This window comes from Myxococcus llanfairpwllgwyngyllgogerychwyrndrobwllllantysiliogogogochensis (genome assembly GCF_006636215.1).
In the GTDB taxonomy this organism is placed as follows: domain Bacteria; phylum Myxococcota; class Myxococcia; order Myxococcales; family Myxococcaceae; genus Myxococcus; species Myxococcus llanfairpwllgwyngyllgogerychwyrndrobwllllantysiliogogogochensis.
Window position 1 is genome coordinate 1 of record NZ_VIFM01000064.1, and the last position, 47,733, is coordinate 47,733.

At 69.0% G+C, this 47,733-nt stretch carries 36 protein-coding genes; 15 read left to right on the plus strand and 21 right to left on the minus strand.

Annotation, left to right across the window (positions count from 1 at the left end; translation table 11 throughout):
• The first annotated feature begins 24 nt into the window (after window positions 1-24).
• Window positions 25-8,304, plus strand: a complete 8,280-nt coding sequence (locus FJV41_RS17825; protein ID WP_141643702.1) for an Ig-like domain-containing protein — start codon at window positions 25-27, stop codon at window positions 8,302-8,304.
• 49 nt (window positions 8,305-8,353) lie between these two features.
• Here FJV41_RS17825 and FJV41_RS17830 read toward each other — a convergent pair whose 3' ends face one another.
• A complete protein-coding gene (locus FJV41_RS17830) occupies window positions 8,354-8,776 on the minus strand; it encodes a winged helix-turn-helix transcriptional regulator (protein ID WP_141643703.1) in 423 nt (140 codons plus the stop codon).
• A gap of 122 nt (window positions 8,777-8,898) precedes the next feature.
• Between FJV41_RS17830 and FJV41_RS17835 the strand changes: the two genes are divergently transcribed.
• The 4 genes from FJV41_RS17835 (at window position 8,899) to FJV41_RS17850 (ending at window position 12,999) form a co-directional block, all read left to right on the plus strand.
• Complete coding sequence (locus tag FJV41_RS17835; protein WP_141643704.1) at window positions 8,899-9,675, plus strand: SDR family NAD(P)-dependent oxidoreductase; 777 nt, start codon at window positions 8,899-8,901, stop codon at window positions 9,673-9,675.
• A gap of 179 nt (window positions 9,676-9,854) precedes the next feature.
• Window positions 9,855-11,147, plus strand: a complete 1,293-nt coding sequence (locus tag FJV41_RS17840; RefSeq protein ID WP_141643705.1) for a GspE/PulE/PilB domain-containing protein — start codon at window positions 9,855-9,857, stop codon at window positions 11,145-11,147.
• A 215-nt stretch (window positions 11,148-11,362) separates the two neighbouring features.
• Window positions 11,363-12,118, plus strand: a complete 756-nt coding sequence (locus FJV41_RS17845; protein WP_141643706.1) for a hypothetical protein — start codon at window positions 11,363-11,365, stop codon at window positions 12,116-12,118.
• Between the two features lie 257 nt (window positions 12,119-12,375).
• The gene (locus FJV41_RS17850) at window positions 12,376-12,999 is read left to right on the plus strand and encodes a LysM peptidoglycan-binding domain-containing protein (protein ID WP_174455797.1); all 624 of its coding nucleotides are present in this window, start codon (window positions 12,376-12,378) and stop codon (window positions 12,997-12,999) included.
• A 75-nt stretch (window positions 13,000-13,074) separates the two neighbouring features.
• Here FJV41_RS17850 and FJV41_RS17855 read toward each other — a convergent pair whose 3' ends face one another.
• The 4 genes from FJV41_RS17855 to FJV41_RS17865 all read right to left on the minus strand — a co-directional run bounded on the left by FJV41_RS17855 (window position 13,075) and on the right by FJV41_RS17865 (window position 16,008).
• Window positions 13,075-13,674: a class I SAM-dependent methyltransferase gene (locus FJV41_RS17855; protein ID WP_141643708.1), complete on the minus strand. Its 600-nt coding sequence runs from the start codon at window positions 13,672-13,674 to the stop codon at window positions 13,075-13,077.
• Window positions 13,658-15,010, minus strand: a complete 1,353-nt coding sequence (locus FJV41_RS17860; RefSeq protein ID WP_141643709.1) for a cytochrome P450 — start codon at window positions 15,008-15,010, stop codon at window positions 13,658-13,660. Before FJV41_RS17860 ends, FJV41_RS17855 begins: the two co-directional genes overlap by 17 nt.
• Window positions 15,011-15,129: 119 nt before the next feature.
• Window positions 15,130-15,345 (minus strand): cittilin family RiPP precursor, encoded by a 216-nt coding sequence (locus tag FJV41_RS54955; RefSeq protein WP_217441976.1) that lies wholly within the window; start codon window positions 15,343-15,345, stop codon window positions 15,130-15,132.
• 66 nt (window positions 15,346-15,411) lie between these two features.
• On the minus strand, window positions 15,412-16,008 hold the full coding sequence (locus FJV41_RS17865; RefSeq protein ID WP_141643710.1) for a TetR/AcrR family transcriptional regulator: 597 nt from the start codon (window positions 16,006-16,008) through the stop codon (window positions 15,412-15,414).
• A gap of 91 nt (window positions 16,009-16,099) precedes the next feature.
• On the opposite strand from FJV41_RS17865, the gene FJV41_RS17870 reads away from it, so the two are divergent.
• Window positions 16,100-16,489, plus strand: coding sequence for a DUF1304 domain-containing protein (locus tag FJV41_RS17870; protein WP_141643711.1), 390 nt, complete (start codon window positions 16,100-16,102; stop codon window positions 16,487-16,489).
• A gap of 123 nt (window positions 16,490-16,612) precedes the next feature.
• On the opposite strand, the gene FJV41_RS17875 is transcribed toward FJV41_RS17870, so the two are convergent.
• Complete coding sequence (locus FJV41_RS17875) at window positions 16,613-17,506, minus strand: hypothetical protein (protein WP_141643712.1); 894 nt, start codon at window positions 17,504-17,506, stop codon at window positions 16,613-16,615.
• A gap of 41 nt (window positions 17,507-17,547) precedes the next feature.
• Window positions 17,548-18,429, minus strand: coding sequence for a hypothetical protein (locus tag FJV41_RS17880; RefSeq protein ID WP_141643713.1), 882 nt, complete (start codon window positions 18,427-18,429; stop codon window positions 17,548-17,550).
• Between the two features lie 255 nt (window positions 18,430-18,684).
• On the opposite strand from FJV41_RS17880, the gene FJV41_RS17885 reads away from it, so the two are divergent.
• Together FJV41_RS17885 and FJV41_RS17890 are read left to right on the plus strand one after the other, a co-directional pair.
• Window positions 18,685-19,422, plus strand: a complete 738-nt coding sequence (locus FJV41_RS17885) for a class I SAM-dependent methyltransferase (RefSeq protein ID WP_141643714.1) — start codon at window positions 18,685-18,687, stop codon at window positions 19,420-19,422.
• 77 nt (window positions 19,423-19,499) lie between these two features.
• Entirely contained in the window at window positions 19,500-20,024 is a 525-nt protein-coding gene (locus FJV41_RS17890) for a hypothetical protein (protein ID WP_141643715.1), read from the plus strand.
• 177 nt (window positions 20,025-20,201) lie between these two features.
• Here the strand turns inward: FJV41_RS17890 and FJV41_RS17895 are convergent, their stop codons facing one another.
• Complete coding sequence (locus tag FJV41_RS17895; RefSeq protein WP_141643716.1) at window positions 20,202-20,744, minus strand: hypothetical protein; 543 nt, start codon at window positions 20,742-20,744, stop codon at window positions 20,202-20,204.
• Between the two features lie 244 nt (window positions 20,745-20,988).
• Window positions 20,989-21,249, minus strand: a complete 261-nt coding sequence (locus FJV41_RS17900; protein WP_141643717.1) for a hypothetical protein — start codon at window positions 21,247-21,249, stop codon at window positions 20,989-20,991.
• Window positions 21,250-21,475: 226 nt separating this feature from the next.
• On the opposite strand from FJV41_RS17900, the gene FJV41_RS17905 reads away from it, so the two are divergent.
• Both FJV41_RS17905 and FJV41_RS17910 read left to right on the plus strand, forming a co-directional pair.
• Window positions 21,476-22,219 carry a trypsin-like serine peptidase gene (locus FJV41_RS17905; RefSeq protein WP_246137264.1) on the plus strand — a complete coding sequence of 248 codons (744 nt, stop codon included), beginning with the start codon at window positions 21,476-21,478 and terminating at the stop codon, window positions 22,217-22,219.
• Window positions 22,220-22,339: 120 nt separating this feature from the next.
• On the plus strand, window positions 22,340-23,944 hold the full coding sequence (locus tag FJV41_RS17910) for an LVIVD repeat-containing protein (RefSeq protein ID WP_141643719.1): 1,605 nt from the start codon (window positions 22,340-22,342) through the stop codon (window positions 23,942-23,944).
• Window positions 23,945-24,002: 58 nt separating this feature from the next.
• On the opposite strand, the gene FJV41_RS17915 is transcribed toward FJV41_RS17910, so the two are convergent.
• Window positions 24,003-24,908, minus strand: a complete 906-nt coding sequence (locus FJV41_RS17915) for an NADP-dependent oxidoreductase (protein ID WP_141643720.1) — start codon at window positions 24,906-24,908, stop codon at window positions 24,003-24,005.
• A gap of 155 nt (window positions 24,909-25,063) precedes the next feature.
• Complete coding sequence (gene gspC, locus FJV41_RS17920; protein WP_141643721.1) at window positions 25,064-25,933, minus strand: type II secretion system protein GspC; 870 nt, start codon at window positions 25,931-25,933, stop codon at window positions 25,064-25,066.
• A gap of 214 nt (window positions 25,934-26,147) precedes the next feature.
• On the opposite strand from gspC, the gene FJV41_RS17925 reads away from it, so the two are divergent.
• Entirely contained in the window at window positions 26,148-26,999 is an 852-nt protein-coding gene (locus FJV41_RS17925; RefSeq protein ID WP_141643722.1) for a hypothetical protein, read from the plus strand.
• A 39-nt stretch (window positions 27,000-27,038) separates the two neighbouring features.
• Here FJV41_RS17925 and FJV41_RS17930 read toward each other — a convergent pair whose 3' ends face one another.
• From FJV41_RS17930 to tgt, 6 genes are all read right to left on the minus strand, one after another.
• Window positions 27,039-27,902 (minus strand): alpha/beta fold hydrolase, encoded by an 864-nt coding sequence (locus tag FJV41_RS17930; RefSeq protein WP_141643723.1) that lies wholly within the window; start codon window positions 27,900-27,902, stop codon window positions 27,039-27,041.
• A 131-nt stretch (window positions 27,903-28,033) separates the two neighbouring features.
• A complete protein-coding gene (locus FJV41_RS17935; protein ID WP_141643724.1) occupies window positions 28,034-28,561 on the minus strand; it encodes a hypothetical protein in 528 nt (175 codons plus the stop codon).
• A 218-nt stretch (window positions 28,562-28,779) separates the two neighbouring features.
• Complete coding sequence (locus FJV41_RS17940) at window positions 28,780-29,307, minus strand: hypothetical protein (protein ID WP_141643725.1); 528 nt, start codon at window positions 29,305-29,307, stop codon at window positions 28,780-28,782.
• 163 nt (window positions 29,308-29,470) lie between these two features.
• Window positions 29,471-29,998 carry a hypothetical protein gene (locus FJV41_RS17945; RefSeq protein ID WP_141643726.1) on the minus strand — a complete coding sequence of 176 codons (528 nt, stop codon included), beginning with the start codon at window positions 29,996-29,998 and terminating at the stop codon, window positions 29,471-29,473.
• A gap of 168 nt (window positions 29,999-30,166) precedes the next feature.
• Entirely contained in the window at window positions 30,167-31,012 is an 846-nt protein-coding gene (locus tag FJV41_RS17950) for an MnmC family methyltransferase (protein ID WP_141643727.1), read from the minus strand.
• A complete protein-coding gene (gene tgt / locus FJV41_RS17955) occupies window positions 31,009-32,178 on the minus strand; it encodes a tRNA guanosine(34) transglycosylase Tgt (protein WP_141643728.1) in 1,170 nt (389 codons plus the stop codon). The genes FJV41_RS17950 and tgt overlap by 4 nt, the downstream gene beginning before the upstream one ends.
• A gap of 212 nt (window positions 32,179-32,390) precedes the next feature.
• On the opposite strand from tgt, the gene FJV41_RS17960 reads away from it, so the two are divergent.
• Window positions 32,391-33,989: an ABC-F family ATP-binding cassette domain-containing protein gene (locus FJV41_RS17960; RefSeq protein ID WP_141643735.1), complete on the plus strand. Its 1,599-nt coding sequence runs from the start codon at window positions 32,391-32,393 to the stop codon at window positions 33,987-33,989.
• A 21-nt stretch (window positions 33,990-34,010) separates the two neighbouring features.
• Here the strand turns inward: FJV41_RS17960 and FJV41_RS17965 are convergent, their stop codons facing one another.
• The 4 genes from FJV41_RS17965 to FJV41_RS17980 all read right to left on the minus strand — a co-directional run bounded on the left by FJV41_RS17965 (window position 34,011) and on the right by FJV41_RS17980 (window position 43,522).
• Window positions 34,011-34,469 (minus strand): Rrf2 family transcriptional regulator, encoded by a 459-nt coding sequence (locus FJV41_RS17965; protein WP_217440687.1) that lies wholly within the window; start codon window positions 34,467-34,469, stop codon window positions 34,011-34,013.
• 113 nt (window positions 34,470-34,582) lie between these two features.
• A complete protein-coding gene (locus FJV41_RS17970) occupies window positions 34,583-37,861 on the minus strand; it encodes a chitobiase/beta-hexosaminidase C-terminal domain-containing protein (protein ID WP_141643729.1) in 3,279 nt (1,092 codons plus the stop codon).
• A gap of 184 nt (window positions 37,862-38,045) precedes the next feature.
• Window positions 38,046-42,101 carry a chitobiase/beta-hexosaminidase C-terminal domain-containing protein gene (locus FJV41_RS17975; RefSeq protein ID WP_141643730.1) on the minus strand — a complete coding sequence of 1,352 codons (4,056 nt, stop codon included), beginning with the start codon at window positions 42,099-42,101 and terminating at the stop codon, window positions 38,046-38,048.
• A 347-nt stretch (window positions 42,102-42,448) separates the two neighbouring features.
• Complete coding sequence (locus FJV41_RS17980) at window positions 42,449-43,522, minus strand: YihY/virulence factor BrkB family protein (RefSeq protein ID WP_141643731.1); 1,074 nt, start codon at window positions 43,520-43,522, stop codon at window positions 42,449-42,451.
• A 211-nt stretch (window positions 43,523-43,733) separates the two neighbouring features.
• Here FJV41_RS17980 and FJV41_RS17985 point away from each other — a divergent pair, with 211 nt between their 5' ends.
• The 3 genes from FJV41_RS17985 to FJV41_RS17995 all read left to right on the plus strand — a co-directional run.
• Window positions 43,734-45,293, plus strand: coding sequence for a PEGA domain-containing protein (locus tag FJV41_RS17985; RefSeq protein WP_141643732.1), 1,560 nt, complete (start codon window positions 43,734-43,736; stop codon window positions 45,291-45,293).
• On the plus strand, window positions 45,283-46,281 hold the full coding sequence (locus FJV41_RS17990) for a tetratricopeptide repeat protein (protein WP_141643733.1): 999 nt from the start codon (window positions 45,283-45,285) through the stop codon (window positions 46,279-46,281). Before FJV41_RS17985 ends, FJV41_RS17990 begins: the two co-directional genes overlap by 11 nt.
• 34 nt (window positions 46,282-46,315) lie before the next feature.
• Window positions 46,316-47,733: serine/threonine-protein kinase (locus FJV41_RS17995; RefSeq protein WP_141643734.1), on the plus strand; the 1,418-nt coding region annotated here is incomplete at its 3' end.

The following is a 47,733-nucleotide window of genomic DNA, read 5'->3' on the forward strand; positions in this document are numbered from 1 at the left end:
TAAGAGACACGCCCTGGTGCTCCCATGTCCTCAACGTCTCCTCGCCGGGCCAGCAGTCGCGCCATCTTGCGTCTGCAGTGGCTGCTCCCCCTGTTGTGGATGGTGTCCTCGAGTCAGGGCGCGGCGGCCCCCATCCTGCGCCACACGGCGAACCAGCGCGGCGACCTCCTGATGGTGGGCAACACGCTCGCCCACGACTGCGCCTCCGGTGTGCCGGCGCCGCTGGTGGGGACGGTGGGGAGCTGCGGGTCGAACACCTCGGATGACGCGGTGGACGTCTACTGGACCCTCCAATCAGGCGTGGCGACCGCGAACACCTCCGTGAGCCCCACCAATGCCCGGAGCCGCGCCGCGCTCAGCATCCCCACCGGCGCCATCGTGACGTATGCGCGGCTGTACTGGGCCGCGCACCTGTCCACCACCACGTCGCAGCGGACCCCGGACACCACCGCGGAGTTCAGCCGCCCCGGGGTCTTCACGCAGCAGCTGACGGCGGACGTCGCGCACAGCTACGCCCCGAGCAATCGCTACATCTACGAGTCCTCCGCGGACGTCACCAGCCTGGTCGCCGCCCACGGCACGGGCGTCTACGAGGTGAGCGGCGTGGACGCCGTGCCGCTCGCCAACCTCAACAGCATGGACCCGTTCAGCGCGTGGGCGCTGGTGGTCTTCTACCGGCACCCCGACTCGCCCATTCGCAACCTGGCGCTCTTCGATGGCATCGATTACGTCAGCAGCGGCAACCCCCAGACGGTGACGCTGTCGGGCTTCACCGTCCCGCCGTCCGGCTTCGATGCCAAGCTGGGCGTGCTGGCCTTCGAGGGTGACGCCACGCGCACAGGCGACCAGTTCCTCGTCAATGGCGTGAGCATCTCCGACGCCGCCAACCCCGCGAACAACTTCTTCAACGGCACGCGCTCCGTGCTCGGCACGCCCTCCACGCACGCCAATGACCTGCCCCGCCCGACGGGCGCGCAGGCGAGCATGTCGGGGGTGGACATGGACGTGGTGGACATCACCCACCGCGTGACGGGGGGCGCCACGTCGATGTCGCTCACCGCCACGTCCACGGGTGACTCGTACATCCTCGGCGCGTTCGCGACGTCCATCGCCACGCTCCGACCGGACTTCACCAACACCTACAAGACCGCGACGGCGGTGAACCCGCGCGCGGATGGCTCGCTGCGCGGAGGCGACGTCATCGAATACAGCATCGTCACCACCAACACGGGCGACGACGTCAGCATCGAGACCGTCTTCACGGACCCGCTGCCCGCCCAGCTCACCTTCCAGCCGGGCTCGCTGCGGATTGTCTCCGGCCCCAACGCGGGCGTGCTGACGGACGCCCCGGGCGACGACGTGGGTGAGGTCAGCGCGGCGGGCGTCATCACGGTCCGGCTCGGCACCGGCGCGACGGCCACGCTGGGGGGCACCCTGCAGCTTCAACAGAGCACCACCGTCCGCTTCCGCGCCGTGGTGAAGGCCTCTGCCTCCGGAGTCATCGCCAACCAGGCCACCCTCACCGCCGCGGGCGAGCGAGGCGCTCCCGCCAGCTCCGCCACCAGCTCCCCCTCGTCGAACACCACCGGTCCGACGACCATCACCGTGTCCGTCCCGGATGCGCCCGTGGTGACGGCCCCGGCGAATGGAAGCACCGTGGCGACGAGCACGCCCGTCTTCTCCGGTACGGCCGAGCCGGGCAGCACCGTCAGCGTGGTGGTCGACGGCGTCGTCGTCTGCACCGCCCCCGCCCATGCGACCACGGGCGACTGGTCCTGCACCAGCATCGCGCTCTCCGAGGGCGCGCACACCGCCACGGTGACGGCCAGCGACCCGGCAGGCAACGTCAGTCCGCCCACCCAGGTGGACTTCACCATCGACACCCTCGTGCCTGACACGAGCATCGTCACCGGGCCCACGGGCGCGGTGGCCTCCAACAGCGCGTCCTTCACCTTCGCCTCCAACGAGAGCCCCGTCACCTACGCGTGCAGCCTGGATGGCGCGGCCTTCGCGCCTTGTGCCTCGCCGGCGACCTTCGGTTCCCTGGCCCAGGGCAATCACACCCTCGCGGTGCGCGCCGTGGACGCGGTGGGCAACATGGACCCGACGCCGGCCACCCGCGCGTGGAGCGTGGACACCGTCGCGCCGGACACCACCATCGTCAGCGGCCCGTCCGGACTGACGAACTCCGCCAGCGCCACGTTCACCTTCGGCTCCAACGAGGCGTCGGTGACGTACCAGTGCGCGCTCGACGGCGCGACCTTCGCGTCCTGCCCGAGCCCCGCGACGTTCTCCGGCCTGTCACAAGGCAGCCACACCTTGCTGGTGCGTGCGGTGGACGGCGCGAGCAACGCGGACTCCTCACCCGCCAGCCGGACGTGGACCGTGGACACGGTGGCGCCGGACACCACCATCGTCAGCGGACCGTCCGGTGCAACGAACTCCGCCAGCGCCACCTTTGCATTCAGCTCCACCGAAGGCTCCATTGCCTACGAGTGCAGCCTCGACGGGGCGACCTTCACCTCCTGCTCGACGCCCGCGACGTACAACACCCTCTCCCAGGGCAATCACACGCTGGCGGTTCGCGCTCGCGATACGGCGGGCAACGTGGACCCGACGCCGGCCACCCGCTCGTGGAGCGTGGACACGGTGGCGCCGGACACCACCATCGTCACCGGTCCGTCGGGGACGACGAACTCCACCAGCGCGACGTTCACCTTCACGTCCAGCGAGACGCCGGTGACGTTCGAGTGCGCCCTCGATGGCGCGAGCTTCACCGACTGCTCGACGCCCGCGACCTACGACACCCTCTCCCAGGGCAGCCACACCCTGGCGGTGCGCGCCCGTGACGCCACGGGCAACCTCGACGCCACTCCCGCGACCCGGACCTGGACGGTGGACACGGTGGCTCCGGAGACGTCCTTCACCAGCACTCCGCCGTCCTCTTCCAATTCGGCGATGGCTTCCTTCGACTTCACCTCCAACGAGAGCAGCGTGGCGTTCGAGTGTCGGCTGGATGGTGAGGTGCTGTTCACTCCCTGCACCAACCCGCAGGCCTTCCCGGCACTGGCGCAAGGCAGTCACACGCTGCAGGTCCGCGCGGTGGACTCCGCGGGCAACGTGGACCCGACGCCCGCGACGTACACGTGGACCATCGACACGTCCGCGCCGGACACCACCCTCTCTGGCGGCCCCACGGGGACGACGGCGGCGACCAGTGCGACGTTCTCCCTCGCCTCCACCGAAAGCCCGGCGAGGTTCGAGTGCTCGCTCGATGGTGCGACCTTCGTTTCCTGCACGAGCCCCGTGACACACACGGACCTCGTGGATGGCGCTCACACCTTCGCGGTGCGCGCGGTGGATGCCGCCGGCAACATGGACCCGACGCCGGCCACCCGCACGTGGACGGTGGACACCACGCCCCCCGAGACATCCTTCACCAGCACCCCGGCGCCCGTGGCCAGCTCCGCGACGGCCACCTTCGGCTTCAGCTCCAATGAGACGCAGGTGACCTATGAGTGCTCGCTCGACGGCGCGACCTTCGCCACCTGCGCCACCCCACAGCCCTTCCCCGGGCTCCAGGACGGCCCTCACACCCTGGCGGTCCGCGCCCGCGACGCCGTGGGCAACGTGGATGCGTCGCCCGCGACGTATGCGTGGAGCATCGACACGTCCGCTCCGGACACCACCATCGTCACCGGCCCGTCCGCGCTGACGAACAGCGCCGACACGACGTTCTCGTTCGATGCCTCGGAGTCAGGCGTGACGTACGAGTGCTCGCTCGACAGTGCGACCTTCGCCACCTGCGCGAACCCCGCGAGCTTCGGGTCCCTGACGGACGGAAGCCACACCCTGGCGGTCCGCGCTCGCGACGGCGCGGGCAACACGGACGCGACGCCCGCCACCCGGACCTGGACGGTAGACACCACGCCGCCCGACACCATCCTGACGAGCCAGCCAGCCTCCATCACCAACACCACCTCCGCCACGTTCGGCTTCGGAAGTGACACGGACCCGGTGACCTACGAATGCGCGCTGGACGGGCCGGCGTTCACCGCCTGCGCTCATCCCGAGACGTTCCAGGGACTGGCCCAGGGCAGCCACACGCTGGCCGTGCGCGCTCGTGATGCGGCCGGCAATGTGGACCCGACGCCCGCGACCTATGCGTGGACGGTGGACACCACCGCGCCGGATGCGCCCGAAATCGATGTGCCCGCCAATGGTGTCGTGGTGCCCACGCGGCAGCCCGCCATCTCCGGCACCGCGCAGCCGGGAACCCTGTTGACGGTGACGGTGGATGGCTCCGTGCTGGGCACGGCTCCCGTGAACGCGCAGGGCGAATGGACCTTCACCCCGGCCACCCCGCTGGGCCAGGGACCGCACACCGCGACGGCCACGGCCACGGACGCCGCGGGCAACGAGAGCGATGCCAGCGCGCCCACGAGCTTCACCGTGGACACCGAGGCGCCGGAAGCCCCCGTCATCAGCGCACCCGCCAGCGGCGCCACCATCGCCACCGCGACGCCTGTCTTCGAAGGCACCGCCGAGCCCTTCGCCCAGGTCACGGTGGTGGTGGACGGCGACGTGGTGGGCACCGTGACGGCGGACATCGACGGCCACTGGAGCCTCCCCAGCCCGGACACCCTGGCGGAAGGCCCTCACACCGTGGAGGCCACCGCGACAGACTCCGCGGGCAACACCAGCGAGGACACGTCACACGACTTCGCCATCGACCTGTCCGCGCCGGAGACCTTCATCGACTCCGGTCCGCAGTCCTTCACTCGCGAGACGTCCGCCGCCTTCGTGCTGCGCATGGAGAACGGCGGCATCCGCTTCGAGTGCCGCCTGGACGGCGCGGCCTTCACGGACTGCACCAGCCCGGTGGCGTTCAGCGGCCTGGCGGAAGGAAGCCACACCCTGGCGGTGCGCGCGGTCAACGGCCTGGGGACCGCCGACGCTACGCCCGCGACCTACGCATGGACGGTGGACCGGACGGCGCCCGTGTCGCCCACCGTCGTCTCGCCCGCGAGCGGCACCGTGGTGGGCACCGCGACGCCGACCCTCGTGGGCACGGCTGAGCCCAACAGCCACGTCTACCTTGAGGTGGGGACCGCCACGTATGGCCCCGTCCCCGTGAATGGAGCCGGCGACTGGACCTTCGCCCTTCCGGTGGAGCAGCCCGAAGGCCCCGTCACCGTCTCCGCCACCGGCGTGGACGCCGCGGGCAACAGCTCCGGTGCGACGTCCCATGGGTTCTTCATCGACCTGACGGGGCCCGAGACGTTCATCGACTCCGGTCCAGCGCGGCTCACGCGCGAGACGTCGGCCTCATTCGAGCTGCGCTCCGAGGGTGGCGCGGTGGGCTATCAGTGCAGCCTGGACGGTGCCGCCTTCGCGACGTGTGACTCTCCACTGGACCAGACCGGACTTGTGGATGGCGACCACCTGCTGCTCGTGCGCGCCGTGGACGCCGTGGGCAACGTGGACCCGACGCCGGCCGAGTACGCCTGGCGAGTGGACACGACGGAGCCGGACACCCTCGTCACCTCGGGCCCCGCGCTCCTCACCGACGAGTCCTCGGCGACGTTCGAGTTCGCCTCCAGCGAGCCCGACTCCACTTTCGAGTGCAGCGTGGACGGCGCGACCTATGCGGCGTGCACCAGCCCGGTCACCTTCGAGGGCTTCACGGAAGGCGAGCACACGCTGGCGGTCCGCGCAGTGGACGCGGCGGGAAATGTCGACGGCTCGCCCGCCTCGCACACGTGGACGGTGGACCTGACGCCTCCGAATGCCCCGGTCATCACCGCGCCTGCCCCGAGCGCCGTTCTCGCGGATGGCACCGTGACGCTCACCGGCTCGGCCGTCGGCGCGGAGACGGTGCTCGTGACGGTGGGAAGCACGACCCACGGCCCCATCCCCGTGGACTCCAGTGGCCACTGGACCTTCACGCTCCCCTTCACGCTGGCGGATGACACGTACACCGCCGTCGTCACGGCGACGGATGCCGCGGGCAACACCAGCGCCGCGACGAGCGTCACCTTCACGGTGGACACCACTGCGCCGGACACCGCCATCGACAGCGGCCCGGAGGCCCTGACGAACGAAGTGCTCGCGGCCTTCGTCTTCTCGTCGAACGAGGCCTCGGTGACCTATGAGTGCAGCCTGGACAGCGCGGCCTTCGCGCCGTGCACTGTCCAGGATGAGGCCGGCCCCCTCGCGGACGGCGCGCACACGCTGGCGGTCCGCGCGGTGGATGCGGCGGGCAATCGGGACGCTTCGCCGGCCACACACACGTGGACGGTGGACACCGAGGCTCCTGCGGTCGCCATCACCTTCCCTGCCCAGGGCGCGGTGCTGGACACCGCGGCGGTGACGTACTCCGGCACGGCGGAGGCAGGCAGCACGGTGACGGTGGTGGCGGACGGCTTCACCCTCGACTCCTTCGCCGTGGGCAGCTCGGGAGTGTGGACGCTCCCGGGTGGCTCGCCGCTCGCCGACGGCACGCACACGGTCTCCGTCACGGCGACGGACGCCGCGGGCAACACCAGCACCGTGGTGACGCACACGTTCAACGTGGACGCGCAGCCGCCAGAGACAAGCTTCACCCAGACGCCTCCCGCGCTGACACGCCAGGAAGCGGCCACGTTCGGATTCGGCTCGGATGAGCCCGCGGTGACGTATGAGTGCAGCCTGGACGGCGCGACCTTCGCGGCCTGCACGAACCCGGTGGAGCTGCTCGGCCTGACCGACGGCGAGCACACGCTGAAGGTCCGGGCCCGGGACGAGGATGACAACGTGGACCCGACGCCGGCGTCCTTCACGTGGACGGTGGACACCCTGGCGCCGGACACCTTCATCGCGAGCGGCCCTCCACTCACGGAGGCCCCTGCCCTGGCGGTGTTCGACCTCGACTCCAACGAGGCGGCCGTCACCTACGAGTGTGGCCTGGACGGAGCGGCCTACTTGCCATGCACGGACCCGGTCCGCTTCACCGACCTGGCGCTAGGGGCGCACACGCTGAACGTGCACGCCGTGGACGCGGCGGGCAACGTGGACGACACGCCGGCCACCTACGCTTGGGTGGTCACCGCCGACGCGGATGGCGACGGACTGACGGACGCGGAGGAGCTCGTGCTGGGCACCGACCCGAACGACGCGGACACGGACAGCGACGGCCTGCCAGACGGCATCGAGGTGAAGGTCGCTGGGACGGACCCGCTCGACGACGACACGGATGATGACGGCCTGCTGGATGGCAACGAGGACGCCAACCACGACGGCGTCGTCGACGCGGGCGAGACGGACCCGAAGAAGACGGACACCGACGGCGACCTGCTCGCGGACGGCCTGGAGCTGGGCCTCACCGAGCCCCAGGGCACGGGCACGGACCTGACGCGCTTCACGCCGGACACGGACCCGACGACTGTGACGAACCCGCTCAACCCCGACACGGATGGCGGCAGCGTGCGCGATGGCATCGAGGACGCCAACCACAACGGCCGGGTCGACTCGCGCGAGACGAATCCCCTGCGGCCCGAGGACGACCTCGACTCCGACCTTGACGGCATCGACGACGCGACGGAAATCGAACGGGGCCTGGACCCACGCAACGCGGACACCGACTCCGACGGCGTTCCAGATGGCCTGGATGGACTCGCCGACACGGATGGTGATGGCGTCATCGACGCGCTGGACCCGGACAGCGACAACGACGGGCTCATGGACGGCACGGAGATGGGCGTGACGCGGGAGAGCGCGCCGGCGGACACGGACCGTGACTCACCCCACTTCCGTCCCGACACGGACCCGAGCACCATCACCGACCCGAAGACCCCGGACACGGACGGTGACGGGTTGAGTGACGGCGAAGAGGATGCCGACCACAACGGCCGCGTCGATGCCACGGAGACGGCCCCGAACATCCCCGACACGGATGGGGACGGCCTGAGCGACGGCGTGGAGGTGAAGGGCAGCAACCCCACCGACCCGCTCAACGCCGACACGGATGGCGACGGACTGGTGGACGGCGTGGAGGATGCCAACCACGACGGCGTCTTCGGCAACGGCGAGACGGACCCGAACAACGCGGACACCGACCTTGGTGGGGCCAGCGACGGCGAGGAAGCCTCCGGCGGCTCGAACCCACTGGACGGCAACGATGACTTCCTCATCGCGGGCCGTGGCTGCAGCACGGGCGGCACGGGCACCTTCGCCCCGCTGGCGCTGCTGCTCCTCGCGCTGCCGTTGCTGAGCCGGCTTCACCGCGCCGGCGAACGGCGCACCCAGGACGTCCAGGCCCGCTGAGCATCACCCTGGCGCTGACGGATGACCTGCTCGACACGTATCGAGCAGGTCATCCGCGGAGGCGCGGCCGCTCGTCCCCACTCGGGCGAGCAGGTGTGCCCGCCTTGCGCGCGCGGCTGGTCGCGGGTGGCACCGGCTCGTCGAGGGCGCGGAGTTCGTCAGCATGGAGACGGCCCCAGTCACAGAGCGCCCCCACTATCGGCCGCAGGCTGAGCCCGAGCGCGGCGGCCGAATAGACGACACGCGGTGGCACCTCGGCGAACACCTCGCGGCGAACGACCCCGTGCGCCTCCATCTCCCGGAGCTGCTGCACCAGGACCTTCTGACTCACGCCAGGAATCACGCGCCGGAGCTCGGAGAGCCGCTGGGGTCCCTCGAAGAGGAAGTACAGGACGAAGACCTTCCAGCGGCCCCCAATCACCTTCAGCGCGCGCTCCGCGGGCACCAGCGGGAGCTCCTTCATGATGGGCATGGTTACCTCTGGGTTCCTATGGAACGAAGACGTCCGTAGAGGGTGAAAAGGTCTGTAGTCGCCAGGAGGGAGCGTATGGACAATCCGTGCCAGAAATCACGCGACTCCTGAAAGGAATCTCCATGTCCGTTGGCACGAAGCGATCCACCGCTCCCATTGCCCTCATCACCGGCGGAAGCCGAGGCCTCGGCCGAAGCACTGCGCTGGCCCTCGCGGACCGGGGAATGGATATCATCGTGACCTACCGGACAGGCCACGACGAGGCGAACGACGTCGTCGCCTCCATCCGCGCCAAGGGACGCAACGCCGTCGCGCTTCATCTCGACGTCGGCAAGACGGGGACCTTCGAGGCGTTCACCGCCGAAGTCCGCGAGGCGCTGAAGCAGACATGGTCTCGTGAGCGATTCGACGCCCTCGTCAACAACGCCGGCATCGGCGGCTACTCGCCGTTCATCGAGACGTCCGAGGCCACCTTCGACGAGCTCGTCGCGGTGCACTTCAAGGGGCCGTTCTTCCTGACGCAGAAGCTGCTGCCGCTGATCTCCGACGGCGGGCGCATCGTCAACATGTCGACGGGACTCGCGCGCTACGTGTACCCCGGCTTCTCGACCTACGCCGCGGTCAAGGGGGCCGTCGAGGTGCTTACGCGGGCGCTCGCGGTGGAGCTGGGCGCGCGCCGCATCGCGGTAAACGTCGTGGCGCCTGGCGGAATCGCCACGGACTTCGGAGGTGGCGTCATGCGCGACCCCGAACTCCAGAAGACGGTCGCGGCCGAGACTCCGCTCGGGCGCGTCGGCGAACCCGAAGACGTCGCGGGCGTCATCGCGATGCTGCTCGCACCCGAAACCGGGTGGATGACCGGCCAGCGCGTCGAGGTCACCGGCGGATATCGCCTCTAGTCGGCGAGGCTGCCTCCACCCCATCAGCCCACACGGAAACACGGAGGCGCGCGCGTGAAGCTGAAGGGTGAGTCATGATTCACTTGCCCCTCCCCTTTCCGTCCACTTATCGCGCCCAGGAACCCGGGCGCGCCTGCTTCCAGTGGACGGGGAGGCGGGACACAGCCTTGAATCAGCGCATGACGCGGAGATTCGGGGAGCGGCTGGTGCTGGAGGGCGTGCTGACGCCGGAGCTGCTTTCCCGGGCGCTCGCCCATCAGCAGGAGACGGGCCAGAAGCTGGGTGAGTGCCTGGTCCGGCTGGGCGTGGACGAAACGCCGGTGCTCCGCCTGCTGGCACGGGAGCTCCAGACGCGCTTCGTCTCCACGGAGAAGCTGGCCCAGGCGAAGCTCGGCCCCGCGCTGCTGGAGCGGGTTCCCGTGCGGCTGGCGGAGGGCTTCGACTTCATGCCGCTGCGGCTGGACCCGGGGGTGCTCTGTGTCGCCATCGCGGAGCCCCAACGGCAGCGAGCGCTGGACGAGATTGCTCGCACGGTGGGCGTCACCCAGGTGCTGCCCTTCGTCGCGATTCGCAGGTCCATCCGCGCGGCCATCCGCAAGCACTACTACGCGGTCGCGGACGCCTTCGAGCACCCGCCGGAAGATGACGCCTGTCCCCACTGCGGCGCGCCGACGCTCCCCAAGGACTTCCAGTGTCCGCGCTGCGAGCTGCTGCTGGTGCGCCACGTCGAGGACCTGCCTCCTCGCGACAACGTGTCGCTGGTGCGAGCCCTGCTGACACAGCCCGAGCGGAATGGAACCTCCGGGACACCCCAAGCCCCCCAGGCGGAGGCCACGCGCACCTCGTCGTTCGATGCACCCACGGGGGGAGCCAATGCGCGGCCGTTCATCGTGGGAGGGCTGAAGGTCGCGAACCTGAGGCTCAGCCCCTTCGAGGCGTACGTGCTGTCGCTGGTGGACGGCCACACCTCCCTGGCGGACCTGTCGCTCATCACCCAGCTCGCGGAGGTGGAGCTGCGCGCGCTCTTCGCGTCACTGGAGGAACGCGGAGTCACCAGGCTCTACGAGATACCGCCCCCGACGTCGCGAGCAGCCTCCGCCCGGGAAACCCCGTCGGAGGCAGTGGCCGCACCACCTCCGCCGCCGGTGGCTCGAGAGCCGGCGCCTCGCGCGGAGGACGCGAACGAGGATGTGCTCCAGCGCGTCATCCGGATGGAACAGGAAGGCCGGTGGGCCGAGGCCGTCGAACTGCTGGAGCGGGGCATCGGCCTGCTGCCATCACCCGCGCCGCTCTACAACCGGCTGGGGATGATCGTCCTGAACCACCACCGCGACTACGAGCGCGCCACGGCCCTGTTCCAGAAGGCATCGGACCTGGCGCCGGAGAACAACCTCTACACGATGAACCTGTACTCAGTGATGTGCCTTCTGGCGGATGCCACCAACGCGGGCCAGAAGAAGGCGCGACGCTGAGGGGAATGGAGCGAACGAATACAGCGGGTGAGTCGTACTGCTGGGCGATCAGCGCGGTGTGACTGGGGCGGCAACCTGGCACCCACCGAGCTTGGTGGTGGGAATCGGATAGGGATTGAACACACCATTCGAGGATGGCTCGGGTAGGGCGCAACCCGACATGTCACAGAAATGTTCGGATAACATTCAAATCGGGCGTGTTATCTTCCACGGCCATGCACATCCCACTCCGACTGTCATCCCTCCTCCTCGCCGCATCTCTCGCTGCTGGCTGTCTGGGCCCCGAGACGGACACTGAGAACCTCGAGAGCCTCGAGCAACAGGCCACGGATCCCACGTTCCGCGTCTACAACGTCGTCGAGGCCATGCGTCCGGCCGGCAACTACGACGGCGTCGCCGGCAACGAGTGCATCGCGCTCCTGAATCCCGAGCACCGCCTCCGCAAGATCATCCTCGTCGTACCCGCCGGCACCGGCGGCTCCTGCGCGCTCAGCGCCTACACCGCGGGTACGGCCCTCAGCTTCACCTGGGGTGATACGTCCGTCTACCAGGGCTCGGCTGGCATCGCCGCCATCCGCGCCGCGCTCTCCGACACGAATGGCGCCGTGCACCGTCTCACCGGCACGCTCACCTCCGAGGCCGCGACCCTCGCCAACCTGCAGACCTTCCTCACGCTGAGCGACACCCAGCAGGCCACCCAGCTCGGCACCGCCACCTCCGTCGACGTCCACTCCCTCTATGACTTCGAGGGCCAGGAAGAGGTCTACGCCGAGGCCGCCTACCAGTCCGTCCGCGTCACCCAGCCCTGCGAGAACCCCGGCTCACCCCAGCTCGTGGCCCTCGTCAAGAACGGCTTCGTCTACGGCTACTCCGCCAGCAACACGGGGAGCTGCCACAGCGGCTGGTTCACCCGGTGGCGCAAGTACAACCGCGCCTGGCACCTCGTGGCCCAGTACGACTACTCCGAGTAGCTCGCCGCACCCCTGTTCAGGGCGCTGAAAAGAAGGCCCTGCCCACCGGCAGGGCCTTTTTTGTTCCCCCAAGGCCCTGTTCCCCTCCAACCCCCTGAATTCAAAGAGACTTTCTTCGCCGCGCCGAAGAGGTGCGCCGCATCGGCCGAGCCGGCCGGCAGGGGTGGAATCTTACAATTTGGTAAACAACCCAAGAATCTGGGAGGAGCGCCGCAACTCAGGCCGGGAACTCCCGAGAATTGTCGCAAGGAGCCACCATGTCCAACTACCGCATCCGTCCTGGCGACACCCTCTCCGGCCTGGCGGCCCGCTTCGGCACCACTGTCGAGAAGCTGGCCCGCGACAACAACATCTCGAACCCCGACCTCATCTACTCGGGCAACAACCTGAGCATCGGGCACTCCACGCGCGACACGTTCGACGCGGGCGGCAACAACCAGGGCGTCCGCGGTGGGAATGACGTGGGCGGTCCCACGGGAGTGGGCCCCAGCAACGCGTCGAACAAGATGCAGCGTCTGGCGGAGGCGGCCCGCGCGGCGGCGATGGGCATGGGCGGCTACAACAGCCAGGGCCTCTGCGCCACGGGCGTGAGCCGGGCCATCAGCAACGCCCTGGGCATTGGCGTGTCGGGCAACGGCAACCAGATTGATAACAACCTGCCGCGCGACAAGTTCAAGCAGGTCGACATGACGTTGGAGGAGGCGCTGAAGATTCCCGGCCTCGTCCTCACCTGGGAGAGCACCTCCTCGAACCTGGGCCGCATCTACGGCCACACTGCGGTCACCCTCGGCGACGGCCACTCCTCCGCGAGCGACTTCATCGAGCGCAACACGACCAACGGCGGTCGCACGGGCTTCAAGGTCTTCATGCCCATCGAGTAGCACCCGTCGCATCGTGGCGTTCCCCGAAGCCCCGGGCCCCGAGATGGGCCGGGGGCTTCGTCGTTTCTGGGGGCCCTACTCGTCCGCCACGCGCGCGACGGTGGCAAGCCACGCCCGCGCCCCCTCGGGGTCCGTCTGCTCGTAGTGCGCCTCCCGGATGCCCTTCACGCGCCAGCCTTCGCCGAAGGTCGCACGCAGGGCATCCGGGGGCACCGCGCGCGGACCGTCGCGGAAATAGAGCGCGTGGTAGTGCCCGCCCGGACGCAGCACGCTCGCGAGGCTGGCGGCGAACGCCGGCCGGTCCCCGGGTTCAAAGACGTGGAGCAGCGCCGAGTCGATAAGCGTGTCGAAGCGCCGGCCCAGCGAGGCCAGCTCCATCGCGTTGCCCACATGAAACGCCACCTCGAGCCCTCGGGCCCGGGCCGCCTCGCGAGCCCGGAGGATGGCGGGCTCCATCAGGTCCACTCCGCACACCCGCAGGCCCTGGGCCGCCAGGAAGAGGGCGTTCTCCGCGAAGCCGCAGCCGACCTCGAGCACCTCACCGGAAATTCCTCCGGCCTCCCACAGCTCGATGAAGGCCCGCTGGGGGCGGCCGATGTCCCAGGGCGCGCCCAGCGCGTAGGCCGCGCGGAAGAACTCACGCCGGACCGCGCCCCCTTCAGGCTCCCGCGACATGTCGCACCTCGCCCTCCTGCCCACCGCGAGCGCGGGGCCTGGGAATCAGCCGGACTCCGAGCGGCTGGAGCGCGAGCGCGGGCCGGGGTCGCACCACGCAGCCCGGAGCCAGCTCCAGCCGGAAGCGCCGCGCCACACAGGCGGTGATGAGCACCGTCTCCATCATGGCCAGCGCCGAGCCGATGCAGAACCGGGGCCCGCCCCCGAAGGGGAAATAGACATACCGGTGCATGCGCTGGGCGTCCTCGGAGAGCCAGCGCTCGGGACGGAAGGACTCGGGTGCGTCGAAGTAGCGCGCGTCGCGATGGGTCACCCACTGACTCACCGCCAGCATCGTCCCCGACGGGACGTGGAACCCACCCAGCTCGCAGTCGCGCACCGCCTCCCGGCTCGTAATCCAGGCCGGGGAGTACAGGCGCATGGCCTCCTTCACCACGGCCTCCGTGTAGCGCAGCCTCGGCAGGTCCTCCGCGCCAGGAAGCCGGTCCCCGAGCACCGTGTCCAGCTCGCTCCCCAGCCGCGCCTCGGCGTCGGGGTGCTGGGCCAGCAGGTACCAGGCCCAGACGAGGGCGTCCGCCGTCGTCTCGTGCCCGGACATGATCATCGTCGCCAGCTCGTCCCGCAGCTGCCCCTCCGACAGGGGCACCGGGGACGACAGCAGCAGGGCGAGCAGGTCCGTGCGCTCCGCGGGCTGCTCCCGGTAGCGACGCACCAGCGTCTCCAGCAGCACGTTGAGCCGCCCCAGCGCGCGGCGCAGCCGGAGGTTCGTCGGCGTGGGAACCCAGATGGGCGGGCGCAACGGGCTGTCGGTGTGCCGCATGACAGCGTCCACGGCGGCGGCCACGTGCCTCGCCTCATCGTCGATGGGCGTGTGGAAGAGGAAGCGGCTGACGATGTCGAGCGCCAGCGCGGACACGTCCGAGTGCACGTCGCGCGCTTCCCCGGGACGCCACGTCCGCAGTCGCTGCTCGGTGAGGGACACCACCGTGTCGCCACACGCGGCCACGTGCTTGCGATGGAACGCGGGCTGGACGAGTCGCCGCTTTCGCAGCCAGTCCTCCCCTTCGCTGTTCATCATCGCCTCGGGAAAGCCGCCCTTGTGTCGCCTGCCCTGGCCCACGCCGGCGAGCTTCACGAAGTTGCCGTCTCCATTCACCAGAACCCGCTCGATGAGGTCGGGATGGTTGAGGAGGTAGTTGCGCTTTCCCAGCCGCACCACGTCGCCATACTCCCTGGCGCAGCGGGTGAGGAACCCCAGCGGGTCCTCGGAGAACTCCACCAGGTTGCCTGCGATGAAGTGACCCCTGGGCCCTGGGGGGAGGCGCACTTGCGGCATGGAATTCCTGGGAGCATTCAAAGACAGCCGTCGCGTGGGAGGAGCAGGACCTTCACTCCACCCACGACTGCGAGGTCATCCGACCCAACCGTCAGGGCGCATTGCCTGACGACTGTTGACTAGTAATAAATGTAGGGAGCGGAGAGCTTGTCCGCGCGAGCAATCCGCATCAGCACAGCCAAAGAGTAGAGGGCCTTCTTCATGGCGAACTCCCGGTTTGAGGTGGTTGCGTGTTGCTGTTGGCTGCCCAAAGGGTCAGCGCGGCAAAATGTGGCATGCCCAGGATGTCTGGGCAAGCCCGTCTGATTGGTTATAGAGGAGGCACTGTTTTTCATTGTCACCAGAGCGGAGGCTGTGCGGGCAAACCCTGCTCAGTCACACCCGGGTGACATCCGTGCGCCCTACCCCTCGGACCAACCCTCCACCTCGCTCGCCGTCGCGCGCGCGAGCTTCGCGGCGGCCACCGGATCCAGTCGCGCGGTGACGAGCACCCCAATGACAGACCCCACCAGCAGCTCCACGCGACGCGCCACCGTCTTCCGGGGAATGGCGCCTGCTCGCGCCGCGGCCTCCAGCGCCCGCGTCAAGTGTCCGTGCAAGAGGGCCCGGTAGTCCTCCACCGCGCGGTGGGCCTCGGCGTCATGCGGGGCCAGCTCGGTCGCCGTGTTGACGAGCAGGCACCCCCGGCGCGTCAGGGCCTGGGGCGCGGTGCCCATCGTCGTCGCGAGCGACTCGAAGTACGTCACCACCTGCGCCAGGCCCAGCGGGCTCGCGGCGAAGACAACCAGCCGGGGCGTGATGACCTCCTGGAGGTACAGCGTCACGGCCCGCGAGAACAGCGCCCGCTTGCTCTCGAACGCCTGGTACAGACTGGAGCGGTTCAGCCCCGTGGCGGTCTCCAGGTCCGAAAGCGACGTGGCCTCGTAGCCCCGAGACCAGAACACCCCCAGCGCCTTGCGCACCGCCTCCGTCTCGTCGAACGCACGCGTACGCGCCACGTCACCCTCCTTGACAATTCTGGACCGAACGTTTCAATATGGATTCGGAACTGATTGGTCCAGAATACCGGAATCCCGGAGGGGAGTCATCATGTCGTTACTGGCGCAGGTCTTCGCGGTCATCGCGGCGCTCATCCATGTGCTGTTCTTCGTCATGGAGAGCATCGTCTTCTCGCGGCCGGAGGTGTGGCAGCGCTTCGGGCTGAAGTCGCAGGCGGAGGCGGACGTGCTGAAGCCGATGGCGCTGAACCAGGGCTTCTACAACCTGTTCCTCGCGCTGGGCGTGCTCGTGGGCGTGGCGCTGGTGCGCACCGGCGCGGTCACCTCCGGTGTGGCGGCCGTCATGTTCGGTTGCGCGTGCATGGCGCTGGCGGCGCTGGTGCTCGTCTCGAGCAACCGCCACTTCCTCCTGGCCAGCGTCGTCCAGGGCGCGCTGCCGCTGCTGGCCATCGTGCTCGTGGCGGTGCACTCGCGCGGGTGAGGCCACGGCACCTGGGCATCGCTGGCGGCGTGCTCGCAGGCGCGTGCGTTGAACAGCGAAGGCCCAGGAGCCTTCGCGAGGTTCGCGAGGACTCCCGGGCCCGTGGCGCCAGTGGACGTGGGGCTACTGCACCGGGCTGACGTCCACGTCGACGACGCGCGACTCCTCGGTGTGGGTCGTCCCGGTGAGGGCCTCCATCGCGGCGCCCACCTGGAGCGTCAGCGCCCACTCGCCCGTGCTGAGCTGGGTGGGCACGTACTTCCAGAAGAGCCGCACGGGGCCCGCGGTCTCACCCTCGGCCAGCAGCGCCTCGCGGGCCCGCTGCTCGATGTCCGCCGTGCTCAGCCGCGTGCGCAGCAGGTGGCCCACCCGGGCCAGGGGCGGCCAGGAGATGAGCGCGCGCTGGAAGGTGCCATCCACGCCGTGGGACACCACCGCGCGGTGGCCCTCCACGCGGATGCCGTTGATGGCGCGCATCACGAAGGTCTTGTAGCGGTGGAGCTCCGGCACCGCGGCGACGCCGTCCTCCTCCGTCTCCAGGAAGGACTTCACCTGGTACACCGCCCCGATCTCCGAAGCGGGGATTCCCCAGCGCTGCAGCCGGGCAATGGCGGTGCGCTGCATCACCGCGGGCTCCTGGGGCACCGCGGGGCCACTGCCGAGCCTGTTCAGCACCAGGACCTGCCCCTCGGACGGGTCGTTCTCCAGCGTCCAGGTGCGCGACTCCAAATCTCGGCGCGACCCGAGCGTCCCCGTCGTGGTGAAGGCCTCGGTCGAGCCCACCAGGGCGCCCTGCAGCACCGCGTCGTTGAACGCGGTGCGAGGAAGCAGGTCGGTGGGAATGCCTCCGGTGGGCGGCGTGGCGATCCGGGTGGAGTCGAAGACGAAGCCGACGGTCGTCGCGGACGCGACCTGCGTCTGGGGGTCCACGGGCTCGACGACGGTGGCGGCGCTGTCACAACCCAGCGCGGCGGCGAGCGGAAGGGCGGTCAAGAAGCGGATGAATGGGGTCTTCATGGCGTTTCGTTCTTTCTGAACAGGGTCGAAGGAGGCGGCGTTCATTCCGGAAGCTTCTGGCCGCTGGAGGGGTCACAACCGCCCACGTAGAAGATGGAGGAGGCGACCTTGCCGCCGGTGTTGTGACGGTCCTTCCAGCCACCGGACTCGAACATCGCGACCCGCTTCGCCTTCGTGTCGCCGAAGACGATGGACACCGGGCAGTCGTCGTTGTTCTTGCCCCAGTCCCTGTCGTACGCCTCGTCAATCCAGTTCTCGCCCACGCCAGACGTCTTCGAGTCGGCCACGTAGCGCTTCACGTAGCGCTTCACGTGGTTGCCGCACGACGAGTCGCCGTGAAACGCGTTCCACATGGTGAACCCGCTGGTGTTCGTCACGAGCGCGGTGCGGTATCCCCCCTGCTTCCAGACCTGGTAGTCACCGGACTGGCAGGCCTTGACGACGGCGATGTTCAGCTTCCCGTTGCCCAGGCTCATGTGGGTATCCGTGACGGCCGAGCACGCGTCCAGGTTGCTCCCCATCACCAGCCAGCTGCGGAGATTCGCCTCGCTGTGGCCGCCGTGCGTGTGGACGAAGAGGATATCCGCGTCGTCCACGCCCGCGTTGGCCTGGGTGTCCTTCGCGTTCGCCGCGCTCCCCTTCGACGCATCCGTCCAGAGGTCCGTGCGCGCGCTGGTGTTGTTGAGCGTGCGGACGTCCGTCCACTGCCCGGCGTTCACCAGCGAGTTGAAGTAGCCGGCGAACTCCCCCGCCGTCTTGGTGTGGACGGAGTGCGAGTCGGCGTCGCACTGCCCGCTCGCCGCGCCGTTGAAGTTCGCGATGCCGTAGACATGGGTCTCGTTCGCCAGCACCGCCGCGGGCAGGAGCAGCGCCCCCGCGAGGGTCGCGCCCGTCCACTGCCTGGTTTGCTTCCTGAGCTTCATGGTCCTGCTCCCCCCCGTGTGGGGTATCGATGGTTGGCCTGTCACGACGGGAGAAGCGCACGCGGTCCGCCGTGCGTTCTCCGGCCTTGGCTCCTCAACGAAGGTCGCGGAGATTTCCCCTCACCCATTCGTGCGCGATTTTTCCGCGTCGACGCCGTGCGGGGTGCGGTGACACGATGCCCGAACCGCCCCGGCTCACCTTCAGCACCTCGGGTGCCAGGGCCGCTCGGACGTCACCTGGAAAGGTCGTGGGCCATGTCGGCGCAATATGACGAGATTGGAGAGAAGGTCGCGGACTGGGATGTGCTGCCGGTGCGCTCGGAGTACATCGAGGGGCACTCCTTCTTCAAAGCGCTCGGCTCGGTGGCCGAACGGACCGTCCTGGACCTGGCCTGTGGCGACGGCCTGTACACGCGGCAGCTCAAGGCGCGAGGCGCCCGCCGGGCGGTCGGCGTCGACATCTCCGAGGAGATGATTCGCGTCGCGAGGCGACAGGAAGCCCAACACCCCGTGGGCATCGAGTACCACGTGTCGGACGTCGCCGACCTGGCGCCCCTGGGCACGTTCGATGTCGTGACGGCCATCTACCTACTGCACTACGCGCACTCGCCCGAGCACATGCTGCGGATGTGCCGGAACATCCATGCCCACCTGAAACCCGGGGGCAGCTTCGTCACGTACTCGTTCAACCCCGAGTTCAGCGCCAAGGGCCCCAACAGCACGCGGTATGGCATCACGATGTTGGATTTCCCGGGGTCCCCTCGGGAGGGACAGATGCTCTCCGCGGAGCTGCACACGAAGACGCCCTTCACCATCCACTTCTCCTACTGGAGCCGGGCCACGTACGAGCAGGCGCTTCGAGATGCGGGCTTTCACACCCTCACCTGGATGCGTCCCGAGTGTTCCCCTGAGGGAATCGCCCGATATGGCCGGGAATTCTGGCAGGACTACCTGGATAACCCGCACGCGGTGGCGCTGCGCTGCGAGCGGTGAGCCGCGTGAAGACACCTCGACTGCGTGGGGCCCACGGTGTGATGGTGGCGGCCCCCTCGTCCCGCTCCTGGAGCTTCATGAATCGCCTCTGCCTCACAGCCCTGCTCACCCTGTTCGTCGGCGCATGTACCTCTGGAGGGCGCGACAAGCTGAACGCCGAAGAGTACATGGATGCGAGCGTCTCCATGTGGAACACCATGACGTCGACGTCGGAGCCCTGGCTGAACGGCAAGCGCGCCGAGGGGTTCTCCAAGGACATCCAGGGCCGCAAGAACCTGGGCCGATACAAGACAGAGCTGGGCAAGCTCCACCAGCTGGTGTCGAGCCACCTGGCGGCCACGCAGAAGTATCCCATCCCCGAGGATGCCACCGAGTTGCACGCCCGGTTGATTGCCTATCTGAACAGCCACATCGCGTTCTTCGCGACGATGCAGCAGATCGCCGCCCTGCCAGATGGCTTCACCGACGCGCAGATTGAACCGCTGGGCGCGGAGCTGGACCGACGGGCCCTGGAGATCTCCACGCTGATGGATGAGCTCGACCAGGCGCAGAAGGACTATGCGAAGAAGCACGGCATCCGGCTGAACGAAGTCAGCCACTGACGGGGGTGCGTCGAGGAGCCCCGCCCGGACAGGACGGGACTCCTCGCGCGGTCGTCAACTTGGAAGGCGGCCCCCTACATCCCTGCTCGTCGTCATGGGATACATCGACGAGGACGGCCGGGCGCGCTCGCCTCCAAGAAGAACCTCTATTGAGCGGAGCCCCTGCCCGTCATCCGCTCAGAAGCGGCCGGACAGCCCCAGGAACTTGTGGTCGCGCGTCAGCGTCAGGGACGGTGCCAGGCTGACGGCGGGCTCGGGCGGGGCAGGAGCGTTCGAGGCGTGTGACACCTCGTAGCTCACGACGGCGCCCACCAGACAGAAGGCGGTGATGACCCCGGCCCGGGCCTCGTCGTACTTGAGGAACAGCGAGGCCACCACGCCCGCTGCCGCCGCCACGCCCGTCCCCAGGTAGGTCTCCTCCAAGGTCCCCCTGCCGCCCGCGATGCGCGCTCCCCACCAGACGCCCAGCGGGGCCCCCAGCGAGGCGCCTACGAGGGCGCCGTAAATCACTTCCGTCGACCCCGTCGTTGGACCGCCTGTCGCCTCGCGAAACAAGGCCCCGACATACGCGCCCGTGAATGCCAGGGACGCGGAGGTCAGCGACATGGCCACGACCTCCAACGGGAGGCGCACCACGGGGTGCGCGGGCTCTCGTACCGGTGGCTCATCGAGCAAGCGGAGGGCCTTGCGTGGCTGCATTCCCGGAAGCGGTTCGTCCACGGCGCCCTCCCCTGTCTGCGCGAGGCAGACGCCAGGAAGAAGCACCCAGCAGGAGAGCCACAGGGAACACGTCCACGCGAGTCGAGCCGTCAGCACATTCATGGCCGCCGCGGGCTGCAAGGCAGGGACCTCTCCGGCTGTTTCACGGCGCTCCCAGGAGAGCGCGGGCGCCCCCGCGCGCGCCGTGTGCGCAATCCACTGCACAACGGGCGCCCTGGTGTGCAGCCGACTGCTCAAGCCCCTGTCACTTCGACGGGCGGACGTCGCGACGGACACCTCGCCCACGCACCGGAGCACGCCGGTTCGCGCGGCGACGAAATGCTCGCCACAGGAGCCAGACCGCCACGACGGCGACCACCGCCGCCAACAACACCGGCCAGAAGACCTCCAGCATGAGGAGCAGGAGCACCGGATACGAATACATATCCAGGTCGCCATCATCCGCGTGAGCGGGCAAGGCCATCAGCACCGCGGTGAGACATCCGACGACAAGGGCTCCATTCAAGTTTCGCGACAGAGCCCTGGCGCAGGCCTCTCTCGCATGGGTGACACGTCGCATTACCGCTCCCGGCTGGAGATTGCCCCTGGGTCCGTGGGGCCACGTCGTGCGGATGTTTCCATGGCTTTCCAAGAAGCCTAGAGTCCACCCGAATCAAGACGCGAGGGAAGAACGCAATGTTCCAGAGGGCGGCGGTTGCCGGGCGATGATGCGTGAGCCCTGGGGTCCATTCATGACGCGGTGGTGCGCACGCCTCTCGGGCAGCGTGGTCCTGGGCCTGTCCGCCTGCGGAGGAACTCCCGCGCCCGTGGTGCCCGCGGTCTGCGAGCAGCCCACGCCGGCGAAGGTGAGCAGCTTCGCGCAGTGCGGTCCGAGCCTCGACTTCACCCCCATCAACAGCTACCGGGGCGAGTTCGCCGACCTCCAGGACGCGGAGGACGCTGTCGTCATGATCAACGGAGGCTGTACCGGAACGTTGATTGAAGCGCTCGCGGGGCCCGTGGTCCTCACCGCGGGGCACTGCGTCGGACTCGGGGACCGTTCGTTTGTCGTCTTCAACTTCGAGGACGAGCCCGACGGCGACCCGCTGATGACCGATGGCACCGTCATCGAGCAGGCGCTCGAACCCGACTACGCGCTCATCCAGCTCGATGTGCTTCCCCAGGTCGCCCCGCTCAAGCTGACGACGCGGGCCAGCGAGCGGCTGGCCATCATTCAGCACCCCCGGGGCCGCCGGAAGGTCATCGCCGAGGGCAGGTACGTGGACTCGTGCAACCAGCTTGTCTACTACTCGGACCTGGATACTCTGGTCGGCAGCTCGGGAGCGGGCGTGCTCAACCGTCAAGGCCACGTGCTGGGCATCCACACCGACGGCGACTGCGACGCGAAAGACAGCAGCACCAACAGGGGCTGGACGGCGGAAGTGATTGTCGAAGCGTCCCCGCATCTGCAAGCCGCCGACATCGCCGACCGCTGAGCGCGGCGGGTACCCCTCACTGCGCAAGTATTCCAGCGGGGGGTGAGGGATTCGCGGACCCGGAATGGTCTGAAGGGAGACCCCGCGAATTTCGCGGGGCGCTCACCTGGAAAGGTCCTCATGACAGTCCCCCTCCGCTTGCTCCGGGCGCCGTTGGCCATCCTGCTCCTCCAGTGCCTCTCCGGCTGCGAGGACTCCCCCTCCCCGTCTCCCCCTGACGCGGGCCCCTATGTCTGGGATGGCACCTACACCGAGCTCGAGGAGCGCGGAGACTGGGTGGACCGGGGACCCCTCTCGCCGTGCTCCTCCAGCGCCGTCTACGCGCAGGAAGGCGCCTGTGATGACCTGTCGCACTTCGACCTGTCGCAATGCGATGCACAGGCCCTCTCCGCCGTTCCCAAGGAGGGCATCTACCTGTCCGACGGCCGTGGCGAACGGCACTACGAGGATGGCGGCGTGCGCATCAGCAGCGTCCCCATCGGCTTCCTGCTCCGGGAAGACGGCGGAACGATGTACGACGAGCCCCTCCGTCTCAAGGACACGGGGGATGGACGCTTCTCCATCATCGGCGGCCTGACTCGCAATGACCTCACCGTCGCCATGGTGGGATGCAAGACGCCCGCGCCCAACATCATCACCGGCTGCTTCACCTACTGCCGCCGGGGACGACTCACCCTCAAGGGCACCTTCGAGGCGAACCGCGTCGCGCTGTCGACCGGAGAGCCGGAGTCCTCGGGCAACCTCGAGCTGGTCGCCGAGCGCCACGTCCCGGTGGGAATGCCCGCGGATATCTACGTCGCCAAGGGCCACGCCTACGTCGTCTCCATACCAAACCGCGGACAGGCCGGCGGCCTCACCGTCATCGACGTGAGGGACCCCACTCGGCCTGTCCTCACGACGTCCATCAGCCTGCCCGAGGACAACTCCTGGAACGGTGTCTGGGCCAAGGGCGACGCCCTCTACGTGGCCAGCAACGACGTGGGGCCGCTCATCTACGACATCTCCAACCCCGCCCTTCCCACCTTCGTGAAGAGCCTGCCGACGGGAGACTTCGGCGCGCACACGGTGCTCGTCGACAATGACCGGCTCTACGCCATGGTCCCCAATACCGGCACCCATGTCTACGACCTGACCGAGCCGCTCAATCCCATCCTGCGCACCATCATCTCCCTGCCCGAGGACGCCGAACTGGGAGGGCCTCACGACGCCTTCGCGTATGAGAACCGCCTGTACATCAGCAATTCCTTCGGCGGCTACTCGGTGATGGACGTCACGAACCTGGACAACGTGAGCCGCCTGGGCCGCTACGAGCGCTTTGGCTACGACTACGCGCACCACAGCGCGGTGGGCACCTTCGCCGGAAAGACCATCGCCTTCGAAGGGGGCGAATTCAACGCCTCCCACGTGCGGGTGCTGGACGTCACCGAGCCCTCCCGCATCGTGAAGATTGGCGAGTTCCGCATGCGCAACGTCACGTCCATGCACAACCTCATCCTGCGCGGCAACCTGCTCTATGTGGCGTGGTACCACGAAGGGCTGCGCGTGCTGGACGTGTCCAATCCCACCAGGCCCCGACAGGTGGCGCACCACCACACCTTCCGCGAGAGCGACCCCCTCCGGGGCGACGGCATCTTCGAGGGCGCCTTCGGCGTTCGCATCCCCGGTGACGGCTACGTGTATCTCGTCGACTCGTCGCGAGGACTGCTCATCTTCAACGAGCTGTGAGGGCCGAGGGAGCGTCACGCCCGGACATGTGCAATGTCCGGGCTGACGCTCCTGGGGCTCAGTTGACGAGCAGCACCTTGCCCGCGCCACCCTTCTCGGCGTGCTTCTGGGCATCCTTCGCGGCGTCCATGGGGAATGTCTTGCCAATGGGGATGCGCAGCTCTCCCTTGGCCACGCTCTCGCCAAGCTGCGCGAGCCGGCGTCCGTCCGGGTGCGAGAAGAAGGTGACCACCTGGAGGCCCTTGTCCCTGGCCCCCTTCGGCTCCCCTACCACGCTGCCCACGAGTCCGCCGCGCTTCACCTTGTCCAGCACCGCCGCCACGGCCTCGCCCCCTACCGTGTCCGCCACGGCGTCCAGCGTGGGCAGCTTCGCGACGTCCTTCGGATCATCCAGCGCGACGACTCCGTCCGCGCCGAGCTTCCTCGCCTCCTCCACCTGCCGGGCCCGCACGCCGGCCCAGACCTTCACCCCACGCGCCTTCGCCGCGAACAGGGCCGCGCGCCCCACCGCGCCCAGCGCACCGGTGATGAGCACCGTGTCTCCCTGGACAGGCTTCATCTGCTCTTCAATCAGCTGCACGCCCGTCAGCGTCACCAGCGGCAGCGCGGCCGCGTCTTTCAGCTCCAGCGAGTCAGGCACCTTGGCCCATACGTCGGACGGAGCGACCACCGTCTGCGCATAGCCCGCGGACACCAGGCCCATCACCCGGTCGCCGCGCTTGAAGCCCTCCACGCCTTGCCCCACCTCGATGACCTCACCGGACACATCCCGCCCCAGGATGGTGGGAAGCGTCAGCGGCATGTACTCCCTCATGTCGCCTCGGCGAATCTTCCAATCCACCGGGTTGATGCTCGCGGCGGTGACGCGGACCTTCACGTCTCCCGGCCCCACCTTCGGCTCGGGCATCTCCGACACGACGAGGTTGTCCACGTCTCCATAGGCCTTCAGCACGACGGCTTTCATGGGTGTCTCCCGAAATGAAGTGGCACGAAGCGCGCTCCAACGACGGACCAACGATAAGTACCGACGGAGGGAGCGCCATCGTTCGCGGGCGCCTGCTTCCCTGGCTCCCCTTCATGTGACGGGCGCGTGGTGGCGAGTTCACCGGGCCCCAGGTGTCACGGTCGCACGTCGTAGACCTTGCGCAGCGGAAGGCCACCACGGTCGATGTCGAGTTCCAGGTGCCGGAACTTCTTGAGCAGCATGTACTGCTCCAGCGCCTTCTCCGTGGAATCGAGCGCGACGCCGTTGATGCGCTGGATGACATCGCCATTCTGGAGGCCCAGCTTCTCGTACACAGAGCCCTGCCGGACGGCGAGGAGCTTGAAGCCCTGGGGCTGCCCCTCCTTGAAGTACGGAACGATGCGCGCCTGCGTGAGCGCGGCGCCCTGGGTCCACTGGTCGAGGTCCAGGTACCTGTCAGGCACCTCGTAGGTGTGCTCTCCCACGCGTCGGATGTCGCTCCCACGCCCGCCGCCCGCGGACACCGGAGCCCCGGTCGACGGTGGACCCACGGGCCCCTCGCCGTCGATGACCTCCTGCTGTCCTTCCCGGGTGACGATGATGCGCTCCCGTTCGATGACGATGACCTCCGCGTCCTGGAGCACGTCTCCCACGCGGAGGCTGCGCACGCGCCGGCTGTCCAGGTCCTCCACGGACGCGAGCGACCAGAAGGGCTCGCGCGACGTCAGCGTCCCCACGAGTTTCGCGCGCCGCGCGCTTCGCCGGAGCCCGCCGTGGGCGGGAGGCTCAGGCGAGGGCTTCTCCTTGATGCCGAGCACACGAGCCAGCGACTCGGTGCGGAGCGAGAGGCTTGCCTCCGTGGTGGCGAACCGGATGGGTTTCGCGGGTATTGAGTCCAACCCCGGGACGGGAACCGCGAACTGGAACTCCGTGACGAGGTGGACGGTGCGCGCGGCCATCAACGCGGCGACGAGGAGGAAGCAACAGCTCACCAGCCAGAAGTACTTCTGGAGCAGAGGTCTCATGGCGCCAGGCCAGAGCAAGCACGGGGCCAGGGAATGGCATACACCGGGCCTCATTCGGGGACACCGCGCTCCGGGCGAAAGGCACACACGCAGAGGCCTCGCGGGGATGCCTGGATTGTCACGGGTCAGAGGTGTGTCCGAGACAGGCTGTCACGGTGGACGCTGCTGTCGGCACTGATGTAAGCAGCCGCCCCCCTTCTTCGCGGAGCCGAGCATGTTCATCATCTCTGGAAGTTCGCCGAAACAGCAGGACCTCGGCGAGCAGCGCGCGCCCTGCCCGGACTGTCAGCAGGAGACGTCCCAGCGGCTGCAGCGTCACTACCGGGTGATTCACGTCTTCTGGTTCCCCCTCTTCTCGCTGGGAACGAAGTACGTGCGAATCTGCGGGCGCTGCAACCTGCACACGGAGGTGCCGGAGCAACAGGTCGGCCCCGTGCCGGTGGCGCCGCTGCTGCACCGGATGGGCGGCCTGTTCCCGGTGGCCGCGCTCGGGTTCTGCTGTGTGGGCTTTCCCCTGGTCAACGCGGTGGTCTCTCTCGGCACCGGTGACTCGAGCGGTTCTTCCCAGCAACAGGAGCAGCGGGCGGGCAGGCAGGGCTTCGACCAGCGCTTCGAGGCCCAGGCCGAGGACCTGGCCGTGGAGACCACGATTCAGTCCGCGTTCGAGGAGCAGGGCCACCAGTCGGTGACGGTCTCCGCCAGCTCCGCCTCCGTGAAGGAGCACGTCATCCGCGTCGTCTCCGCGCAGACCCCTCGCTTGAAGAAGGTGAGCGATGGAGACCGCATCCGGATGCTCGAGATGATGGAGGCGGAAGCGGACAAGAGCTTCGCCAACGAGGAGGTCTTCCTGGGCCTGCGGGGCAAGCTCCTCTGGGGTGGGTATTCCCACCGCGCCCCGGGTGGGAAGTGGAAGCGCGTCGTGGACGGCACCACGTCCAGCCCCATGGTGGATGCCTTCGAGGCGCTCCTTCAGCGGGAGGCCGCGTTGCCTCCCTCGGCGCCGGATGCGGTGCCAACGCCGGAGCCCACGGCGGCTCCCTCGGTGGTCGACGACACGGCGAGGTGAGCACGCCCCTGGCCCCACCGCCCAGGGCACTCGCGGTGTTCAGCGCGCCTGCCGGGCTTGTGTGGCGGGCGCTTCCAGCGAGTCGAGGAACGCGAGGATGCGGAGGGCACACCCCTCCGGATCCTCCAGCGGAAAGAGGTGCCCGCCGGGAAACTCCTCGAGCCGGGCCCCTGGCACCACTCGCCGGGCACGCGCGAAGGCCGACTCCGCGAGCGTGCGGGTGTCACGCCCCCGCACGATGAGGGTGGGCACCGCGATGGAGCGCAGCGCCCGCCACATGCCCACGGGCGTCGTCTCGAAGACGCGGGCCTCCCAGGCACGGGGGATGGTCAGCCGGAACCCGCCTTCGGGTGCCTCGGTGAGTCCGTATGTGAGGTAGTCCTGAAAGCACTCCGGGTCGAAGCTCTGGAACAGGGGCTTCTTGCGGTAGCTCGCGGCGGCCTCCTCGCGAGAGTTCCAGTGCTCCCGCCGACGCCACGCGAAGCTCGCGGGAGGCACACGACTGCGCTGGCCCAGCAGCGTCAGCACGTCGAGCGCCAGCTTGCGCATCCCCGAGAACAACACGGGGTCCAGCGTGACGATGGCGCGGAAGAGGCCGGGGTCCTTCACGGACGCGAGCAGCGTCGCCACGCCGCCCATGCTGTGCCCCACGCCGACGACGCCTTCCAGCCCGGCGGCGCGCAGGGCCTGCGCCAGCTCGTCCGCCATGTCGTTCCAGGTCCGCATGGACAGCGGGTCCGAGCCCGGCACGAGGCAACGGCTCCGCACCGAGACGACGTGGTAGCGCGTCTTCAGGCGCTCGATGAGCTTGCGGTAGGTGCCCGGCGGAAAGCCGTTGGCGTGCGCCAGGTGCAGCACGGGGCCGGTGCCGCCCCAGTCATCCAGTTGAAGGGCCTTGCTCATGGCCCTGTCCGGATACCGCGAACCGCGCCCGCTGTCTCGCGCCCCGGACGCGTGGACCGGGTGCGAGGCACTCACAGCGGGGGCCGCCAGCCGTCCCGGAGTGGCCAGAGCCCCCAAGATGCGTCCCCCGTTCAGGAGCCGGTGATGGTCAGGACCGTCGGTCCCACCGTGGCGGTGACGCCCTCCTCCGTGAAACATCCCAGCACCTGGGTCTGAGTGAGCACGAAGGTAATGAGCACGCTGGCCCCCTGGAACCGTCCGCCCACCACCGTCCCCGAATAGGTCGCCACCACCTCGCCCAAGGGCCTGACGGTGATGACGACGCTCGTGTCCAGGTTGCTGACCGAGCCGTCACTCCAGTTGAGCTGCGAGTCAAGCCGGTTCGTGCCGCTCACGCAGCTCAACATGCCGGTGCCCTCCGCCACGAATGAGGCCGAGAGGAGTGACAACGGAACCCCGACACACGGACCGAACGTCCCGTCCCCTGTCGCGGTGATCACCCGGGGCGCGTTCGTCATGCCCGGTGAGTATTGGGCCTGGACGATGCCGGGGCAGGTCAGCAGCACCGGCTCCGCGCTGGCGGGCGCCGCGAAGAGGGCCAGGGTCGCGATGAAGGCGGAGAAAAGCGGGGCGCGGCGAGAACGCAAGACAAGCGGCATGGGAAGGCTCCTCGTCCGCCTTGGACTCTCCCGCGGACGCTCACCTCTTAGCGGTTCGCTTCACCCGCTCCCATTGCACCCTCGTCCCAAGGGACACGCTCTCACTCCCCCATGCATTCCCTTGCATGAACAGGGATTGAGTACACCCTCCATCGCCAGTGGATTGAATCAACACCACGGATGGGCCCGCACGCGGGCCCCAAAGACGCGGCTCCCGCTCAGGAGCCGGTGATGGTCAGGACCGTCGGTCCCACCGTGGCGGTGACTCCCTCCTCCGTGAAACATCCCAGCACCTGGGTCTGAGCGAGCACGAAGGTGATGAGCACGCTGGCCCCCTGGAACCGTCCGCTCACCACCGTCCCTGTAGAGGTCGCCACCACCTCGCCCAAGGGCCTGACGGTGATGAGGATGCTCACGCTCACGTTGCTGACCGAGCCGTCGCTCCAGTTGAGCTGCGCGTCAAGCTGGCTCGAGCCCCCCACGCAGCTCAACGTGCCCATGCCCCCCGCCACGAATGACGTCGAGAGGAGTGACAACGGAACCCCGACACACGGGCCGAACGTCCCGCTCGCTGTCGCGGTGATCACCCGGGGCGCGTTCGTCATGCCCGGTGAGTATTGGGCCTGGACGATGCCGGGGCAGGTCAGCAGCACCGGCTCCGCGCTCGCGGGCGCCGCGAACAGCGCCAGGGTCGCGACGAAGGAGGCGAACAGCGGGGCGAGGCGAGAACGCGAGAAAAGCCGCATGGCGAGACTCCTCGTCCGCCTTGGACTCTCCCGCGGACGCTCACCTCTTATCGCTTCGCTTCACCCTCACCCATTGCCCCCTCGTCTCAAGGGACGCGCTCTCACTCACACATGCATTCAGACGTCCCGGAGCGGCTGGAGGCCCCCAAGACGCGACTCCCGCTCAGGAGCCGGTGATGGTCAGGACCGTCGGTCCCACCGTGGCGGTGACGCCCTCCTCCGTGAAACATCCCAGCACCTGGGTCTGAGCGAGCACGAAGGTGATGAGCACGCTGGCCCCCTGGAACCGTCCGCCCACCACCGTCCCCGAATAGGTCGCAACCACCTCGCCCAAGGGCCTGACGGTGATGAGGATGCTCGTGTCCAGGTGGCTGACCGAACCGTCGCTCCAGTTGAGCTGCGCGCCAAGCTGGTTCGAGCCCCCCACGCAGCTCAACGTGCCCATGCCCCCGGCCACGAATGAGGTCGAGAGGAGTGACAACGGAACCCCGACACACGGGCCGAACGTCCCGCTCGCCGTCGAGGTGATCATCCGGGGCGCGTTCGTCATGCCCGGTGAGTATTGGGCCTGGACGATGCCGGGGCAGGTCAGCAGCACCGGCTCCGCGCTCGCGGGCGCCGCGAACAGCGCCAGGGTCGCGACGAAGGACGAGAACAGCGGAGCGAGGCGAGACTGCGAGAAAGGCCGCATGGGAAGGCTCCTCGTCCGCCTTGGACTCTCCCGCGGACGCTCACCTCTTAGCGGTTCGCTTCACCCGCTCCCATTGCACCCTCGTCCCAAGGGACGCGCTCTCACTCGCACGTGCATCAACTTGCATGAGCAGGAATTGAGCGCCCATTCCCTCACACGGAGATTGAATCAACGCCACTGCGGATGGGCCAGCACGCGGGCCTCGACGTCGGGCGTCAACGTCGCGCCATGGGGCGCCCGGGACGACGAGCGCGTCCAGCGCTCCAGCCACCGCGTACCCAACGGCGATGCCAGCGCTTCGCGCCGCGTGGAGGCCACCGTCGTCTCACCCTTGGTCCCCGTGGACGCACCCGCCCCCACGAAGAAGCCGGCCAACAGCAGCGTCACCCGCGTGGGCGTCGCCGCGCTGTAGGTCAACAGCAGCGCGCCCTCGCCATCCCCACGGCAGTGCCGGCGAACCCGCGCGAGCACTCCCTCGGTCCACATGTCCGGGTTCGACGCGGGAGAGAACGGATCGAAATACACCAGGTCCGCCACGGGCAGCGCCCCGTCCAGGAACGGCACCGCGTCTCCCAGGTGCAGCCGCCAGCGCAGGCCGTCCTCCTCCCACACGCCGTCGCGCATCAGCGCCTCCGCCGCCTGACGAAACGGCTGGAGGAACGGGAAGCCCGCGGCGTCCGCCAGCGCCAGCCGCAGCGGCGCCAGGTCCACCTCGAAGCTGATGACCTCCAGCGTCCGCCGCCGAGCGGCCCCCAACTCCCGCGCGCACGTCAGCGCTGCCACCGCGTTGGTGGCGGCCCCCAGACCCACGTCGTGGATGACGAGCGGCGGGCCCTCCTGGGAGAGCCGCTCCGCGAGCCGTGGCTGCTCCACGTAGAGGCCCAGGGCCTCCTTCCACGGGCCCACCGAGGGGTGCATCACCTCGCCATGGCCCAGGTGCCGCACCGCGCGCGAGCCGTTGCGCAGCGTGACGAGCTCGAAGTCCCCGTCGCGCGGGTTGGCCTCCTCGCTCATCCGACTTCCTTCAGCGTCACCTCGTTCGCGCTCGCCACTTCCTTCAGGTCCTTGGGCGTGGCGATGGCCACCTTCAGCTCGCGCGCCACCTGCTCGTAGGTGCCGGAGAGAATCCCCGCGCGGATGCGGGCCATCAGCTTCTGGTAGTGCCTCACGTTGTGCACCGACAGGAAGCGCGAGCCCAGGTGGTGCTTGCCGCGCATCAGGTGATGCAGATACCCGCGCGTGTAGCGCTTGCACACGTAGCAATCACACTCGGCATCCAGCGGCTCGTCCGCCAGCCGGAACACGTTGCGGGTGATGCGCACCAGGCCCTGGAAGGTGTACGCGTAGCCCTGCTGCGCCATCTTCGTGGGGATGATGCAGTCGAACATGTCCACGCCGCGCAGCACCGCCTCGATGAGGTCCGTCGGCGTACCCACGCCCATCAGGTAGCGCGGCTTGTCCGCTGGCAGCGACGCGGTGGTGCGCAACGTCATCGACTCGCGCTCCGCCTTCGTCTCCCCCACCGCCAGCCCGCCAATGGCGAAGCCGTCGAAGGGCAGCTTCGTCAGGAACTCCGCGCTCTCGTCGCGCAGGTTCGGGAAGACGCCGCCCTGGACGATGCCGAACATCGCCTGGCCCGTGTCCACCTTGGCCTTCGCCGCCAGGCTGCGCACCGCCCACCGGTGCGTGCGCTCCATCGCCTCGCGCGTGCCCGCCTCGTCCGTGCGCGAGTCGATGCATACGTCCAGCACCATCATGATTTCGGAGTTGATGGACTGCTGCATGGCGATGCTCGACTCGGGGCTGAGCAGTTGCCGGCTGTTGTCGTAGAAGCTGCGGAAGTGCGCGCCCTTCTCCGTGATGAGCCGGTCCTCCGGCAGGGAGAAGATTTGAAAGCCACCCGAGTCGGTGAGCACGCCCCCATCCCACTGCATGAAGGAATGGATGCCGCCAAAGCGCTGGAAGACCTCCGCGCCGGGCCGGAGCATCAGGTGGTACGTGTTCGCCAGCAGGATGCTGGCCCCCGTCTCCTTCACCTCCTCCATGCCCAGATGCCGGAAGGCGGCATGGGTCGCCACCGGCATGAACATGGGCGTGCTGAAGGAGCCGCGCCGGGTGTGAAGCACTCCGGCGCGGGCGCCGGTGGGGTCGGTGGTGAGGAGTTCGAAGCGGACGGCCATGGGCGGGGCCTTATACCCGTCATCCCCGCCCCATGGTCCACCCCTGTCGCCCGTCCCCCCGCCTGCCAGCCGGACGGGGACTCAAGACCCCGCCATTTCAGGGCATTTTTCGTCGCCTGCCGGGCGTTTCATGAGGTCACCGCGAGACGGATGGGTCGCGATTCCACGCAGCCTTGGCCGCTCCGCGTCAATTCCGCTACAACGCGCCCGCCATGTTCAACGTCATCAACGTCTCCAAGGCCTACGGGCCCAAGAAGCTTTTCGAGGAGGTCAACGTCACCTTCTCTCCGGGCCGCCGCTACGGCCTGACCGGCCCCAACGGTGCGGGCAAGTCCACGTTCATGAAGATCCTCGCCGGAGACGAGGAAGCCGACATGGGCAACATCGTCCGGCCGCGCAAGCTGGGCATCCTCCGCCAGGACCACTTCCGCTACGAGGAGGAACGCGTCCTCGACGTCGTGCTCATGGGCAACCTGCCCCTGTGGGCGGCCATGTCGGAGAAGAACAAGCTGTTGGCCAAGTCGGACATCACCGACGAGGACGGCAACCGGCTGGGCGAGCTGGAGGGCGTCATCGCCGAGGAGGATGGCTACTCGGCGGAGAGCGACGCGGCCACGCTGCTGGCGGGCCTGGGAATCGAAGAGGCCTTCCATGAGGGCCCCATGCGGCAGCTGACCGGCGGCCTCAAGCTGCGCGTGTTGCTCGCCCAGGCGCTGTTCGGCAAGCCCGAGGGGCTGCTGCTCGACGAGCCCACGAACAACCTCGATATCGACTCCATCCGCTGGCTGGAGAACTTCCTGCACGAGTACGAGGGCGTGCTCATCACCATCAGCCACGACCGGCACTTCCTCAACTCCATCTGCACGCACATCGCGGACATCGATTACGAGGCCATCATCCAGTACAACGGTGGCTACGACGACATGGTGCGGCAGAAGTCCCAGCTGCGCACCCGCGTGGAGTCCGAGACCGAGGAGAAGAAGAAGAAGATCGCCCAGCTCCAGGACTTCGTGGCGCGCTTCCACGCCGGCACCCGCGCCTCGCAGGTGCAGAGCCGCATCAAGCAGATCGACAAGCTGAAGTCGGACGACCTCAAGCGCTCCAACATCGCGCGGCCGTTCATCCGCTTCGACCAGAAGGTCGTCAGCGGCAAGCAGACGCTCATGGTGGAGGGCATCAGCAAGTCCTTCGACGGCGTGCCCGTCATCCGCCCCTTCAACGCGCTGGTGTGCAAGGGCGAGCGCGTCTGTGTCATCGGCCGCAACGGCGTGGGCAAGTCCACCCTGGTGAGGATGCTCGCCGGGCAGCTCGAGCCGGACACCGGCAAGATTGGCTGGGGCCACCAGGCCTCCGTCGGCTACCTGCCGCAGGACCACCACGGCGTCGTGCGCAAGGGCACCACCTGCTTCGGCTGGCTGCGCGACCTGCACGACAAGCTCACCAACGAAGAGATTTCCGGCGTGCTCGGCCGGATGCTCTTCTCCGGCGAGGAGCGGATGAAGAACACCGACACCCTCTCCGGTGGTGAGACGGTGCGCCTGCTGCTGTCCAAGCTGATGATCATGCAGGACAACGTCCTCGTGCTCGACGAGCCCACCAACCACCTGGACCTGGAGTCCATCTCCGCGCTCGCCGAGGGCCTCCAGAAGTACGAGGGCACCGTCATCGTCGTGACGCATGACCAGGAGCTCATCTCCGAGGTCGCCACGCGCATCTGGTCGCTCGAGGCGGGCCGCGAGGTGCTCGACTTCAACGGACCGTACGCGGAGTTCCGCGAGAAGCACGCGGCCGTCGCGGCCCAGCGACGCTGACGTGAAGGGCCCGCCTGTCGCTCAGCCCGTCTTCTCCGGCGGGTTGAGCGCGAGGAAGCGGGCGTTGAGGTCCGCGGACATCTGGGCCACGGTGGTGCCTTCCAGGCTCTGCTTCAGCGCGGCCTCCGCGCGGCCGAAGACACCTTCCAGGTAGTCGGCCACGCAGGGGCCAATGGCGCAGTCCGGAGCGGGCCCCACCGGGTGCCTGCCGAACAGCTCCGCGCCCTCCTCCACCGACTCGTAGATGTCCCGAAGGGTGATGTCCTCGGGGCGCCGGGCCAGCGTCACGCCTCCGCGAACGCCCCGCTTCGTCTCCACCAGCCCCGAGCGAGCCAGGTCGCCCAAGAGCCGCCGCACCACGACGGGGTTCGTCTGGATGCTGCGCGCCATCGCCTCGGACGTCAGCGGACCGGCCGCGTCACCGGAGCACTTCGCGAGCATCGCGACGATGTGCGCCGCCATGGTGAATCGGCTGTTCACTCACCCTCCGGGCTGGAATGGAGACTCCGATGGTTACCTATCGCCCGCCCTGACGGCGTGCAACCCGGCATTCCCCGACTGCCGGGCCGCTCGTCCGCTGGGAGCCCCGGGACTCAGGGATTCACGAGTCCAAAGCTACCCGTCCCCACGGCCCAGTCTCCGGCCGCGTGGGTGTCTCCAGCGGTGACACGGCGCAGGGTCGTCTGCTTTCCAGCCGACGCGAAGGCCGGCGCCCAGGCGACGGTGATGTCCCAGGCGGAAGGGGCGGAAGAGTACGTGCAGGGGGCACCGCCACACGTCGCGGGTATCCACTGGCCCAGGGACTGGAGCAGCGCGAGGTCCGTCAGGAAGCCAGCGAAGGTGTTGGTCCCAATGGAGACCGCGAGGCCGTCCTGCGTGGCGCCGAAGGGGTCCAGCACGCGCAGCACCCGGTTGCCCGGGAGGAGGCTGAAGGTGGCGCCGCTGTGAAAGTCCCACGCGGTGTCATGCGTCGCGGGATACAGCGCCCGGCGATGCTCCATGGGCCCGCTCAGCTCCGAACGGGGCCCCGCCTCGCCCACGGGGTCCGGGTTGAGGTGCATGACGAGGACGTCGCCGGCCTGCACCTCCACGTCGGGGAACGTCGCGAGCGGCTCGGAGCCCCCGTCCTGCATCAGGGTCATGCCCGTCACCGGACCGGACTGGAGCACGACCAACTCCACCAGGTCGCGGTTGAACGACATGTTCGGAGCAACCTCCGTGATTCGCAGCCGCGCGGGCGTCGCGAACCCCCGGAAGGAGGCGGTGTTGTTCGGCGCCTGCACGCCGTCCCCCTTGAGGTCCCGCAGCGTCGCGGCGACCTGGACGCTGTAGCTGCCTCGCGGAGTCTGCGGCAGCGTGGTGACGACCACCTCCTTGGGCGACTGCAGCGTCGCGCCGGTGACGGAGAGCCCGGGGATGGTGATTTGCGCACCGCTGCCCAGGAGGCTGCCCGCATCCAGCCGCCGGTCGAAGCGCACCAGGACGGTCGTCGAGGAGAGCGCGAACGCCCCGAGGACCTTCGGGGGCGGACACGTCTGCGCGGTGAGATGCTCGGGAACCCAGAGGGAAGGCTGCGTCGACGCGGAGACCGTCCCGAAACGCCACAGCGGAGAGGTGAGCGAGACGTCGCAGCCCTGCACCAGCTCCAGCGAGTCGTTCACCGTCGCCACCATGCGCAGCCGGAGCTGGGCGGCGCTGGACGAGTTCGCGGGGACGCCCACCGTCGTCAGGGGCGCCTGGAGGTGGTCCGTGCCCGAGGCGGAGAAGGGGCCACTGATGACGCCGCGCAGGGAGATGAGCTCGGACTCGAAGTTTTCCAGAGCCATGGGCAGGTCGATGGCGCTCACATCCTGCGCCAGCGTCTGCACGGGGAAGTCCCTGGCGAACACGGTGTAGCTGCTGGGGTCGATGGTCGCGCGGCGCAGGCCGTTGCCGGTGCGCACATTGAGCACGCGGACGCCCACCCAGTCTCCCGCCACCGGAGGAGGCGAAACCGCGGAGGGGTTCAACTCCACGAACAGGGCCGGTCCCTCGCGCGTCGCCTGAAGGAAGATGCCCGGGCCGTCATTCGTCAGGTTGCCCACCCCGGGCTTGACGAAGGTGATGATGGCGCCGTCAATGGGCAGTCTCGGCACGTTGCCATCCGCCGCGGCACGCACGGTGGCGATCTGCTGCGACGCGACAGTGGCCACGTCGGGCAATGTGTAGATCTCCTGCCGCCCCAGCTCCTCGTTCCCGACGTTGTCCACCGACTTGAAGTTCACGGTGGTGTTGCGCGCGAGCACGAAGGGCGCGGTGTACAGCGGCGAGCTGCTCGAGACCGCCGTGCCGTCCAGCGTGTAGCGCGTCTCACCGCACCCCGCGGGTGCATCCGCGCAGGTGAGCCGCACGGTGACGGGGCCGTTGAACGTGCCTCCAGGCGGCTCGGCCTGCGTGAGCGGGGCCGACACGTCGAAGGTATAGACCTGGAGGCGGGACGCTTCCAGGTTGCCGGCGACATCCCTCGACACGAAGCGCAGGCGCGTGTTGGCGGAGAGCGTGAGGGGCGCGGTGTACGGAGTCCCCGTCGTCGGAGTCGGCTCGCTGTCGTCCCGCGTGTACCAGGTCCCCGCGCAGCCGCTGCCCGCGCCGTCGCCGCACGCCAGCGTCACCGTCCGCTGGGTCCGGAACACGCCCCCCTCGGGCTGTGCCACGGTGGTGGGCGCCGTCGGGTCCACCAGGATGGAATAGGTCTCCGTCACCGAGGGACTGACGTTTCCCACGCCATCCACCGCGAGGAAGCGCAGCGTCGTCGTCGCCGAGAGCGCCAGCGGCTCCGTGTAGCGCGGTGAGGTGGTGCCCGGCGCGGTGCCGTTCGTCGTGTAGTGCAGCGCGGAGCAGCCGGAGCCCCCCGTGTCCTCGCAGCGCAGCGCCACGGATTGCGCCGAGAAATAGGCGCCACCCCGAGGCGTCGCTGAGGCGGTGGGCGGCACGGTGTCGATGACGTACGTCTCGATGCCCAGCTCGCCAAGGTTTCCCACCACGTCCACGGCGACGAACACCACCGTGGTGGTGTTGGTGAGCTGAAGAGGGCCGCCGTACGCCGGGGAGTCCATCGTCGGCGTCCTGCCATCCAGCGTGTAGTGGATGCGAGCACAGCCGGAGCCCCCCGCGTCATTGCACGCGAGCGCGACCTGTGTCGGGCCGGCGAACAGTCCCCCCCGAGGCGTGGCGACGGAGTCCGGCCCGGTCATGTCGGCGGTATACAGCGCGGCTCCCGGCGCGGAGGCGTTGCCTGCCCGGTCCAGGGCGATGAAGCGCAGCCGTGCGCCGGCCAGCAACGTGAGCGGCGTCGTATAGAGTCGCGAGGTCTCCAAGGGGATGGCGCCGTCCAGCGTGTAGTGGATTCGGGCGCAGCCGGAGCCCGTGCCGTCGTCACACGTCAGCGTGACGACGAGCGGAACGCCATAAATCCCCGAGCCCGGCGACATGGTGACCTTCGGAGGGTCCGCGTCCACCACGAACTCCGCCGAGCGCGCGCTCTCGCTGTTGCCCGCCCGGTCCACGGAGAAGAAGCGCAGCGTGGCGCTGGCCTCCACCATGACGAAGTCCGAGTAGCGGATGGACCGCGTCGTCGGAGCACTGCCATCCAACGTGTAGTACGTGGCCTCGCAGCCGGAGCCCGTCCCGTCAGCACAGGTGAGCGTCACCGTGCGAGGGCTGTTGAAGAGGCCCCCCGCTGGAGAGGCCACGGTGGTGGGCGCGACGGTGTCCGTGGACCCGGGGGGCGTGGGGACGGGATCCGAGCCTCCTCCGCCGCACGCGCTCGTCAGCACCAACGTGCAGAGCACTCCCCACAGGGAACGAGAGAAGAACGACACAAACCGAGGCATCGCGAATCCATGGCATGCGCGTCCACTCCCCGCGAACGGGGAGGAACGGATATCGGGGCTGTCGGGGGAGAGGGAACGGCGCCGTGTGCCATCCGTGGATGGCACGCACCACCGCCTGATAGCGGAGCCTCGCGGAAGTTTCAAATTCCGGCGGCCCTCCGCGAAGGAGTCCTTCGGTTGGGGCTCAGGGATTCACGAGTCCAAAGGTCCCCGTGCCCACGGCCCAGTCCGAGGCGCTATTGCTGTCTACGGAAGTGACACGGCCCAGGGTGATCTGCTTCCCCGTCGACACGAAGGCCGACGACCAGCTGACGGAGACGCTCCAGGCGGTGGGGAGCGTGGAGTACGTGCAGGGGACACCGCCACAGTTCGTGGGTGACCACTGGCCCTGCCCCTGGAGCGTTTGGAGTTCGCCCAGGAAACCGGCGCTGGTGTTGCTTTGAACCGTGACGGCGAGGCCATCCTGGACGGCCCCCTGGGCGTCCCGCACACGCAGCACCCGGTTGCCCGTGGGGAGGCTGACGGTGGCGCCGCTGTGGAAGTCCCACGCGGAGTCATGGTTCGCGGGAAACGCCGCCTGCGGAAACTCCGTGCGCCCGAGCGTCTCTGATTGCGGCCCCGCATCCTCCTGCACGAGGTCTGGATTGAGGTGCATGACGATGACGTCGCCGGCCTGCACTTCCACCTCGGGGAACGTCGCCAGCGGCGCGGGGCCCCCGTCCAGCAACAGCGTCATGCCCCCCACCGAGCCGGACTGCAGCACGCGCAGCTCCACGAGGTCGCGGCCGCCCGTCATGTTGGGCGCGACTTCGGTGATGCGCAGGCGCGCGGAGATCGAGAAGCCTTGGAAGAAACCGCTGTTTGTCGGCGCCTGCACGCCGACGCCCCTCCTGTCCCTCAGCGTCGAGGCGACCTTGAGGTCATAGCCTTGGCGGGGAGTCTGCGGCGCCGTGGTGAGGACCACCTCCGTGGGCGACTGGAGCGTCGCGCCCGTGACGGCGAGCGCGGAGAGGGCGGTGATGGAGAACTGGGCACCGCTCCCCAGGAGACTGCTCGCATCCAGGCGCCGGTCGAACCGCACCAGGACACTCGTCGCGCTCAGGGCCTTCGTCTCGATGACAGCCGGGGACGGGCACGTCTGCGAGGTGAGTTGCTCGGGGACCCAGAGGGAGGGCTGCGTCGACGCCGAGGCGGACACGTAGTGCCACAGGGGTGAAGTGAGAGAGACCGTGCAACCAGGAGTCAGCTCCACCGTGTCGTTCACCGTCGCCACCATGCGCAGACGGAACTGGGCCGCGCTGGAGGAGCCCACGGGGATGGCCGACGTCGTCAAGGGCGCCTGGATATGGCCCGTGCCGGAGGGAGTGAAGGCGCCGTTGATGACGCCTTGCAGCGAGATGAGCTCGGAGTCGAACATGTCCCGCACGAGGGGCAGATCGACGGAACTCACCTCCTGGGCCAGCGTCGCCACGGGGAAGTTCTTGGCGAGCACGGCGTAGCTGCTGGTGTCGATGCTCGCGCGGCGCAGGCCGTTCACGGTGCGCAGGTGATTCACCCGGACACTCACCCAGTCACCCGCCACTGGAGGCGGGACGAGTCCGGCGGGGTTCACCGACACGAAGATGGCCGGCCCCTCCTGCTTCGCCTGGAGGAAGATGCCCGGGCCATCACTCGTGGGGTCGCCCACGCCCGGCTTGACGAAGGTGACGATGGCTCCATTGATGGGCAGCATGGGCTGGGCGCCGTCCGCCGCGCCACGCAGCCAATCAATCTGCGACGAGGCGTTGTTGGCCACATCGGGCAACGTGTAGATCTCCTGCCGCCCCGGTTCCTCGTTCCCGACGTTGTCCACCGACTTGAAGTTCACGGTGGTGTTCCGCCCGAGGACGATGGGCGCGGTGTACAGCGGCGAGCTGCTCGAGACCGCCGTGCCGTCCAGGGTGTAGCGCGTCTCACGGCAGCCCGCGGGCGCATCCGTGCACGTGAGCCGCACGGTGACGGGGCCGTTGAACGTGCCTCCGGGAGGCTCGGCCTGCGTGAGCGGGGCCGTCACGTCGAAGGTGTAGACCTGGAGGCGGGACGCTTCCAGGGTGCCCACCGAATCCCTCGACACGAAGCGAAGGCGCGTGGTGGAGGACAGCGAGATGGGGCCGGTATACGGAGTTCCCGTCGTCGGCGTCGGCTCGCTGTCGTCCAGCGTGTACCAGGTCCCCGCACAGGCGAGGCCCGCGCCGTCGGTGCACACGAGCGTCACCGTCTGCGGGGTCCGGAAGAGGCCGCCCTCGGGCTGAGCCACGGTGGTCGGGGCCAGCATGATGGAATAGGTCTCCGTCACCGTGGCACCGAGGTTTCCGGCACCGTCCACCGCGAGGAAGCGCAGCGTCGTCGACGACGAGAGCGCCAGGGGCTGCGCGTAGCGCGCGGAGGCGGTCGTTGGAGAGGTGCCATCCGTCGTGAAGTGCAGCGCGGAGCAGCCGGAGCCCCCCGTGTCGTCACAGCTCAGCGTCACAGACTGCGCCGAGGAGTAGGTGCCACCCCGAGGCGTCGCGGACGCGGTGGGCGGCACGGTATCGATGACGTACGCCTCCGAGACCGTGGCTCCGAGGTTTCCAGCGCCGTCCACGGCGAGGAAGCGCAGCGTCGTCGACGACGAGAGCGCCAGGGGTTGCACGTAGCGCGCAGAGGCGGTCGTGGGAGTGGTTCCATCCGTCGTGAAGTGCAGCGCGGAGCAGCCGGCGCCCCCGGTGTCCTCGCAGCTCAGCGTCACGGACTGCGCCGAGGAGTAGGTGCCACCCCGAGGCGTCGCGGAGGCGGTGGGCGGCACGGTATCGATGACGTACGCCTCCGAGACCACGGGGCCAAGGTTCCCAGCACTGTCCACCGCGAGGAAGCGCAGCGTCGTCGACGACGAGAGCGCCAGGGGTTGCCCATAGCGCGCGGAGGCGGTCGTGGGAGAGGTTCCATCCGTCGTGAAGTGCAGCGCGGAGCAGCCGGCGCCCCCCGTGTCCTCGCAGCTCAGTGTCACGGACCGCGCCGAGGAGTAGGAGCCACCCCGAGGCGTCGCGGACGCGGTGGGCGGCACGGTATCGATGACGTACGCCTCCGAGACCACCGGTCCAAGGTTCCCAGCACCGTCCACCGCGAGGAAGCGCAGCGTCGTCGACGACGAGAGCGCCAGGGGCTGCGCGTAGCGCGCGGAGGCGGTCGTGGGAGAGGTGCCATCCGTCGTGAAGTGCAGCGCGGAACAGCCGGCGCCCCCGGTGTCCTCGCAGCTCAGCGTCACGGACTGCGCCGAGGAGTAGGTGCCACCCCGAGGCGTCGCGGACGCGGTGGGCGGCACGGTATCGATGACATACGTCTCGATGACCAGGTCCCCGCGGTTCCCCTCCGTGTCCATGGAGAAGAAGCGCACCGTGGTGGTGGTGGTGAGCTGGAGCGGGCCTGCATACACGGGGGAATCCAGCGTCGGTGCCGTGCCATCCAACGTGTAGCGGGTGCTGGCACAGCCGGAACCGCCCGAGTCATCACACGTGAGCGCCACCTGCGTCGGCCCCGCGAACAGCCCACCCCGAGGGCTGGCGGAGGAGGCAGGCCCGCCCTTGTCGAACGAGTAGAGCTCCGTGCCCTCGCGCGACGCGTTGCCTGCGCGGTCCATGGCGATGAAGCGCAGCCGCGCGCCGGTAATCAACGTGAGCGGGGCCGAGTAGAGGGGAGACGTCTCCGAAGGGACAGCGCCGTCCAGCGTGTAGTGGATGCGAGAGCAGCCGGAGCCCGTGCTGTCATCACACGTCAGCGTCACGATGAGCGGAGCACCGTGGGTACCCGAACCCGGAGACGCGGAGACCACCGGAGGGTCCACGTCCACCACGAACTCCGCCGAGCGCGCGCTCTCGCTGTTGCCCGCGCGGTCCACGGAGAAGAAACGCAGCGTGGCGCTGGCCTCCACCATGACGAAGGCCGAGTAGCGGATGGACCGCGTCGTCGGAGCGCTGCCGTCCAGCGTGTAGTACGTGGCCTCGCAGCCGGAGCCCGTCCCGTCATCACAGGTGAGCGTCACCGTGCGAGGGCTGTTGAAGAGTCCCCCCGCCGGAGAGGCCACGGTGGTGGGCGCGACGGTGTCCGTGGACCCGGGCGGCGTCGGCCCGGGGCCCGACCCCGCGTCGCCACATGCACTCGTGAGAACCCCCAGGCAGAGCAATGCCGACAAGGGGCGGATGAGGAACAACACAGTCCGAGACATCAAATATCCATGGCATGCGCGTCCACGCCCCACTGAGCGGGGGGAACGGATAACGGGGCTGTCGGAGGGGGCGACGGCGACGTGCGACGCCTGAGAGTGACACACCCAGCCGACACATGGCTGAGCCCCGGGAAATATTCAAACCGAGGACGGCCTCCGTGAGCGTCCGTTCCTGGGACTCAAGGACTCGCGACGCCGAGGATTCTGATGTCAGCCGCCTCGTCGTCGGCCGAGTCAATGTCCCCGGCGGAGACTCGCCCCGGGGAAGGGCCTCTCCTCCCCAGCACCCTCCAGGGGCGCGGGAGCCAGGGCCCGGGAGCAGACCTGCGAATTCAATGCGTCGAGGCTCAGCGACCGGTGTTTCGCCGCAGGAAGAAGACGCCCAGGCCCAGGCCCGCGGCCCACTTCGCGGCGGCGGCCAACGGCGTCTGCTGGAGCTTCGGGGGCGCGTCGCTGGCGAGGCCCTGGCCCGTCGCCGGGTCCACCGCGGGACGGAAGTCCCGAGCGCCAGGGATGTCCGCCCCGCCCTGCTCCAGCTCCGACTTGGTCGCCAGCACGGCCTTGCCCTGCCCCGGCACGTGCTGTCCCGGCGCCTTCCCCTCCGGCGAGCGCTGCTCGAGGATGGAGTTGATCTCCGCGCCCAGCAGCACCACCTGCGAGGACAGCCACATCCACAGCAGGAGCACGATGACGCCACCGATGGCGCCGTAGTTCACGTCGTACTTGCCGAAGTTGGCCACGTACTTGGAGAAGGCCCACGACGCCGCCACCCAGATGAGCACGCCCACCACGGAGCCCGGGGTGATGAAGCGGAACTTCTGTTTCGCGTTGGGCAGGATGTAATAGAGCACCGCCCACAGGAACATCATCAGCAGGCCCGCCACGGGCAGCCGCAGCCACAGCGCCACCGTGGACGCGGGGTCCGGCAGCTTGCTGGCCAGCGCGGGCGTCGCCACGGCCGCCAGCGCCGCGAAGATGGCCACCGCCGCGGCCACCAGCGTCGTCGTCACCGCGATGAGCCGAAGCTTCCAGACCGGCCGCGTTTCCTCGACGCCGTAGGCCGTGTTCAGTGCGTCCATCAACGCGACGATGCCCCCGGAGGCCGCCCAGATGGCGCCCACACCACCCACCGTCAAGAGCCCCACCGGGTTGCTGTCCGCCAGCGACTGGATGCGCTGCCCCAGGATGGTCGTCACCTCCTTGGGCGCCACCTTCCCCAATTCCTGGATGAGCACCTGGGCCTGGTTGGGGTCGATGATGACGCCCGCCAGCGACACGAGGAACAGGAGGAAGGGGAACAGCGCCAGGATGGCGCGGAACGTCAAGGCCCCCGCGACGTCGCTGACATCGTCGCGTTTCCACTCGTCCTTCAGGATCTTGAAGAACTCCCACCACCCCATGCCCTTGCCTGGCAAGACCATCTCGCCCCCTCATCCATGTAAGTCCTGGGGAAGATGGCCATACGGACCCTCGGTGGCGCCCCTGCCCCAATGGGCAGCCTCCCTGGCCGCTCCACCCTCGGGGGGCCGTCTTCCTGAAAAACATTTCATCCGGTAAAAAACACCCGGCGCCCGTTTTCCGCCCTACCCGGGCAGACGGGACCTCACCGCCTCAGCCCGCCCCGAGGACGCAATGTTCGTCGCCTCTCTCCTGAGTGTCAGCCTGGCGCTGGTCGCCAGCGCGACACCCGGCGCTTCACCGGAAGCCCGCGCCGAGGCCCCGGCCCACACCCTCTGGCTCATCCAGCCCATGTATCCAGGGCAGGACGCCCTGGTGAAGCGGACCGAGGAAGGCATCACCGGCCTGCTGCCGGGGGACGTGAAGCCTCGACAGGTCGTCGGCGTGGGGGCGCTGGCCTCGCACCTCCAGGGCCGGGAAGGAGACCTGGGCTGTCTGGCCGGCGGCGCCCGCTGTCGGGAGCCCCTGGGGACCTATCTGGCGTCGCTCGGCCTGGAGCGCGTGGTGCTGGTGCGGGTGGGCCAGGACGACGCCGGTTACCGCTTCCGCGCCGTCAGCGTGCGCTCGGAGAGCGGCGCGCGCGCGGAGGCGGAGACGAGCAACCCCGCCTTCGAGAAGGCCCTGGCCGGCGTGCTGGTGAAGTTCCTGTCCCTCAACGCGCTGGTGGAAGCGGTGTCGGTGCCCGCGGGCGCCACGGTGTTCATCGACGGGGTGAAGATGGGCGTCACGCCGTACGCCACGGAGGTGCTGCCCGGCGAGCACACGTTCCGCTTCGAACTGGCCTCGCACCTGCCCCGGGAAGAGACGCGCGTGGTGGGCTCGCGTGAGCAGGTGAAGCTGCGGCCGGCCCTGGAGAAGGTGCCCGCGCGGCTGGTGGTGAAGGTCCTGCCGGAGGGCACGGAGATCTCCGTGGACGGCGCCGTGGTGGGCAAGGACGCGGTGGACCAGGGCATCCAACCCGGCTCACGCACCCTGCGACTGGCGCGCGAGGGCTACGAGCCGCAGGAAGTCCAGGCGGAGATTGCCCCGGGCGCGACGTACACGCTGGAGCGGGAGCTGAAGCCCACGTCGATGCAGGCCTTCAAGCTGGCCATGAAGCGGCGGCAGGAGGCCACCATGGCGCGGCAGAGCTACCTGGAGGCGGCCTACGAGTTCACCAGCCTCACGTCCGACACGCTGACCGCGCAGCCGGTGAAGACGGAGGGCGGGCTGAGCGACGTGCGCGGCAACGGCGTGCGCGCGCCGGGCTCGCGGCGGCTGCGAGGGCTGGGCCTGGAGTACGGACGCTACGGCCAGTACTTCGGCGTCATGCTGGTGGGCGCCACCTGGTACTCCACCGGCGACGTCTGGACGATGGGCGTCAACGTCCCGCAGGACGTGCAGAACCCGAACGTGGCCGGGCTCACGCAGGTCGACACCAAGGTCCAGATGGTGTCGCTGCGAGCATTGCAACCGCAACTGAGATACGTGTTGGGCCCGGTGTCCTTCGCCATCCAGGCGGGGCTCGATTTGCGCGGCGCGCTCGCGAAGGAGGAGGACGACGGCTCCGGCAACTCGCCCCGCTTCGAGGACGGCCTCTACGCGCTGGACCTGCACGCGTCCGGACAGGCCTCCGCGCGAGTCTTCGTCTACGAGGGGCTGTACGCCTCCGTGGCGTACCAGCGGGGCTTCTCGCTGCTGGGGAAGATCGCCGGGACGAGCAACTTCCGTGGAGGGGTGGGCTATGCGTTCTGAGTCGCGTCGACTGCTGCTGACGTGCGCGCTGCTGGTGTGGGGCACGGCCAGCGCCGCGCCGCTCGTGGGCCCCTCGGTGGGCAACGCCGACGCGCTCGTCGCCGAGGGCACGAAGCTCTACAACAAGCGCAAGTACGCGGAGGCCTCGCGCGTGTTCCTCCAGGCCACGCGCGCCAATCCCTCGCTGCTGCCCGCCTACCTGGGTCTGGGCCGCGCGCGCATGGGGGCCAAGGAGACGGCGAGCGCGTGCGCCGCGTACCGCGCCTGGCTCAAGAGCGCCCCGGACATCCAGGAGCGTCCCAAGGCGAAGGGCGAGCTGGAGCTGTGCGAGCGCCAGCTCAAGGCCGCGCGCAAGAAGAAGAAGAAGGGCCCGGTGCCGGCGGACATGACGGCGCGGCACGTGGAGCTGAAGGCCGACTTCTTCGAGGCGCTGGAGGCTGGCACGCTCGCGGGCCCGGCGGGCGCGGGCGAGCAGTTGCGCACCCTGGTGACCGCGGACTACCTGGGCGTGGACCTGGCGGAGATGGGCACGCGCCTGAGCACCGCGAGCCGCGCCTCCGCGGAGGACGTGCACCAGCGCGCGCTGAAGGGCGAGGCGCTGACGACGGAGCAACTGCGCACCGGCCGGGAGCTGCTGGACTGGGCGAAGGACTCGGGAGAAGCCGCGCCCCAGGCGCCCGCGCAGGGCCTGTTCCTGGAGGGACTGGTTGCGCTCCAGGGCAATGACTCCAAGGGCGCCGAGGGGCTGTTCGCGAAGGCGGCCTCGGCGGCGCCGGGCGTGACGGAGTACCGGGTGTGGCGCGCGGCGGCGCTCCAGCGCGCGGGGGACCTGAGAGGTGCCCTGGCGGTGATGGAGGCGGAGCTGCCGGAGGACCCCCGCACGGACCTGCTCCGCGCGGCGGTGGCGCAGCGCACGTCGAAGGAGGACGGCGCGCGCGAGCTGGAGCGCCTGCTCTTCCAGCGCTACGCCGCGCCCCCGTCACGCTGACGTCGCACCCACCTCGCGGTCAGGAAGGACTTGGATGGCCCTCTTCATCTGTCAGCGGTGCGAGACGGAGCACGACACCTGGGGCGGCGCCTGCCCGAGCTGTGGAAGCACCGAGCAACTGAAGGTCGCGCCGCAGGTGGACCGGATGCTGGGCCGCACGGTGGCGGGCCGCTACCGCGTGCTCAAGCGGTTGGGCCAGGGCGGCATGGGCTCCGTGTACCTGGCGGAGCAGGTGGGCATTGGCCAGCAGGTCGCGATGAAGTTCCTCAACAGCGGCCTGTCGTTGGACCCGGACGTCGCGCGGCGCTTCCTCAACGAGGCGAAGAGCTACGCCCGCGTGGGGCATCCCAACGCGGTGACGTTGCACGACTTCGGCCAGGACGAGGAGGGCAGCCTCTACATCTCCATGGAGTACGTGGAGGGTGATGACCTCAAGCGCCTGCTCGCGAACGTGGGCCGGCTGAGCCTCCATGAAGCCGGAGACATCATCCTCCAGGTCGCGGACGTGCTGGCGTACGCGCACGCGCGCGGCGTGGTGCACCGGGACCTCAAACCGGAGAACGTGATGGTCCGGCAGGGCATGCGCGGCTGGCACGTCAAGGTGCTGGACTTCGGCATCGCCCGCATCGCCGACGGGGCCACGCGTCTCACGGCGCAGGGCGCTGTGGCCGGCACGCCCCGGTACATGTCCCCCGAGCAGGCCATGGGCCAGGACGTGGACGCGCGCGCGGACATCTACGCGGTGGGCGTGGTGCTCTTCGAGTTGCTCACCGGCGTGCAGCCGTTCGACGGCACGAGCGTCGCGGACATCATGCAGAAGCAGGTGCACCAGCCCATTCCCCGGCTGGTGGACGTGGTGCCGGACCTGGACATGCCCGCGCTCGACGCGGTCATCCAGAAGGCCACCGCGAAGAAGCGCGTGGAGCGCTACATGACGATGGAGGCGTTCGCCGCGGACCTGAGCAACGCGCTGCCCACCATGTCCGGCCGGCCCGCCATCAGCGGCGTCAGCCCCGTGGTGAAGCCAGGCGCGGCCGAGGAGTCCTCGCCGGGCACCATGCTCTACGGCGACGGCACCGAGGACACGATGTTGCGCGGCGCCGCCGTGTCGACGCCGCCTCCCATCGACCCGGGCCTCTACAACACGGGCCGCGTGGCGCCCATCCAGCTCACGCAGCCCGCGCCAGGAATGCCCGAGCTTCCGCAACGCACGGCGCGCGACGGGTTCGACAAGACGGCGCACGCGGCCTCTCCCTACGCGCCGCCACCGAGCGGTCGCCCGGGCTGGGTGCTGGCCCTGAGCGTCGCGGGTGCGCTGCTCGCCGGTGGCTTCGGCGTGATTGCCCTGCGGGGCCCGCCTCCGGGTGACGGCCAGGGACCTCCGGGCCCCCACGGCATGGGAGACATGGGGCACCCTCCTCCCCATCCTCCGCCTCACGGCCCGCCTCCGCG

Bases quoted from the DNA above. Each gene is read 5' to 3' on its own strand.
- FJV41_RS17940 (WP_141643725.1), bottom strand. From the start codon at position 29,307: ATGCGGCTTTTCTCGCGTTCTCGCCTCGCCCCGCTGTTCGCCTCCTTC.
- FJV41_RS17925 (WP_141643722.1), top strand. From the start codon at position 26,148: ATGTTCATCATCTCTGGAAGTTCGCCGAAACAGCAGGACCTCGGCGAG.
- FJV41_RS17890 (WP_141643715.1), top strand. From the start codon at position 19,500: ATGAATCGCCTCTGCCTCACAGCCCTGCTCACCCTGTTCGTCGGCGCA.
- FJV41_RS54955 (WP_217441976.1), bottom strand. From the start codon at position 15,345: ATGAAAAACAGTGCCTCCTCTATAACCAATCAGACGGGCTTGCCCAGA.
- FJV41_RS17970 (WP_141643729.1), bottom strand. From the start codon at position 37,861: ATGCCTCGGTTTGTGTCGTTCTTCTCTCGTTCCCTGTGGGGAGTGCTC.
- FJV41_RS17960 (WP_141643735.1), top strand. From the start codon at position 32,391: ATGTTCAACGTCATCAACGTCTCCAAGGCCTACGGGCCCAAGAAGCTT.
- FJV41_RS17935 (WP_141643724.1), bottom strand. From the start codon at position 28,561: ATGCCGCTTGTCTTGCGTTCTCGCCGCGCCCCGCTTTTCTCCGCCTTC.
- FJV41_RS17945 (WP_141643726.1), bottom strand. From the start codon at position 29,998: ATGCGGCCTTTCTCGCAGTCTCGCCTCGCTCCGCTGTTCTCGTCCTTC.
- FJV41_RS17830 (WP_141643703.1), bottom strand. From the start codon at position 8,776: ATGCCCATCATGAAGGAGCTCCCGCTGGTGCCCGCGGAGCGCGCGCTG.
- FJV41_RS17845 (WP_141643706.1), top strand. From the start codon at position 11,363: ATGCACATCCCACTCCGACTGTCATCCCTCCTCCTCGCCGCATCTCTC.
- FJV41_RS17990 (WP_141643733.1), top strand. From the start codon at position 45,283: ATGCGTTCTGAGTCGCGTCGACTGCTGCTGACGTGCGCGCTGCTGGTG.
- FJV41_RS17840 (WP_141643705.1), top strand. From the start codon at position 9,855: ATGACGCGGAGATTCGGGGAGCGGCTGGTGCTGGAGGGCGTGCTGACG.
- FJV41_RS17850 (WP_174455797.1), top strand. From the start codon at position 12,376: ATGTCCAACTACCGCATCCGTCCTGGCGACACCCTCTCCGGCCTGGCG.
- FJV41_RS17985 (WP_141643732.1), top strand. From the start codon at position 43,734: ATGTTCGTCGCCTCTCTCCTGAGTGTCAGCCTGGCGCTGGTCGCCAGC.
- FJV41_RS17860 (WP_141643709.1), bottom strand. From the start codon at position 15,010: ATGCCGCAAGTGCGCCTCCCCCCAGGGCCCAGGGGTCACTTCATCGCA.
- FJV41_RS17930 (WP_141643723.1), bottom strand. From the start codon at position 27,902: ATGAGCAAGGCCCTTCAACTGGATGACTGGGGCGGCACCGGCCCCGTG.
- FJV41_RS17870 (WP_141643711.1), top strand. From the start codon at position 16,100: ATGTCGTTACTGGCGCAGGTCTTCGCGGTCATCGCGGCGCTCATCCAT.
- FJV41_RS17825 (WP_141643702.1), top strand. From the start codon at position 25: ATGTCCTCAACGTCTCCTCGCCGGGCCAGCAGTCGCGCCATCTTGCGT.
- FJV41_RS17905 (WP_246137264.1), top strand. From the start codon at position 21,476: ATGACGCGGTGGTGCGCACGCCTCTCGGGCAGCGTGGTCCTGGGCCTG.
- FJV41_RS17915 (WP_141643720.1), bottom strand. From the start codon at position 24,908: ATGAAAGCCGTCGTGCTGAAGGCCTATGGAGACGTGGACAACCTCGTC.
- FJV41_RS17980 (WP_141643731.1), bottom strand. From the start codon at position 43,522: ATGGTCTTGCCAGGCAAGGGCATGGGGTGGTGGGAGTTCTTCAAGATC.
- FJV41_RS17885 (WP_141643714.1), top strand. From the start codon at position 18,685: ATGTCGGCGCAATATGACGAGATTGGAGAGAAGGTCGCGGACTGGGAT.
- FJV41_RS17910 (WP_141643719.1), top strand. From the start codon at position 22,340: ATGACAGTCCCCCTCCGCTTGCTCCGGGCGCCGTTGGCCATCCTGCTC.
- FJV41_RS17835 (WP_141643704.1), top strand. From the start codon at position 8,899: ATGTCCGTTGGCACGAAGCGATCCACCGCTCCCATTGCCCTCATCACC.
- FJV41_RS17950 (WP_141643727.1), bottom strand. From the start codon at position 31,012: ATGAGCGAGGAGGCCAACCCGCGCGACGGGGACTTCGAGCTCGTCACG.
- gspC (WP_141643721.1), bottom strand. From the start codon at position 25,933: ATGAGACCTCTGCTCCAGAAGTACTTCTGGCTGGTGAGCTGTTGCTTC.
- FJV41_RS17880 (WP_141643713.1), bottom strand. From the start codon at position 18,429: ATGAAGCTCAGGAAGCAAACCAGGCAGTGGACGGGCGCGACCCTCGCG.
- FJV41_RS17975 (WP_141643730.1), bottom strand. From the start codon at position 42,101: ATGTCTCGGACTGTGTTGTTCCTCATCCGCCCCTTGTCGGCATTGCTC.
- tgt (WP_141643728.1), bottom strand. From the start codon at position 32,178: ATGGCCGTCCGCTTCGAACTCCTCACCACCGACCCCACCGGCGCCCGC.
- FJV41_RS17855 (WP_141643708.1), bottom strand. From the start codon at position 13,674: ATGTCGCGGGAGCCTGAAGGGGGCGCGGTCCGGCGTGAGTTCTTCCGC.
- FJV41_RS17875 (WP_141643712.1), bottom strand. From the start codon at position 17,506: ATGAAGACCCCATTCATCCGCTTCTTGACCGCCCTTCCGCTCGCCGCC.